Genomic DNA, 55947 nt, shown 5'->3' with positions numbered 1-55947 from the left:
TCCTGCCTCAGCGCGTCGCCCGGCTCCCTCGGTTACGGGGCTCAGGCGGTCCAGCTTTGGGTGAACGACGCCGGGCGACCGGTGCAGCCCGATGCGGACTCCGGCCTGCACTTCTGCTTTTCGGCACCGACGCGCGCTAGCGTCGACGCCTTCCATGCGGCGGCATTGCGTGAGGGCGGCAAGGACAATGGCCAGCCCGGACTGCGAGCGGCCTATGGCGATAATTACTACGCCGCGTTCGTCATCGATCCGGACGGCTATCGGCTGGAAGCCTATTGCAGCAAGGCCGAATAGCCGGCCGATTTCCCTTCGCGCCTGTTCCCACCGCACGGGCTTTGCTCTACCAATTGCGGAGTCTGGGCCTCGCCCGGCGGGAGGGGACCAGCGATGCCGAGTTTCGACAGCCTGTTCAATGCCTTCGTCACCATTCTGGTGACCATCGACCCGCCGGGACTGGCGCCGCTCTTCCTCGCCGTGACGCGCGGCATGAACCGCGAGGAGCGCCAGCAGGTCTCGGTGCGCGCCTCGGTGATCGGCTTCCTGGTGATGGCGCTGTTTGCGATTGCCGGCGCCTCGATCCTGTCGGTGTTCGGCATCACGCTGCCGGCCTTCCGCGTCGCCGGCGGTTTCCTGTTGTTCTTCATCGCCTTCGAAATGGTGTTCGAGCGCCGCCAGGATCGCAAGGAGAAGATCGGCGACGTCGCCATCACCAAGGACATGATCCACAACATCGCCGCCTTCCCGCTGGCGATCCCGCTGATCGCCGGCCCGGGCGCGATCTCGGCGACCGTCCTCTTATCGGGACATTTCGAGGGCTTTGCCGCTCAAGCCGCGCTGGTCGGCATCATCTTCCTCTGCCTCGTTATCACCTATCTGGTGTTCGTGCTGTCGGAGCGCATCGACCGCATCCTCGGCCAGACCGGCCGCTCGATCCTGACGCGCCTGCTCGGCGTCATCCTGGCGGCGCTTGCCGTGCAGTTCGTGGCCGACGGCGTCCGGGCGCTGATGGCGGCTTAGCTGATCGGCCGCGAGCAGCGCACCCTACTGCCCTACTGCCCTACTGCCCTACTGCCCTACTGCCCTACTGCCCTACTGCCCTACTTCGCCACCGTCTCGACCACCTCGAAATCATGCGTGAGCGTCGCCGTCTTCGCCATCATCGCGGAGGCCGAGCAATATTTCTCGATCGACAGATCGATCGCCCGTTCCACCTTGTCGTGCGACAGCGCGTGGCCCTTGACGATGAAATGCATGTGGATGCGGGTGAACACTTTTGGGTCGGTCTCGGCCCGGTCGGCGTCGAGCTCGACCACGCAGTCCTCGATCGCCTCGCGGCCCTTTTCGAGGATGTGGACGACGTCATAGGCCGAGCAGCCGCCGGTGCCGATCAGCACCAGTTCCATCGGGCTCGGTCCGGGCGTGTGACCATCCGGTCGACGCGCCGTGCCCAGCACGACCTTATGGCCGCTGCCGGATTCGCCGACAAAGGTGCGTTCCTCGACCCATTTGATGCGTGCTTTCACGATAATCTTCCTTGAGAAATTCCAGCCGCTTACTGACCAAACACGACGGCGTGCATAATGCGCCCCGGCAGCAGCGTGAAGACGCCCGCGCCGATTAATGCGAAGACATAGAGCGAGATCATCACCTTGCGATGCTTCGCCACATGGTGGTTGCGCGCATGCCAGACCGCCAGCGGCACGGTGACCAGCACCAGGATCGACAACAGATGGATCGGGCTGAACGGACCGATGAGCCGGATCTGCTGGATCCAGAAGCTCGATATGGCGATGACCAGCATCAGCGCCGCCCATGTGTAACCCAGCGCGCGGTGACGCATCGTGCCCTTCGGCAGCGCCAGCTGGGCGCCGCCGATGGCTAAAGCGGCGAAGGCCGCGAAGGCATGCCATGGAATGGGAGGAGGCGCCGACAGAAGCGGTCCGAGCGACATCGCGCCTTCCCCTCAAACGATCAATGCAAAGCTCTTAGAACGGGATCTCGTCGTCCAGCTCGCGCGACGAGCCGCCGCCACCGCCGCCCCGGGAACCACCGCCGCCGCCACGGCTGAAACCTTCATTCGGGCCGGACTGGCCGAAATCCGAGCCGCGGCCGCTGCTGCCGGAATAATTGCCGACCTGTCCGCCGCCGCCCTCGCCGCGCGCGTCGAGCATCTGCAATTCGCCACGGAATTTCTGCAGCACCACCTCGGTCGTGTAGCGATCATTGCCGGTCTGGTCCTGCCATTTGCGGGTCTGCAACTGGCCCTCGACATAGACCTTCATGCCCTTCTTCAAATACTGCTCCGCCACCTTGGCGATCTGGTCGTTGAAGATGACGACATTGTGCCACTCGGTCTTTTCCTTGCGCTCGCCCGAATTCTTGTCGCGCCAGCTTTCCGACGTGGCGATGCGGATGTTGACGACCGGATCACCGGAATTCAGGCGGCGGATTTCAGGGTCCGCCCCGAGATTGCCGACCAGAATGACCTTGTTGACGCTACCCGCCATCGTACTTCTCCGCGCTCATCCGAAACAAATTTTAAGTCGCTCACCTTACAGCCTGCGGGCCGCCCATGCCCGCAAAGGCTGGCTTTTCCCACAAGGTTTTTGTTCTCTTTTCGTTCTAGACATAACCGCCCTCTCTGTCAAGGAATGTCAGCAAAAGCCGTGCTCGAACGCATATTTGGATATGGCGATCAAATAGATGCTTGCCAAATCAATAAGTATCGACTTATGCTTTGGTCATGATCGAAGCAGAGATTTTCCGGGCGCTCGCCGACCCGACGCGACGTGCCGTTTACGAGCGCCTGACCGCCAGCGAGATGACGGTGACCGAGTTGCGCGCCGGCATGAGCGTGTCGCAGCCTGCGGTCTCGCAGCACCTTGCCGTGCTGCGCGGCGCCGGTCTGGTGGTCGAGCGGCGCGCCGGCCGCAACGCCTATTACCGCGCCGATCCGCAAGGGCTCGATCCGCTGCTCGGCTGGGTCGAACGCTACCGCGCCTTCTGGCCGGAGCGCATCGAGAAGTTGAAGACGGTTCTGAAGGGAATGGACCAATGACGGCAACCGGAAACCCGACGGCCAACGAGGCGCCGCTCAGCTTCGAATGCGACCTTCCCGATCCGCCCGAAAAAGTCTGGCGGGCACTGACCGAGCCGGAATTGCTCGCCGCCTGGCTGATGCCGAACGACATCAAGGCGGAAGCCGGCCGCCGCTTCGCCTTTGCCGCAGCGGATAGGCCGATCGAATGCGAGGTGCTCAAGGCCGAGCCTGGCAAGCTGCTGCGCTATTCCTGGCGCGAGCGGCCCGGCGCGAAGGACGCGGACCAGCTTCCCGCTTTCGACAGCATCGTCACCTTTACGCTGGCGCGAACCGCCTCCGGCGGCACGCATTTGCGCATCGTCCATGACGGTTTCGTGCCGGTGGCCGAGCCTGCCATTGCCATTGCCGGCGCCGGTTGCAGGCTCTCGCTTTATGCCCGCAAGAACCCGGTCGCGGCCAATGCGCCTTGCATGATGCTGCGCGCCGCCTGATCAAAAAAAGGACCGAGGAAACCCGTCATGAGCATTGCCAATCTGGTGCCGATGGTCATCGAACAGTCGAGCCGCGGCGAACGTTCCTTCGATATCTTTTCGCGGCTGCTGCGCGAGCGCATTGTCTTCATCAATGGCGAGATCAACGACAACGTTTCGGCGCTGGTCTGCGCGCAATTGCTGTCGCTGGAGTCCGATCATCCGGACAAGGAGATCTCGCTCTACATCAACTCGCCGGGCGGCATGGTCACCAGCGGCTTCGCCATCTACGACACGATGCAATACATCTCCTGCCCGGTCTCGACGGTCTGCATGGGCTTCGCCGCGTCGATGGGTTCCTTCCTGCTGATGGCCGGCACGCCGGGGCGGCGCATCGCGTTGCCCAACACGAGGATCGTGTTGCATCAGCCGCTCGGCGGTTTCCAGGGCCAGGCCTCCGACATCCAGCGCCATGCCGAGGACATCGTGCGCACCAAGCAGCACATGACCGAGCTCTATGCCAGGCATTGCGGGCGCACCTACGAAGAGGTCGAGCGCACGCTCGACCGCGACTATTTCATGAGCGCCGCGGAAGCGAAGGAATGGGGTCTCGTCGACCACGTCTACGACACTCGCAAGAAGGCGGCCTGACGTCTCGAGCCGGACGCGCGGCGAATTGATTGGCCACGTCTGGCATCGTCAGGCCCGCGCCCCTATAGTTCGCGCAATGATCAAGCCGCTACAAACCAGATATGTGTGCATTGCCCTCGCGGCGCTTGCCGGCGCGCTGCTGGCGGGCACCGCGCTTGCCGACGACAGCCGGTCGCAGAAACTGCCCGGCGTCGGCGGCGACTACCGCATCGCCAAGCCGGCGCCACAGCCGGAACCGGACGACCCTGAGCCCGCCGGCAGCGACGGCTCGTTCAAGATCGGCAATACCGATGTCAGGATCGGCGGCAGCATCACCATCGACATGGCGACGGGCGGCACCAAGGTTCCGAGCCACTGATCAGAATTTGTCGGAACGACAAAATGTAAGCCCCATCCCTGCTTTGCAGACGGATGGGGCTTCATGGATCTGAAATCCAACTTTAGCCGGGAGTGGACTGCCGGCGTTCTGTTTCGGATGCAACGCGGCGTTCAGCCGACGATCCGACTATGGTCTCTGATTGTTGGGATTCGGCAAGTCACGGTTTGTCGGGCTGGCGTTTCAAGTCTGCCCTGGCACTTATGCCTGCCGCGGCTCCATCTCCGTGTGGAGCCTCAAGGGACTGTCCGGTGGCGTCATGCTCCGCTCCTGGGTCCGTTGCGACAATGTCGTTCGAAGCGCTAATCGCTATCCGCCTGTTGGGCGGCGAGGCCATCGAAAGACGGCCGGCTTCGTTGACGCCTTTGAGACTGCTCCCGTGAGTCGCTGGCGTCAACCGTTGAATAGCCGGTTACGAAAAAATGTGATCTCGTGGAGTTTACGTCCAGGTAAGTCCAGCGTCTCTGTGGATCAAACCGGCGGGCGGCTGTCGCATCTGTTTTCACAGCGCATGCGGCGATTGTTTTGCAGCGCCCATAGCGACTGTTTTGCAGCGCCCACCTATTTCCACAGCGCTTTGTCAGGAGCGTGTTCGGCCTTTGTTCTTTCCGCTTGCCGGCTCGCACGAAAGGCGGTTAAACCCATGATTGGCGTCTTGCGTCGAGATTTGTGGCGTCTCTCGACGTGACGGCGAAAATACCTACATAGGGGATGGCCGGGACAAACCCGCCCAATCCAGCAAATTCCAGATCTGAGGCGGCGACCGGCGATGGCCGACCATAAATACCTTTCCATTCGCGGGGCGCGCGAACACAATCTCAAGAACGTCGATCTCGACCTGCCGCGCGACAGCCTGATCGTCATGACTGGACTGTCAGGATCCGGCAAGTCGTCGCTCGCTTTCGACACCATCTATGCCGAGGGCCAGCGCCGCTATGTCGAGAGCCTGTCGGCCTATGCCCGCCAGTTCCTGGAGATGATGCAGAAGCCGGACGTCGACCAGATCGACGGCCTGTCGCCCGCCATCTCGATCGAGCAGAAGACCACCTCGCGCAACCCGCGCTCGACGGTCGGCACCGTCACGGAAATCTACGACTACATGCGCCTGCTCTTCGCGCGTGTCGGCATCCCCTATTCGCCGGCCACCGGCCTGCCGATCGAGAGCCAGACGGTCAGCCAGATGGTCGACCGCGTGCTGGCGCTGGACGAAGGCACCCGCCTGTTCCTGCTGGCGCCGATCGTGCGCGGCCGCAAGGGCGAATACCGCAAGGAACTGCTGGAGCTGCAGAAGAAGGGTTTCCAGCGCGTCAAGGTCGACGGCACCTTCTACGAGATCGCCGACGTGCCGGCGCTGGACAAGAAGTACAAGCACGACATCGACGTCGTCGTCGACCGCATCGTCGTGCGCGGCGATCTGGCGACCAGGCTTGCGGACTCGATGGAGACCGCGCTGAAGCTCGCCGATGGCCTCGCGGTGGCCGAGTTCGCCGACCGGCCGCTCGACGCCAGCCTGACCGGCGAGGACTCGGTCAACAAGTCGAAGAACGAGACGCATGAGCGCATCCTGTTCTCGGAAAAGTTTGCTTGCCCGGTGTCCGGCTTCACCATTCCCGAGATCGAGCCCAGGCTGTTCTCCTTCAACAACCCGTTCGGCGCCTGCCCGACCTGCGATGGTCTCGGCAGCCAGCGCGCCATCGATCCCAACCTCGTCGTGCCGGACGAGAATGTATCGCTGCGCGACGGCGCCATCAGCCCGTGGGCGAAATCGACCTCGCCCTATTACGCGCAGACGCTGGAAGCGTTGGGCAAAGCCTATGGCTTCAAGCTCGGCGACAAGTTCAGGGATCTGAGCGCCGAGGCGAAAGAAGCCGTGCTGCACGGCACCGGCGAGCGCGAGATCACCTTCCAGTATGATGACGGCCTGCGTTCCTATAAGACCACCAAGACCTTCGAGGGCGTGATCCCCAATCTCGACCGGCGCTGGAAGGAAACGGAATCAGCCTGGATGCGCGAGGAGATCGAGCGCTTCATGTCGGCCACACCCTGCCCCGCCTGCAACGGCTATCGCCTAAAGCCGGAGGCGCTGGCCGTGAAGATCGGCGGCAAGCACATCGGCGAAGTGACCGAGCTGTCGATCCGCAAGGCCGATCAGTGGTTCACCGATCTGCCGGCGCAGTTGAACGAGAAGCAGAACGAGATTGCGGTGCGCGTGCTTAAGGAGATCCGCGAGCGGCTGCGCTTCCTGAACGATGTCGGCCTCGACTATCTGACATTGTCGCGCAACTCCGGCACGCTGTCGGGCGGCGAAAGCCAGCGCATTCGTCTCGCCTCGCAGATCGGCTCAGGCCTCACCGGAGTGCTCTATGTGCTGGACGAGCCGTCGATCGGCCTGCACCAGCGCGACAATGCGCGCCTGCTCGACACGCTCAAGCACCTGCGCGACATCGGCAATACCGTGATCGTCGTCGAGCATGACGAGGACGCCATCCTGCATGCCGACTACGTCGTCGACATCGGTCCGGCTGCCGGCATCCATGGCGGCCAGATCATCGCCCAGGGCACGCCGCAGCAGATCATGGCGACGCCCGCCTCGATCACCGGCAAGTACCTGTCGGGCGAATTGGAAGTGGCGACGCCGTCCGCGCGGCGCGAGGCAAAGAAGAACCGGCGCATCAAGGTGGTCGGCGCGCGCGGCAACAATCTGAAGAACGTCACGGCGGAAATCCCGCTCGGCACTTTCACTGCGGTCACCGGCGTGTCGGGCGGCGGCAAGTCGACCTTCCTGATCGAGACGCTGTTCAAGGCGGCCTCGCGCCGCATCATGGGTTCGCGCGAGCATCCGGCCGAGCATGACCGCATCGAAGGGCTGGAGTTCCTCGACAAGGTCATCGACATCGACCAGTCGCCGATTGGCCGCACGCCGCGTTCCAACCCGGCGACCTATACCGGCGCCTTCACGCCGATCCGCGACTGGTTCGCCGGCTTGCCGGAAGCCAAGGCGCGCGGCTACCAGCCGGGCCGTTTCTCCTTCAACGTCAAGGGTGGCCGCTGCGAGGCCTGCCAGGGCGACGGCGTGATCAAGATCGAGATGCACTTCCTGCCCGACGTCTACGTCACCTGCGACGTCTGCCACGGCAAGCGCTACAACCGCGAGACGCTCGACGTTCTGTTCAAGGGCAAGTCGATCGCCGACGTGCTCGACATGACGGTCGAGGAAGGCGTCGAGTTCTTCTCGGCGGTGCCCGGCGTGCGCGACAAGCTGGAGACGCTGAAGCAGGTTGGGCTGGGCTATATCCATATCGGCCAGCAGGCGACGACGCTTTCGGGCGGCGAGGCGCAGCGCATCAAGCTCGCCAAGGAACTGTCGCGCAAGGCGACGGGCAAGACGCTCTACATCCTCGACGAGCCGACCACCGGCCTGCACTTCCACGACGTCGCCAAGCTGCTCGAGGTGCTGCACGAGCTGGTTGACCAGGGCAACACGGTGGTGGTCATCGAGCACAACCTCGAGGTGATCAAGACTGCAGATTGGGTGCTCGACCTCGGCCCCGAAGGCGGCGACGGCGGCGGCGAGCTCGTCGCCTCCGGCACCCCGGAAGCCATCGTACGCGAAAAGCGCAGCTACACCGGCCAGTTCCTGAAAGAGCTTCTGGAGCGCCGCCCCGGGGGCAAGCGCGAAGCGGCGGAGTGATGGCAGGGAGGGGCCTGATCTCCATTGAAAGCCGCTTCGGCGTGGGTGAAACCATCGACCGGCTGGTCGAGACCGTCACCGGCGCCGGATTGCGCGTCTTCGCACGGATCGACCATGCCGCCGGCGCGCAGGAAGTCGGTGCCGCGCTTCGTCCGACAGAATTGCTGATCTTCGGTCACCCGAAGGGCGGCACGCCACTGATGCAGGACCGGCAGCTTGCGGGCATCGACCTGCCGATCAAGGCGTTGGCCTGGGAAGACGAGCAAGGCAAGGTCTGGCTGTCCTATAACGATGCGCGTTGGCTGGCGGATCGTCACGATCTTGGCGAGGCAAGTCGCGATGCCGTCACGGCGATCGCGGCGGGTATGGAGAAGGTCGTTTCGGCGGCCACCGGGACAAGTTTGTCAGGAGCGTAAGCCTGCCGATGGCCAACAACGTCTTTCGATTTTACACGGACGATCCGGAGTTCGTTTTTGACCATTTGCGCAAGCGCTGGCGCGAAGCAGTCTTGCGCTGGGATGGCCGCAGGGTCGGCGCGAGCAACATCTGGCTGATGGTGATCGTGCTGGACGGCAGTGATGCAGTCACCGCCTTTCAAAGCTGGCTGAGAGAACATGGCAAGGTTGGCGACTTGGTGATCCGCAACTGGCTCTTTGGGCGGATTATGACCGTCCCTAACACGATCCTCGTCCGGAAAAGGCGACGGATCCTTGGTTGGCTCCGACCGCGCGCCTCGCTAGCAGGAAGCTTGCCATGAAGCCCAGAATCGCCCGCCCCGACGATCTCTGCGCCATTGTCGCTGTAACCACGACGGCCTATGACCCCTACACCGCCCTGCTCGGCGCGCCGCCGATCCCTGTGACCGAGGACTACAAGCCGCGCATCGAGCGCGGCGAGATCTGGCTTCTGGAAGAAGGCGCCGAACTGGCAGGGCTGATTGTCCTCGAACGGCATCCCGACCACGCGCTGATCTTCAGCGTCGCCGTCGCGCCGGCTTTCCAGGGCAGAAAACTCGGTATCAAATTGCTCGATTTCGCCGAGGATCAAGCGCGATCATGGGGCGTGCCGGAGGTTCGGCTCTACACCAATTCGCGCATGGAGCGGAACATCGCGCTCTATGCGGCCTACGGTTTTCGCGAAACGGGTCGCCGCGCCAATCCGTACCGGCCAGGATGGGTCCTGGTCGACATGGCCAAGCCGGTCAGCAAAGCGGCCTGACCACATCTTGAAACGCGGAGGAGGAAGACAATGAGCCAAGGAACGATCCGCTCGGGCATGGGCGGCTGGACTTTCGAGCCCTGGGACACTTCCTTCTATCCGGAGAAACTCGCCAAGGCCAAGCAGCTGCATTACGCCAGCCGCCAGGTGCCGACTATCGAGATCAACGGCACCTATTATTCGAGCTTCAAGGAACCGACCTTCGTGAAATGGGCCAATGACGTGCCGGACGGTTTCGTCTTTTCGCTCAAGGGCAACCGCTTCGTCACCAACCGCCGGGTGCTCGGCGAGGCCGGCGAATCGATTATGCGCTTCCTCGGCTCCGGCATCGCCGCGCTCGGCGAGAAGCTCGGCCCGATCCTGTGGCAGTTCGCGCCGACCAAGAAATTCGACGCCGACGATTTCGAGGCCTTCCTCAAACTTCTGCCCGAGAAGCAGGACGGCGTTGCCTTGCGCCACGCGCTGGAGGTACGCCACGACAGCTTCATCGTGCCGGAATTCCCCGCATTGGCGCGTAAATACAACGCCGCGATCGTCTATGCCGACCACGCCAAATATCCGGCGATCGCCGACGTCACCGGCGACTTCGTCTATGCGCGATTGCAGACCGGTAGCGACGACAATCCCGACTGCTACACGCCGAAAGGCCTGGACGAATGGGCGGCACGCGCGAAGACCTGGGCGGAGGGCACGCAGCCCGCCGACCTGCCGCGTGCCGATCCCAAGACCGATGCGCCGATCAAGCCGCGCGACGTGTTCGCCTACTTCATCACCGAAGGCAAGGTGCGCGCGCCGTTCGGCGCCATGGCGCTGATGAAGCGGGTGACAGCCTAGAGCTGCGGACCTCCGCAGCGGCCGTAGTTCAAACGCCAGAGTTTTGTTCGGCGCGCCACGCGACGCCAATCGGCCGTCGGCTTGTCGGAACCTGCCGGCCGTCTTGACCGTTCTGTCCCAGCCGCCGACCGTAGGAGACCGCTGCGAAGTCGCAACAGGTGCCGAAGGTTGGAACGGAACGCAGCCACCTCGCAAAACGCTTGCCAAGTCCCGCAGCGTCGGAAAGGAGCGAGGAAAGATGATCGTCATCCTCGGTGCCTTGCTTACCATTGCAGGCGTCGTGTACATGGCAGGCGCCACTCTGAGGCGCGGACGACTGAGCGATCCAGCACCTCGTCCGGCGCCGAACCTGGCAACATCGGGCCCGACATTGGAGCCACGGCGGCGCGGGCTCGGTTTCCTCGGCCTGTCGCAGAATTGGCCGGGTCTGGTGATGATGGCGATGGGCTTTATCCTGCTATTGTCGGTAATGATCCTATAACGCAGGAATCCTCGCATCTTCGCGCCTATCGTAACGTAATCGATACTTCCATGCTGCACTAATGCACCTACGCCAGGTTGCAGAAGCCCGGCGCCGGCAAGGACGCGTGCATGCTGCTCGACTACAACTCATTGCTTCTGGCCGTCGGCTTCTCCGCCGCTTGCCTCAGCCTCACGCTGTTTGGAACCTGGCTGGCCGCACGTTCCGACAGGTTCCTTTTGACCTGGGCGATCAGCGTGCTGGCCGTGGTGGTCGAAGTCTTTGTCTATGACGCCTATATCAAAGCACCTGGAAACGCCCTCGGCGTGCTGACGCTGGCGCTGCTTCTGTTCGGCTTCTCGGTCATGCTGGGCGCCGCCCATCAATACAGGACGAGACGCTCGCCGGTGCCGCTGATCGCGCTTGGCGCCGGCTGCTCCTTTGCGCTGGCGCTGCCGCCGATGGCGCTCGGCTATGACGGACTGGGCTTCATGCTGGAGAACGCCCTGGCCGCGCTGCTGCTGTTCGGCACCGCGTACGAATATTGGCGCGGCCGCGCAGAGGCGCCCGTCCATCTCATCGGCGTGGCGCTGCTCTACTCGCTGACTGCCGTATCCTTCGTGCTATGCGCGGCGGTGCTGGCATGGGACGGCAAAATGGTCCTCGGTCACGCGCCGAGCAACTGGGCCGAGGATCTGAGCCTCGTCATCGTCATCGCCTCGATGACCGGTATCGGCGCATTGTCACTGGCGCTGAACCAGGGGCGGCTCGCCCGCCATCATCAGCGCGAAGCCCAGACCGATGCGCTTACCGGACTGCTCAACCGCCGCGCGCTGTTCGACCTGCACGGCAGGACACCCGTCGGCGCCTTCACCGCGGTTGTGGTGTTCGACCTCGACGGCTTCAAGGCGATCAACGACCAGTTTGGCCACGCCGCCGGCGACGAGGTGCTGAAGGCCTTTGCCGAAGTGCTGTCAAGCAGCCTGCGCCCGAACGACTCCGTCGCCCGCATGGGCGGCGAGGAATTCGCCATGGTGTTGAAGCGCAGCTTGCCCGAGACGGCCGAGGCCACGGCCGAAAGCGTCAGGACGACGTTCGCCGCGCGCACAGTTGAGACCGAGACCGGGACGTTGCGCTGCACGGTGAGCGCCGGCTTCGCCTTCGGCAGCAGCGAAGGCATGAGCTTCGACAAGGTGCTCAGCGCCGCCGACAAGGCGCTCTATGCCGCCAAGCGCGGCGGCCGCAACCGCGTTCTGGACTTCCGCCGCGCCGGTTGAATTTCACCGCCGCATGCAAACTCTCAATGGTGTGCGATCACGTCGTTGAAGGTATCGAGATCGACGTAGAAAACCTTGGTGATTTCATCGAGGAGATGCTCCTCGTCATAGCCTTGCGACATCAGGATGTTGATCGCGGTCATGATGTCGACGCGCTCTGTGAGGCGCCGCTTCTGATAGTCCTCGACAAAACGTTCCATCGCCGTCCCCTGGCAAGATTCTTCTTGGACGCATTGACCGACAATCACTGCGGGGGAAGCTAAGCAGGCTTGCTTGCGTGGAACTTGCGGGCGATGTCCGCGCGCCTTCCCCCCTTATTGGCGACTGGTACGGAAAGCGGCCGACTCACCAAGGCCAAGAAAAGACTAGCACGAGGTATTGAGCGCGCCAGAGCGCTCAACAACTTCGTCATCCTTGGGCGCAGCGACACGAAGCGGAGCGAAGACCCCAGGATCCATTCCGTTACTTCCGAGCGTCACTGACGGTGCAGAATTTGGAATGACGCCGCACAAAGAAACTATTCTGTAGCGCAGCACTCTTCGGCCAACGTCACGGAACGAATGGTCTTCGCTCCTTGCTTCGCCCAAGGATGACGACGACGCGGTTAGACTGTCAGGAATTTCCTCACATCCGCCCGATCGAGATCCTCAGCCGGCCCCGTATGCACGATCTGGCCGCGATCCATGATGTTGACCTCGTCGGCAAGCTCGCGGCAGAAGTCGAGATACTGCTCGACCAAAAGCACGGCGATCCCGGCCTGGTCGCGCAGGTAGCGGATGGCGCGGCCGATATCCTTGATGATCGAAGGCTGGATGCCTTCAGTCGGCTCGTCGAGCACCAGGAGCTTCGGCCGCATCACCAGCGCGCGGCCGATGGCGAGTTGCTGCTGCTGCCCGCCGGAAAGGTCGCCGCCGCGGCGGCCGAGCATTTGCTTCAGGACCGGAAACAGCTCGAAAACATGCGCTGGTACATTACGGTCCGCGCGCCTGAGCGGCGCGAAGCCGGATTCCAGATTCTCGCGCACCGTCAGCAGCGGGAACACCTCCCGGCCCTGCGGCACGAATGCGATGCCCGACCGGGCGCGATCATACGCCGCGCTCCGGTCGAGCGCCTTCCCCTCGAAGGCAACGCTTCCGCTCGTCAGCCGGTGATGGCCGACGATCGATCTCATCAAACTGGTCTTGCCGACGCCGTTGCGGCCGAGCACGCAGGTGATCTTGCCTGCGCCTGCCTTCAGCGACACGCCGCGCAGCGCCTGGGCGGCGCCATAGTGAAGCGTGGCATTGGAGACTTCGAGCATGATCAGCCCCTTCTCCAGCGCTTCAGGAACGCGAAATCGAAACGGTAGAACGGAACCCGCCAGACCATGCTCACCGTCCCAGATACACTTCGACGACGCGCTCATCCGCCGAGACGAAATCGAGCGTGCCTTCGGACAGCACCGAGCCCTCATGCAGGCAGGTGACCTTGACGCCGAGCTCGCGCACGAAATGCATATCGTGCTCGACGACGACCACCGAATGATCGCGGGCGATGTCCTTGAGCAGGCGCGCTGTCTCCTCGGTCTCGGCGTCGGTCATGCCTGCGACCGGCTCGTCGACGAGCAAGAGTTTCGGGTCCTGCGCGAGCAGCATGCCGATCTCCAGCCATTGCTTCTGGCCGTGGCTGAGATTGGCGGCGAGCTCGTCCCGCTTGTCGCCCAGACGGATGATGCCGAGGATGTCGTCGATGCGCCGCGTCTCCGCTGGCGAGCGGCGATGAAACAGCGCCGGGAGGATCGAGCGCGGCCCCTTCAGCGCCAGCATGAGGTTGTCTTCGACGCTGTGGCTCTCGAAGACGGTCGGCTTCTGGAATTTTCTGCCGATACCCATCATGGCGATCTCGGCCTCGTCGTGGCGGGTGAGATCCACCTGGCCGTCGAAGAACACCTCGCCCTCGTCCGGCCGTGTCTTGCCGGTGACGATGTCCATCATCGTCGTCTTGCCGGCGCCGTTGGGTCCGATGATCGCCCGCATCTCGCCCTTGTCCAGCACCAGTGACAGATTGTTGATGGCGCGAAAGCCGTCGAAGGAGACCGACACGCCGTCGAGATAAAGGATTGTGTTCGACTTGCTCATGCTCGCTCACTCCGCCGGCTGCGGTTCGGTGCTGGTGGCCGACCAGGCACCCGGCGTCCTTGCCGCCGAGCGAACGATCTTCGGCTCCGGCGCCTCTGGATCGGCGCCGGTTTCGGCGGCAAGCGAGGCCGCGCGCAGCGCCTTTGCCCTGCCGCGCCAACTGTCCCACATGCCGACGATGCCTTTGGGCAGCAACAGCGTGACGGCGACGAACAGACCGCCCAGCGCGAACAGCCAGAATTCCGGCAGCACGCCGGTGAACCAGGATTTGCCGGCATTGACGAGCAGCGCGCCGATGATCGGCCCGACGATGGTGCCGCGCCCGCCGACCGCGGTCCAGATCACCACCTCGATCGAGTTGGCCGGATCGAATTCGCCAGGGTTGATGATGCCGACCTGCGGCACGTAGAGCGCGCCGGCAATGCCGGCCATGACCGCAGAGACAGTGAAGGCGAAGAGCTTCACGTTCTCCGCCCGCCAGCCGAGGAAACGGGTACGGCTCTCGGCATCGCGCACAGCCATCAGCAGCTTGCCGTATTTGGAGCGCACGATCGCCGCGGTGACGAAGACGGCAAGCGCAAGCGTCACGGCGCTGGCGGTAAACAGCGCCGAACGCGTCGCGTCGGCCTGGACGTTGAAGCCGAGTATGTCCTTGAAATCGGTCAGGCCGTTATTGCCGCCGAACCCCATGTCGTTGCGGAAGAAGGCAAGCAGCAGCGCATAGGTCATCGCCTGGGTGATGATCGACAGATAGACGCCGGTGACGCGGCTGCGGAAGGCGAACCAGCCGAAGACGAAAGCGAGCAGGCCGGGCACGGCCAGCACCATCAGCGCCGCGAACCAGAAATGGTCGAAACCGTACCAGAACCAGGGTAGCTCCTTGTAGTTCAGGAACACCATGAAGTCGGGCAGGATCGGATTGCCGTAGACGCCGCGCGAGCCGATCTGGCGCATTAGATACATGCCCATCGCATAGCCGCCGAGCGCGAAGAAGGCGCCGTGGCCGAGCGAAAGGATGCCGCAATAGCCCCACACCAGGTCGAGCGCGAGCGCCAGCAGCGCGTAGCAGAGATATTTGCCCGTCAGCGCCACGATATAAGGCGGGATGTAGAAGGCGCTTCGCGGCGAGACCGCGAGGTTGAGCAGCGGCACGATGACGGCAGCCGCGAGCAACATGAAGATGGCGATCGCGATGCGGTGGTCGGCGCCGAAGAAGCGTTGCGTGATCATGCCTCCACCGCCCTGCCCTTGAGCGCGAACAGGCCGCGCGGGCGCTTTTGGATGAACAGGATGATCAGCACCAGGACGACGATCTTGCCCAGCACGGCGCCGGCATAGGGCTCGAGGAACTTGTTGACGATGCCGAGCGAGAAGGCGCCGACCAGCGTGCCCCACAAATTGCCGACGCCGCCGAAGACAACGACCATGAAACTGTCGATGATGTAGCCGCGGCCTAGATTGGGCGAGACATTATCGATCTGGCTGAGCGCCACACCGGCGATCCCGGCGATGCCCGAGCCCAGCGCGAAGGTCAGCGCGTCGACCCATGGCGTCTTGATGCCCATCGAAGCTGCCATGCGGCGGTTGGCGGTGACGGCGCGCATCTGCAGCCCCCAAGGCGTGCGCTTCATGACGTAGAGCAGCACGCCGAACACGAGCAGCGCGAACACCAGGATCCAAAGCCGGTTCCAGGTGATGGCCAGTTGTCCGATACCGAACGAGCCCGACATCCAGGACGGATTGCCCACCTCCTGGTTGGTCGGCCCGAAGATGGTGCGCACGGCCTGCTGCAGGATCAGCGAGACGCCCCAGGTGGCCAGAAGCGTCTCCAGCGGCCGCCCATATAGGAAGCGGATGATGCCGCGTTCGATGGCAAGTCCGACCAGCGCCGCAACCAGAAAAGCGAGCGGCAGCGCGATGACCAGCGACCAGTCGAACAGGCCGGGGAACGAGGCGCGGATCACCTGCTGGACGACGAAAGTGGTGTAGGCGCCGAGCATCACCATCTCGCCATGGGCCATGTTGATGACGCCCATCACGCCGAAGGTGATGGCAAGCCCGATCGCTGCCAGCAGCAGCACAGATCCGAGCGAGATGCCGTACCAGATGTTCTGGCCGGCATCCCACAGGGCAAGCGTCGAATTGATACTCGCGATTGCGGCCGTCGCCGCTTCCTTGACTGCTCCGGAGGCGTTGGCCTCAACGGAGGTGAGGAGCGAGAGCGCGTCGCGGTCGCCGCGCGCCCCGATCAAGGCGATTGCGGCGAGCTTGTCCGCATCGGGCTTGTCCGAAACCAGTATGGAAGCAGCACGCGCCTGCTCCAGCAAAGCCTTGACGCTCGCCACGGCTTCACCGGCGATCGCTGCGTCGAGCGGCTCGATGTTGGCCGCATCAGGTGTCTTGAACATAGTGTCGGCGGCGGCGATGCGGACAGTCGGGTCCTTGGAACCAAGCGTCAGCGTGCCCAATGCATCGCGGATGGTGCGGCGCAAGGTGTTGTTGACGCCGATCTGGGTTAAGTCATCTGCGGAAGCCTCGCCCGCCGCCTCGCCGCTCAGCGGGTCGAAAAGCTGGATGCTGTCGCTCCCTTCCTTGCCGACAAACACCATCGAGTCGGCGGCGCGAATGTAAAGATTGCCTTCCGCCAATGCAGCAAGCGGCCGTTCGACAGCCGGATCGCCTGTGGCTGTCAACTCGCGAACGATAACTCCAGTCTCGGAAAAGTCCGCAGCTGTCGCGAATTTGGCGATGATGGCACGCAGATCGGCTTCCGCAGCGCCCGAGGACGACAGCGTCGTCAGCAGGAACAAAAGCGTGAGGCCAATCGCACGGAAGATCTTCATCGGTCTTTGATGAGCCTTGAGGGTTTAATGGACGTCCGGACGGTGGAGGAAACCGTCCGGACGCGCGCAGTCTTAGGCATGGACCTGAGGGTCCAGCCCGGGAAGGATCAGTTGGTGCCCTTGCCGCCGCACTTGCCGGTTTTGACATTGAAGTTGCCGCAGCTGAGCGGCGCGCGCCAATCGGAAATCAGGTCCTTGGAATCTGGCAGGTAGTCGGACCATTCGTCGCCCATCACCAGGCCGGGCGTCTTCGAGACCGTCTGGAACTGGCCATTGGCCTGGATTTCACCGATCAGCACCGGCTTCGTAATGTGGTGGTTCGGCATCATCGTCGAATAGCCGCCGGTCAGGTTCGGCACCGAAACGCCGACCATCGCGTCGATGACCTTGTCCGGATCGGTGGTGCCGGCCTTTTCGACCGCCTTCACCCACATGTTGAAGCCGATATAGTGAGCTTCCATCGGGTCGTTGGTGGTGCGCTTGTTGTTCTTGATGAACTTGTGCCAGTCGGCGATGAACTTCTTGTTCTCGGGCGTGTTGACGCTCTCGAAATAGTTCCAGGCGGCGAGATGGCCGACCAGCGGCTTGGTGTCGAGACCGGCGAGCTCTTCCTCGCCAACGGAGAAGGCCATGACCGGGATGTCCTCGGCCTTGATGCCCTGGTTGCCGAGTTCCTTGTAGAACGGCACGTTGGCGTCACCGTTGACGGTCGAGACGACAGCGGTCTTCTTGCCGGCCGAGCCGAACTTCTTGATCGCCGAAACTTCGGTCTGCCAGTCGGAGAAGCCGAACGGCGTGTAGTTGATCATGATGTCCTCGGCCGGCACGCCCTTGGACTTCAGATAGGCTTCGAGGATCTTGTTTGTGGTGCGCGGATAGACGTAGTCGGTGCCTTCCAGCACCCAACGCTTCACCGAGCCGCCATCCTTGCTCATCAGATAGTCGACGGCAGGGATGGCCTGCTGGTTCGGAGCCGCACCGGTGTAGAACACGTTGCGCTCGCTTTCCTCGCCCTCATATTGGACGGGATAGAACAGGATGTTATCGAGCTCGGAGAACACTGGCAGCACCGATTTGCGCGACACCGAGGTCCAGCAGCCGAACACAGCCGCGACCTTGTCCTTCGAAATCAGCTCGCGCGCCTTTTCGGCGAACAGCGGCCAATTGGACGCCGGATCGACGACGACGGCCTCGAGCTTCTTGCCGAGCAGACCGCCCTTCGCATTCTGCTCCTCGATCAGCATCAGCATGGCGTCTTTCAGCGTCGTCTCCGAAATCGCCATGGTCCCCGACAGCGAATGGAGGATGCCGACCTTGATCGTGTCTTCAGCCGCCCTGGCGGAAGCCGATGCCAGCAGGCCGGCCGCGACGACGCCGGCGGACAGAATTTTTGTTATTTTCGCGAAGTTACCCCTCATATGACACACTCCCAAGCTGGTTGTTTTGCACCGCAACGTAACTGTGCAAGCGACGTGCCAGACGGAAATTGGTCAAGAAAAATTTCGGAATAATTCAATAATTACAGGCGCTTATATGAGCATTCGCAAATTTTGACCGCTGCTGCACTGCGACAGGATTGAGAAAAGTTTACGCAGCCCTGCCTAGATTTTGCCCAAATGATGAAAGTGCCTAAACTTTCATCTGAATTGAACGCGACCTCGATCGGCCCTGTTGCGGCCCGCACGCTAAATGCGGCAAGGTCGCCGCGCAAATGAGAGACACTATGGCCTCACGCTTCATCCTGAGTTTCCTGCTTCTGCTTACCACCGCCGGCGGCGCGCGCGCCGATTTCACCGACGGCAAGCTGCCCGACGGCGCTTATCACTGCGAGGTCTATCTGCTGGGACTGTTCCTCGACCTCGGCGTCATCACCATCAAGGGCAGCCTCTACAGCGGCCCGGATACCTTCGGCGCCGCGCCGCAGGCCTACAACTACCAGATGAACGCCAATGGCGAGATCGCCTGGCTTGGTCCGCTCGGCGGCTACACCAGCGGCGGCAATTCGATCTCGATGACCCAGGCGACGCTGGATGACCCGAGCGGCCCCTCCTTCGATATCATCATGAAGCAGCAGAACGGCGCCTTCACGGCCTCGACCTGCACCAAGAAATAGCTGTCGGCGGATAGCGGACGCGCGGGCCCGGGCAGTGACCCGAAATAGCGCTCTCCATGTCATCCCAATGTTGCCGAAGTGCCTTAGGCACCGTGATCTCCTCAAGAGCGCCCACCGCCCGGCTCCGAGCAGCAGGCTGCGCTGAAGCGGGAGGCCGCCTAACTCCCTGCCGCGACTTCGAGCGCCAGCCGGGCCATGTCGGTGAAAAGCGCCTGGCGTTCCGAATAGTCGGTCTCCTCGTCGGTGACGATATGATCGACGACGGTGAGCAGCGAAAGAGCGCGCGCGCCGAAATGCGCCGATATACGGTAGAGCGCGCTGGTCTCCATATCGACCGCCAGCGCTCCGAGCGCCCTTGGCTCGTCGAACCGCGCTCGGCCATCGGGATGGTGGAACACGTCGCTGCAGATCGTCAGCCCAGCGCTGCAGGCGATGCCGAGATCGGCCGCGCGTTGCAGCGCCAGCGCATGGAGCGCCCGGTCCGGTCCCGCCGGCCGGTAAAGTCCAAATACCTGCCCGCTGGTTGCGCCCTCGGCCCGCACCTCGCTGGAGATCACGATGCCGCGCAGCGGCGCGTCCTCCGATAAGCCGCCGCAAGTGCCGGTGCGGATCAGCGTTTTCACGCCATGATAGTCGAGCAACTCATGGGCATAGATCAGGAAGGACGAAGCGCCGATGCCGGTCGCCTGGATGCTGACCGGCTTGCCACGAAACCGGCCGGTGAAGCCCAGCGCGCCCCTTCGACGGTTCACGCAGCGTGGTGCATCGAGAAAGGTCTCCGCCATCCATCGTGCGCGCTCGGGGTCACCCGGCAACAGCACCGTTTCGGCATAATCACCCTTGCCCGCCTCGATATGCGGCGTCACGCGCTACCACCCCATGATAGACCTATCCAGTTGCCATCATGGCAGGGCCGCCGCAATGTGCAAGCAGTAGCTGTTTTACAAGCAATTCCAGGAAATTGCGTCAAAAACAAAAGAATAGAGCGATTCTCAGTGAACGACGAACCGCCCTACGATTCCAGCACGTCCTTGACGATCGTCGCCAGTTGCTTGAGGGAGAACGGTTTCGGCAGGAAGCCGAAATGCGCGTCGGCCGGCAGGTTCTTGGCAAAGGCGTCCTCGGCATAGCCCGAAACGAACACGAACTTGATGTCCGGCTGGCGCTTGCGCAGCTCGCCGAGCAATGTCGGCCCGTCCATCTCGGGCATCACTACGTCGGACACTACGATATCGACCTTGCCGCCGAGCGCCTCGAAGACTTCCAGCGCCTCGACGCCCGACGACGCCTCGTGGACGGTGTAGCCGCGCGAGGTCAGCGCCCTAACGCCGCCCATGCGCACGGCGTCTTCGTCCTCGACCAGAAGCACGGTGGCCGAGCCGGAAAGATCTTTCGCCGTATCGGTCGGCTTGGCCGGAACCGTCGCCGCGGTCGCCGGGGCTTCGCCAGGCTCGGCCTGCTTCTTCGCCTCGGCGATGTGACGCGGCAGGAAGATGCGGAACACCGTGCCCTTGCCGACTTCGGAGTCGCAGAAGATGAAGCCGCCGGTCTGCTTGATGATGCCATAGACCATAGACAGACCGAGGCCGGTGCCCTTGCCCACTTCCTTGGTCGTGAAGAAGGGCTCGAAAATCTTCTTCAGCACGTCGGGCGCGATGCCGCTGCCGGTGTCCTCGACGTCGACCAGCACGTAATCCGCCGGCGTCAACTCGCGATAGGCGAAGGATTTGCACTCGTCGGCGGTGACGTTGCGGGTGCGCACCGTGAGATCGCCACCGCTCGGCATGGCGTCGCGCGCATTGACGGCGAGATTGACCACCACCTGCTCGAACTGGCCGATATCGACCTTGACCGGCCACAGGTCGCGGCCGTGGTCGATCTTCAGCTTGATGTCGTTGCCGACCAGGCGGGCAAGCAGCATCCTGAGATCGGCCAGGACATCGGTCAGGTTGAGCACTTCCGGCCGCAGCGTCTGCTTGCGCGAGAAGGCCAGCAACTGCCGCACCAGCGACGCTGCCCGGTTGGCGTTCTGCTTGATGTTCATGATGTCGGGGAAGGACGGATCCGACGGGCGGTGGTTGGTCAACAGAAGATCCGACGCCATGATGATGGCGGTCAGCACATTGTTGAAGTCATGCGCGATGCCGCCGGCGAGTTGGCCGACCGCCTGCATCTTCTGGCTCTGCGCCATCTGGCCCTCGAGCGCCTTCTGCTCGGTGGTCTCGACCGCGTAGACGATCGCCGATTCCTCGGCGCCTTCGCCGCCGGCGCTGTCGGCGACGGCGTTGACGTAGAAGCGGATATGGCGCTCCTCATTGCCGGGCAGCACGGAGTCGATCGGCTCGATATTGGCCTGCCGCTGCCGGGCCTTTTCGAAGGCTGCCGCGAAACCCGGCCGGTCGCGTTCGTGGACGATGGTCTCGAACCGCACCCGCCGGTCGACGGCGTCGCGGTCGACCACGGACGAAAACAGCTGCAGGAACGGCGCATTGGTGCGCAGGATGCGCCCGTTCGCATCGACGCCGGCAATCGCCATCGGCGTCGAATTGAAGAAGCGGGTGAAGCGGACCTCGGAAGCCCTGAGTTCCGCGGAGGCGTCCTCGCCCTGGGTGCGGTTGAGCACGATCGTGCGGGTCGGACCGTTCACGCCTTCGCGGCTTGCCGAAACCCGGTGCATGAAGCGCACCGGCAGCGCCTGGCCGCTCATGGTGGTGAGGTCGAGATCGATGACGGCGTTGCGCGTGGTGCCGGGATCGGCCTTGACCGAGCGGACCAGCGCCATGCCGTCGCCGGCGATGATTTCCGGCAGCGTGATAGCGCCCGGCGTGAAACTGGCAAGATCGATGCCCAGCCACTCGGCAAGGGTGGCGTTGATATAGGTGACGCGGCCTTCCTGGTCGGCCGAAAAGAATCCAGCCGGCGCGTGGTCGAGATGGTCGATGGCCTTCTGCAGGTCGAGGAAGAAGCGCTCCTGCTCGGCTCGTTCCTGCGAAATGTCGGCGAGCTGCCACGCCAGCATCGGCAGCCTTTGCCCGGGCATGCTGAAGGCGCGGGCACGCGCCCGATACCAGCGCGCGCCGGGTTCGACGCCCGGCTTGATCGACTGCGCCAGCCGGAACTCGCCGTCGCCGGCCTGGCCGTCGCGCAGGCCCGACGCAAGCCGATAGATCGTCATCGACGCCTCGGGAACATCCGACAGCAGCCCTTCGACCGTTTTGAGATCGGCGGCCGAGGCGGCACCCGTCATGTCGGCATAGGCGCGGTTGGCATAGACGACGCGACCCTTGGTGTCGGTGACCAAAAGCCCCTGCGACATTGAGTCGACGAAGGCTTTCGACAATTCGTCGCCGGTCGAGCGTGGCGCAATCTGCACGAAGCCGATCGCTGTCGCGAACAGAAAGCCGACGCCGATCATGGCAAGCACGCCGAGCATGCCGAGCAGGAAAGGATCGCCGAGCCGCTCGCGGAACAGTCCGAAGACGATCGCGGCGCCGGTCAGCACGACGATGAAGACGATGAGCCTGGTGACGGCGCCCGGACGCGTGTTCTGGTCGACGATCGGTACCGGATAGAAATCGCCGCGCGCTTCCTTGGCCATGTTCCCCCTGCTCATGATTCCGGTGTCCGATGGGCGCGGACGGCCGGTTGAATCACATTCTCCTGTAGCGGAAAAGGCCCCGGCGGCAAATGTCCGATAAAATCAACGATTCATGTTTCAAACTGTTCACGATGGGTGATGTGAACTTGCGGCGGGCGGCCACCGCGGTCTAGTGTCGCCTCACCTCAAGAGGCGATTGGGTGCACCGATGCTGCAGTGGCTGGATAGCGTGGCGGGTCCGGGTTATGTCGCTGCAATCCTGTGGACGTTTGCAGCCCTCATTTTGCTTGTCGTCGTCCTACTGGTCATCAAGGTGGTGCGCAACCTGACCTTCGGCACGTTCGTGGCCGGCGGCAGGAACCGCAAGACGCGCCTTGCGGTCATGGACGCCACCGCCGTCGACAGTCATCGCAGGCTTGTTCTGGTGCGCCGCGACGACATCGAGCACCTGATCCTGATCGGCGGACCGACCGATGTCGTGGTCGAACGCGATATCAGGCTGGCCGCGCCGCGCCGGCCCGCGCTGACCGGCGACAGCGGCCAGCAGCAGGTCGCGCAGCGCCCGCGCGCCCCGCAACCGGTACCCGCGCCCGCACCTGCGCCCGCCAGGTCGACACCGCCGTCCACCGCCCAGCCGGCCGCCGCCGCGCGTCCACGCGCGCCGGCGCCCGCTCCCGCGCCGAAGCCGGCGGCGCCGAGCCAGCCGACGGCCAAGGTCATGCCGCTGCCGAGCTACGGAGCGACGAACGGCAGTACCAGGTATCCGCCGCCGCCCTCGAACGATTCCATCGACGACACGCTGATGCACGAACTCGAGACCTCTCTCGACGATCAGCATTCCCAGCCGCCGGCGGCAAACAAGCCAGCGGCCAAGCCTTCGCTCGACGACGAGATGACCAGGCTTCTGGGCGAACTGGGCAGCCACAAGCGCTGACCCAACGGCAACTGCCGGCGGGTCAGCTATTCTCCACGCTTGACGTCGAAAAACAAAAATGGCCGGAAATCCGGCCATTTCGATGCTCTTTGCCCTGTCCAGCTCGCGTCAGTCGTCGCGGTAGACCTTCTCGCGGCGCTCGTGACGCTCCTGCGCCTCGATCGATAGCGTTGCGATCGGGCGCGCATCAAGCCGCTTCAGCGCGATCGGCTCTCCGGTTTCCTCGCAATAGCCGTAGGTGCCTTCGTCGATGCGCTGGAGCGCGGAGTCGATTTTCGAGATGAGCTTGCGCTGGCGGTCGCGGGCGCGCAATTCGATGGCGCGGTCGGTTTCTGAGGAGGCGCGATCGGCAAGGTCGGGGTGGTTGGCGTTTTCCTGCTGCAGGATTTCGAGGGTTTCGCGCGCTTCGCGGAGAATGTCGTTCTTCCAAGTGATTAGCTTCTGGCGGAAGTACGATTTTTGCCGTTCATTCATGAACGGCTCGTCTTCGGAGGGTACGTAATCGGCGGTAACGATGTCGTTCATTCGACTCACCCAACAACCCCAAATTTGGCGCCTATATATTCGGGGACCGAAGGCTACACAAGCGCTATCGGCGAGAGTTTCACGCAATTGTTAGTCTCGCATCGGCAACCTGCGCGACAACGTTGTTTCAACGCCAGAAAACGAATTCGCACATGATTCGTTGCAGTTGCTGCCGCCGGCCATTGTGCATGACGTGGTTCTGGTGACTAATCGCGCTTTCATCATGGGGGTCCGATTGAGTAGGCTTTACCTGTTGAGGCATGCCAAAGCCGGCTGGGCAATGCCCGGCGTGCGCGATTTCGACCGCCCGCTCGACGAATCGGGCATGGCCGACGCCGAAGCGATCGGAGAAGCCATGCGGGTCCGCAGTTACGTGCCGGACGTGACCCTCTGCTCGAACGCAAAACGGGCCAGGCAGACGCTGGAAGGCCTGGCGGGGCGCACCGACACCGGCCGGGTCCTGTTCTTCGACACGCTCTATAGCGAGGATGCGGCCGGCTATCTCGACATCATTCGCAGGAATGGCGGCGCCGACTCCCTTCTGGTCATCGGCCACAATCCCATGACCGAAGACCTGGCCATGGCGGTATCTGGTGATGGCGAGGAGCCGGCGCGCGGCATGATGAACCATGGTTTTCCGACCTCCGGCCTCGCCGTGGTGCGCTTTCCCGGCAACCTCGCCGAGGCAGCGCAAGGCAACGGCTATCTCGAAGCCTTTCTCACGCCCGCCGACCTCTGAGACCATTTCAAAAACCCGGCCCGACGCTTATATCGGGCGCTGACGCGCAACCAGAGGCCCGATTTGGCATCATCGCTGACCACCTTCACGGATGAAGCAAGGATTGCGCTCGACACGTTGTCGGGCCGCGCCGCCGGGCTCTTCTCCCCATCATTGCGTCTAGGCGTCACCGGCCTGTCCCGCGCCGGCAAGACGGTGTTCATCTCCGCCCTCGTCCACAACCTCGTCCATGGCGGACGCCTGCCGCTGTTCGAGGCGCAGAAATCCGGCCGCATCGCCCGCGCCTTCCTCGAGGAGCAGCCGGACGATGCCGTTCCGCGTTTCCAGTACGAGGACCATGTCGCGGCTTTGGTGAACGACCGCGTCTGGCCGGACTCCACGCGCGCCATCTCAGAACTGCGGCTCACCATCGAATATGAGTCAGCTTCCGGCTGGAACCGGCTGTTCTCAGCCGGAAAGCTATCCGTGGATATCGTGGACTATCCCGGCGAATGGCTGCTCGACCTGCCGCTGCTCGGCAAATCCTTCGCCGATTTTTCGCGCGAGGCGGTCGAGCTGGCCGCCCTGCCCGTCCGCTCCGAACTGTCGCAGGCCTGGCGAGAGCTGGCCTCCACCGTCAATCCCGAGACGGACGGCGACGAGATGACGGCACGGCGGCTGGCCGAGAGCTTTGCCGCCTATCTCAAGGCCTGTAAGCTCGACGAGCGGGCGCTGTCGACGCTGCCGCCCGGCCGCTTCCTGATGCCGGGCGACCTCGAAGGCTCGCCGGCCCTCACCTTCGCGCCGCTGATGATGCTGTCGCAAGGCCGGCCGCGCTCCGGATCACTGCAGGCGATGATGGAGCGCCGCTACGAGGCCTATAAGACGCATGTCGTCAAACCGTTCTTTCGCGAGCACATCACCCGCCTCGACCGGCAGATCGTGCTGATCGACGCCATGCAGGCGCTCAATGCCGGCCCGGCTGCCATGGCCGATCTGGAGCGCGCCGTCACCGAGATCCTGGCCTGCTTCCGGCCCGGACGGGGCAATTTCCTCACCGACTTCTTCTCGCGCCGCATCGACCGCATCCTGGTGGCCGCGACCAAGGCGGACCATCTGCACCATGAAAGCCATGACCGGCTGCAGGCGATCGTGCGCCGGCTGACCGACCGCGCCGTTGCCCGGGCAAATTTCAGCGGCGCCGCTGTCGATGTCGTTGCCATGGCCGCGGTTCGCTCGACCCGCGAAGGTACGGTGAAGCAGGGTCGCGAGACGCTGCCGGTGATCATCGGCACCCCGCTGAAGGGCGAGACGATCAACGGCGAGACGTTCGACGGAAAGGCCGAAACCGCCATATTCCCGGGCGATTTGCCGGAAAAGGTCGATGCCGTGTTCGACGTGTGCGTGTCGCAGCCGGACGCCGCCGAGCCGGCGATCCGCTTCGTGCGGTTCCGCCCGCCGAAGCTGGAACGCACCGCCGAAGGCGTCACGCTGTCCTTGCCGCATATCCGGCTCGACCGCGCGCTGCAGTTCCTGATCGGAGATCATCTGGCATGACCGCGCCTCGCAAACCGGCGGCCTTTCGCATCGAGCCCGAGATGGAATCGAGGCCGCAACGCCGCGTCGCCGAGGATCAGCCCGCGCGTAAGCCGCGCGCCGCGCGAACCGATATGGCGGTCGTCATCCCCTCGGAGGTCGACGTCTTCGACGAACCGGACATCGAGGCCGCGGTCCCGCCGCCGGCGACGGCGCCGAGAAAGCGCTCGCTGCTGGCCCGGCTGTTTTTCGGCGCCCTTAGCGTGCTCCTCTCACTGGCGGTCGGCCTCTGGGCCGACCAGTTGATCCGTGACCTGTTCGCGCGCGCCGAATGGCTCGGCTGGCTGGCGGCCGGCATGGCGGCGATCGCGCTGCTCTCGCTGCTCGTCATCCTCATCCGCGAATTCCTTGCCATCGCCCGCCTTGCCGAAGTCGAAAAGATGCAGAAGCGCGCCCTGGATGCCGTGGCGCGCGACGATCCCAAGGCAGCGCGCGCCCTCGTCGACGAGCTCTCGGCCTTCGTCGCCGCAACACCCGAGACCGCCGCCGGCCGGCGTTCGCTCGCCGAGCTGCGCGGCGAGATCATCGACGGCGCCAATCTGGTGCGGCTGGCCGAGACCGAGATCCTGTCGCCTCTCGATGCGCGCGCAAAAATCATGATTCTGGAGGCCGCCAAGCGCGTCTCCCTCATCACGGCCATCAGCCCCCGCGCGCTGGTCGACATTGCCTATGTCGTATTTGAGGCCGGGCGACTGATCCGCCGGCTCTCCGAGCTTTATGGTGGCCGTCCCGGCACGCTCGGCTTCTTCCGGCTGGCGCGCGGCGTGCTCGCGCACCTGGCGGTAACCGGCTCGATCGCAGTCGGCGACAGTTTCGTGCAGCAGATCGTCGGCCATGGGCTTGCCGCGAAACTCTCGGCAAAGCTCGGCGAAGGCGTCGTCAATGGCATGATGACGGCCCGCATCGGCATCGCCGCGATGGAAACCGCACGCCCGTTGCCGTTCATCGCCGTGAAGCGCCCAGGCCTCGGCGATTTCCTCTCGGCGCTGACGTCCTTCGCGGCAAAAAAGGACGATCAGGCGGACCGATAGGGTAAACGCGAAAGCCACCTCCAGTGACGAAGCATTAACCAATCTTCGCCATGGTCAGACAGGTTTCAAGAACAGACTCTGTCGTGCCGGGTGTCGTCCATGAGAAGCGTAATCCTGTCCTGCGTCCTGCCCGCGACGGTTGCAATTGCCGCACCGCTCGGCCTCGTCGAAAAGGCTTTTGGCGCAGACCCGGACAAGCAGTTCTTCCATTCGGTCGAAGGCAGATGGGTCGGCCCTGGCGAGATCATCGCCGGCAAGTACAAGGGCACCAAATTCACCTGCGATTTCAACGGCTCGACGCCTGACGCAAAAATCGGCATGACGCTTGACGGCAACTGCCGGGTCGGCGTGTTCACGCAGAAGATGTCGGCGACCGTCGAGCGCAAGGGACGCGACGGCTACAAGGGCAGCTTCATGGGCGGCTCGACCGGCAGCGGCATGGATATTGTCGGCGGCAACGTCGTCGACGCCCAGAAGGTCGTCTTCACCATCAACCGCAAGCAGCTGAACGGCGTCATGCAGGCCCGCGTGCCCGACGACAATTCCATGACCGTGACTGTGGCCGTGCGCGTCGACAACCAGCTGGTGCCGGTGATCGGTATGAACCTGAAGCGGATCGACTCCGTCGAAGTCGGCGCCATCGCCAAGAACTGATCTGGCGCAGCGACGTCCGCAAACAAAAAAGGCGGCGGCCGCTTGGCCACCGCCTTCGCACCTCTCTACGGTTGAGCTCAACCCTTGATGGTGGCGGTCAGCTCGTCATAGGCCTTGCAGGCTTCGTCGAGCGTCGTCGCGCCCTGATACTTCGTCGTCACGGCCTGCACCTTGGCGGTCAGGTCGGCGGCCTTGCTCGGATCCTTGGTGATCGCCGCCTGAAGCGCGGCGGCCATGTCCTGCGCCTTCTTGGCGGCCATCTCCTGCGTGCATTCCGGCCCCTTGGAACAAGCCGAACCGGCCAGCGCCGCAACACCGACGGCAACGAGCAAAAACTTCTTCATGTCAGTCCTCTCCTCAAAAAAGGCGGCCGCCCATCGCAGCCGCCTCCAATGGCCGAAGCCCAAAGGCCAGAGCCAAGCGTGCCTTAACCGCTGATTGTGGCGGCACGCAACGACCGGGTCGCATAAACTTGTGTAACCAGGCTGCAATATCGCGGCGTTCCGGATTTGAGGCCGCATAAAAACAACCCAAAGCGCGTCGCATGAGGCCGCTCAGGCGCGACGCGCTTCAGAGCAATTCCAGGAAAAGTGTGAAGCGTTTAGGGTCGGCGACCTCGCCGTAACCTTTCGTTCGGGATTGCGTAAAAACAAAGAGATAGAGCGGCGTCTCATCGTTTTCGTGAAACGGTGAGACGCTCTAGGTCTGGAGCGAAGTTCACCTGCGAGGCTGCAGCAGCGCCAGCATAACTGTCGATGCGGCAAGGACGACGGTAAGGGTCAAGGGCCCCGAGGCACCGTAGGTGTCCACGACATAGCCGCCGACAACCGCGCCGGTGGTGATGGCAACCTGGAAAGAGACGACCATCAGGCTGCCCGCCGCTTCCAGCGCATCAGGTGCCGCGCGCGACAGATTGGTCGGCAGCACCACCGGCGCCATGCCGAATGCCAAGCCCCAAAGCGTGACGAATGCGAAGGCAACTGCGATGTGCACGCCCCAAAGCACCAATGCCAGCGCGGCAAACGCCATCAGCGCCGCGGTGCCTACGAGAGCCATACGGATGTTGGCGTCGGCCATGCGGCCACCGGCAACGTTGCCGATCACGGCGGCGATGCCAAATCCGAGCAGGGCCAGGGCAATTGGCCCTGTTGCCAGGAGCGTCACATGTTCGAGGAAGGGGCGCACATAGACCGAGCCGGCAAAATGCCCTGTCATCAGCAAAAGGATGGCCAGCATGCCGAGTTGAATGCCACGCCGCCGTGTCAGCCGAAATACATCCGCAAGGCTATTGCTGGCCGTCGCGGGCAAGGTTGGCAGGCTTAGCAACTGCAGCAGCATGGCAATCACGGCCAGCCCCGCTGTCAAGGCCATGGCGCTGCGCCATCCCAGCCAGTCGCTGATCAACGCACCCGCCGATGGTGCGGCAATGGTGGCAAGCGAGACGCCGAGGGTGACGATGCCCATGCCCCGACCTGTCGCATTGGCGCCAACCAGCCTGGCCACGACGGCAACCGAGAGTGCCCAGAAGGCGCTGAGAGCGATTCCGAGCCCGGCCCGGCCCAACAGCAACAACCAGAAATTGGGCGCCAGCGCTGCAAGGAGGTTGGAGCCGACCGCCAGGGCGCTGAGGCCAACCAGCACCGTCTTGCGGTTCAATCGGCCGATGAGAACATTGCTCAACATGGCCGTCACGGCACCGACCGAAGCGGTGGCGGTGACGACCTGTCCGGCCGTTCCTTCGCTGATGCCGAGATCGCGCGCCATCGGCGTCAGCAGGCCAGAGGGCAGGAATTCGGCTGACACCAGGGCAAAGCTAGTGGCCGCCAATGAAATGACCGAGAACCAGGTGGCTGCGGTCCACGTGGTTGGCGCGGCGGCATCGAGATCTATCGCCGCGTCTTCAAGCTCTAATGTTGTGTCTGTCACTGAAAGATCTCCAAGGTCCTGGAGGTCTTAAATAGACGAGTCCCTTCGGATGATATGTATCTCAAAATCCGAAATTTATGTCAGTTCGTCCGGAAATTGTGCGGCGCACAACGCCTGGCGAGACATTTGTGATGCGCTTGAACGCGCGCGCGAAGGATGCTTCGCTATCATAGCCCAGACGGGTAGCGACCTCGGCAACCGACAGGCCGTTTTGCCCGAGCAGCTCGCGGGCAAGCTGCATACGCAGACGAGCGAGATAGTGCGCGGCGCCTTCCCCCAACACAGCGCTGAAGCGCTCGGCGAAAATCGAGCGCGATTGGCCGGCCAGGCCGGCAAGGCTTTCCAAGGTCCAGCTATGGCCGGGGTCTCGGTGCATGGCTGCCAGCGCGCGGCCGATATGAGGGTCGCGGATGGCGGCGAGCCAACCGGTGGTCGAGGCTCCAGTGCAATTGACCCAGCAGCGTATGAGCCGGGCTGTCAGCAAGTCCGCCATGCGCGACAAGATAGTGGCGCTGCCCATCTGCGGTTGCGCGGCCTCAGCCGTCATAGCCGCCAGCAAAGGACCGACGATCGGGTCATTGCCGGCCACGTCGCACCCTTTGATGATCGGCGGCATCAACGTGATCAGTGGATTGAGCGCACAGACGCCCAAAGCCATGGAGCCGCAGAAGAGGGTGCTTGTCGCGCCCGTCCCTTCCCGCACCACCTCACAGACATTGCTTCCCACCTTGGTCACCTGGCAACCCTCCAGCGAGTCGCCGACAACGTCCGGCGCACTGGCCAGCCGATGGGCAATGCCTTGCGGCAGCAGCGCCAGATCACCATCGCGCAACTCCTGCCATCCTTCCGCTTCGGTATAAATCCAGCACGGACCCTGGCCGACAAAGTGAAAGCGAAGCAGCTTCTGTTGCGGAAAGGCGATGCTCCATGGATGTCGGAGTTCGCAGCGGCCATAGTTGACTCCGCTCAAGTGAAAGTCTTGCAGGACTTCGCTGAGCGCATCCATCGGGATATTTGAAGGCGGGCGGGACGAATAGTCAGGCATTTGGCCATTATAGATGCCGAACGTCCGGCAGGCAAGCGAAGGCTGCTTCGACGGCACCCTACCCTTCCAGTCAGTCCTGCGGCCCTTGCTTCCCGCTCCCGGTGCATGCAAGGAGTGCTTCTAATGCACGTCGCCCAGAAGTGTGCAGCGGTTCTGCGACAACGACATGCATCAAGCAAAGACCTAAAGCGCGTTACCTGAATCTTTTTCAGGCGACGCGCTTTAGAGCAACAGGATGGCAGGCATGGCAGCTGAAGCGTCGAGCAGCGATCTGGTGCAGGTGGTGGCGTTGCTCGCCGCTGGCGTCGTCGCCGTGCCGATCTTCAAACGTATGGGGCTGGGCTCGATCCTCGGATACCTCGCCGCCGGCGTGGTCATCGGCCCGTTCGGCCTGCGCGTCTTTTCCGAATCGGAATCGATCCTCCACGTCGCCGAGCTCGGCGTCGTCATGTTCCTGTTCATCATCGGTCTCGAAATGCAGCCGTCGCGGCTCTGGAGCCTGCGTCGCGAGATCTTTGGATTGGGCGCCCTCCAGGTCGGCGTTTGCGCGGTCCTGCTCACGCTCGTCGGATTGGCTGGAGGCTTTCCCATCGCGCAGTCCTTCGTTGCCGGCGCCGGCTTCGTGCTGACCTCGACCGCGATCGTCATGCAATTGCTCGAGGAGCGCGGCGAGATCGCCACGCCGAAAGGCCAGCGCATCGTCTCCATCCTGCTGCTAGAGGACCTGATGATCGTGCCGCTGCTGGCGCTGGTCGCGTTCCTCGCGCCTGGCGGCGCGGAGACCAGCCTGTCGGAGCGGCTGACCGAAGTCGGCATCGGCATTGCCGCGATCGTCGGGCTGGTCGTGGCCGGCCGTTATCTGCTCAATCCGCTCTTCCGCATCCTGGCGGACGCCCGCGCCCGCGAAGTCATGACCGCCGCGGCCTTGCTGGTGGTGCTGGGATCGGCCCTGGCCATGCAACTCTCCGGCCTCTCGATGGCGATGGGCGCCTTCCTCGCCGGCGTGCTCCTGTCGGAATCGACCTTCCGCCACCAGCTTGAAGCCGACATCGAGCCATTCCGCGGCATCCTGCTCGGCCTGTTCTTCCTTGCTGTCGGCATGTCGCTCGACCTTGGCGTCGTCGCCCAGAACTGGCGGCTCGTCGCCATCTACGTCGTGGCCTACGTGGTCATGAAGGCGCTCGGCATCTACCTCGTCGCGCGCATCCTGAAGAGTGGCCATCGCGAGGCGCTCGAACGCGCCGTCTTCATGGCGCAGGGCGGCGAGTTCGCCTTCGTGCTGTATTCCTCCGCCGCCGCGGTCGGCATCATCGATGGCCGGGCCAACGCGACACTGACCGCCATCATCATCATCTCGATGGTGCTGACGCCCTTGGCGATCGTGGCGCTGCGTTACCTGACCCCACGCGACGAGCAGTCCCTCGACGGTGTCGATATCGCCGACGGCCTCACCGGCAGCGTGCTGATCATCGGTTTCGGCCGTTTCGGCCAGATCGCCAGCCAGCCGCTTTTGCTGCGCGGGATGGACGTCTCGATCATCGACAATGAGGTGGAGATGATCCAGGCCGCCGCCGATTTCGGCTTCAAGGTCTATTACGGCGACGGCACGAGGCTGGACATCCTGCATGCGGCTGGCGCTGGGCGCGCTCGCGCGGTGCTGATCTGCGTCGACAAGCCGGACGCCGCCGTGCGCATCGTGCAGCTGATCAAGGCAGAATTCCCGCTGGTCACCATCCTGGCGCGCGCCTTCGACCGCGGTACCGCGCTGCAGCTCGTGCGCGCCGGTGTCGACTATCAGCTGCGCGAGACGTTCGAATCGGCGCTGGTCTTCGGCGGCTCCGCGCTGGAGTCGCTTGGCGTCGATCCGGAGGAAGTCGCCGAGGTCATCGAGGATGTCCGGCGCCGCGACGAAGCGCGCTTCGAGACGCAACTGGCCGAGGGCGTGCGCGCCGGCCAACGTTTCCTCAAAGGCAATATCGGCACACCGATCCCGACGCCGCTGACGCAGCCGCGCCGCGCCGGCCGGGCGCTGAACCAGGAGACCGCTGTTGTGCTGAACAAGGCAGAGACCAACAACTGAGGGGCAAGGCATGGCAGAGCTCGATCCGCGGGCGCTTTCCGTCACCAAATTCTGGCGCGATGCAGGCGAGGATGCCTGGTTCGAGAAGAGCGACGCCTTCGACACGGATTTCCGCAACCGCTTCCTGGAGCTTCATTATGCGGCGGCCCGGCGCGAATGCGACGACTGGAACGCGCATGCCGAAGGATCGCTGGCGCTGATGATCCTGCTCGACCAGTTCCCGCGCAACTGCTTCCGCGGCACCGGCCATATGTACGCGACCGACCCGCTGGCGAGGCATTTCGCCGACAAGGCAATCGCCGCCGGGCATGACCTGAACCTCGAAGAAGCTCTGCGCGTCTTCCTCTATCTGCCCTTCGAGCATTCCGAGGCGCTGGCCGACCAGAAGCGGTCGGTGCAGCTCACGACCGCCAACGCGCCCGAATATCTGAAATACGCCGAAGAGCATCTGGAAATCATCCGGCGCTTCGGACGCTTTCCGCATCGCAACCGGATGCTTGGCCGCGCAACGACGGCCGACGAACAGGCCTTCCTGGACAGCGGCGGCTTCTCCGGCTAACCGGCCGATCTTAGCCGAGCCACCATTCCCGGCCCGAGGGCAGCCGCTCGATACCGGACCTATCGACGGCGCCGAGCCGTTCCGAAACGCTCCTGCCGCCGATCGATAGTCCGGGCGCGATCTCGGCCAATGGCGCCAGCACGAAGGCGCGCTCCAGCATGCGCGGATGCGGCACTTCGAGCCCGGTCTCGTGGATCACCCGGTCGCCGAACACCAGGATGTCGATGTCGATCAGGCGCGGCCCCCAGCGCTCCTCGCGCACGCGTTTCAGCCGCCTCTCGACGTCGAGGCAAAGGTCGAGCAGCGCGCGCGGCGAGAGCGCCGTCTCGATCGCGGCGGCGGCATTGAGGAAATCGGGCTGGTCGAGCTTGCCCCAAGGCGGCGTGCGATAGAGCGAGGAGACGGCGGTGACGTGCGTCGCGTCGTCGCCGTCCAGTATGCGCAACGCCGCGCCCATGGACTTCGCCGGATCGCCGAGATTGCCGCCGAGACTGAGATAGACGACGCTATTCTGGCCAGACAACGGTCACCTCGACATAATCGAGCACGCCCGGCACCGGGGCGTTCGGCTTGCGCACGGTGATCGCGGCCTTCCTGATCTGCGAGAACCGTGCCGTCAGCGCCTTCGCGACTTCCAACGCCAGCGCTTCGATCAGGAAGCGGCGATGTCCCGTCACGATCTTCTCGATGACCGCGAAGGCGACGCCATAATTGACGGTGTCCTCGATGGAATCCTCGGTCAGCGGACGGCTGGGCTCGACGGTCAGCTCGGCATCGACATAGAAGCGCTGGCCAAGCGTCTCCTCCTCGTCCAGCACGCCATGGCGGGCGAAGAAGGCGCAGTTCTTCATGCGTATGACGTACATCATCAGTGTCCGCGAGGAAGCTCGGTTTCGCGTTGAAGCATAGCATCGGTCAGCGCCAGCGCGTCCACGTTGATTGCGACATCGTGGACGCGAAACAGGTCGGCGCCTTTCAAGCGCAGGATGACGCTGGTGGCCGCCGTGCCGGCCGCGCGTTCGCCAGGCTCGCGCCCGGTGGCGTTGCCGATGAAGCGCTTGCGCGATGTTCCGGCCATCAGCGGATAGCCGAGCGCCTGAAGCTCTGAAAACCGCGCCATCAGGTCGAGATTCTCCTCCGCCGTCTCCTTGGCGAAGCCGAAGCCGGCATCGAGCACGATCTGGCTGTCGGCGACATTGGCGGCGCGCGCGATCTCCAGCGATTTGCGCAGGAACAGGAACTGATCCTCGATCACGTCGGGCAGCTTCTGCCGCTCGCGCCCGGTATGCATGATGATAAGCCCGGCGCCGGTCTCGGCTGCGACGCGCGCGATCCCAGGCTCGCGCTGCAGCCCCCACACGTCGTTGACGATATGGGCGCCGGCGGCGACCGCGCGCCGCGCCGTATCCTCGCGATAGGTGTCGACCGAAATCAGCGCCGCGCCGGAAGCGCCGAGCGCGGCGATGACCGGCAGCACGCGGCCCTGCTCTTCTTCAGCGGTGATCGGTGCGAAACCCGGCCGCGTCGATTCCCCGCCGACATCGATGACCGCGGCGCCTTCTTCCACCATGCGGCGCGCCTGTTCCAGGGCCTTTTCAGGCGCGATGAAGAGGCCGCCGTCCGAAAAACTATCGGGCGTCACATTGAGGATGCCGACGACGACTGCCTTCGGACCGAGGTCGAGATAGCGTCCATGCGCCAGCTGCCATCGCCTTGTCGTCATTGTCCATCAACCATGCGTGATCCGCGCGAAATCAATTCCGTTGCGCTGGCGACGGCCCTAAAGCAAGGTGCGTGAAGAGGCAATATGATGAACCGATCCCTGCTTGGCGCCATAATGCTTGCTCTGATCGCCATGCCGGCGGGCGCGGCGAATCTGGTGAAGACCTACAGCTATTTCAGCGTCGGCGGCCGCACGCTCGACGATATCCAGAACCAGCTGTCGAAAAACGGCCCGGAGGTGAAGAGCACCGGGTCGCGCCATCCCGGCGCCACGCAGATGGCCTTTACGACACGCATCAGCTACGCCCAGAGCGCGCAGTCCTGCCGCGTCGCCGACGCGGCCGTCACCGTGAAGGTCAAGGTGATCCTCCCGGAATGGCGGCGCCCGCGCAAATCCGAACCCGACGTCAGGCTGTTCTGGGACACGCTCTCGGCCGACATCAAACGGCATGAGGAGCGCCATGTCGAGATCGCCAAGAACCATGCGCGCCTGCTCGAGGACGCGCTGAAAGCCATCCCCCCGCAAAGGACCTGCGAGCAGGCGAAGGCCAAGGCTGCGGCGGTCCAGGCGGCAGAGCTCGCCAGTCACGATCAGGACCAGGTGCGCTTCGACAGGGTCGAGGGCGCCAATTTCGAGAGCCGAATCCTGCGGCTGATGCGCTACCGGATGGAGCGCGTCGAGGCCGGCCGATTGCCGCCGCCTTGACCTCGAGCAAGCTTGACCTCGAGCAAGCCGGATCCGGGGCCAATTTCGCCCAAACATGATGCCAGACGGCAAAAACTTTCGAGCGGCGGTCGAAATCGGCCTATATCGAACGACATATAGCGGTTCGAAACGCCCAGAACCCTGTCCGCGATGGAAATGACAGGCGCTACCGGCCAAAGCCCTCTTGGCGCGCCGAGCACCAGCCTTTGAAAGAAATGACGCATGGACCAGACCGTCGAGACGATGGCGCCGAAAGCCGCGCCGATGAGCGAGAGCGAGAAGAACGCCATCATCGGCGGCGTGCTGCTGTCGATGCTGCTGGCGGCCCTTGACCAGACCATCGTCGCCCCTGCCCTGCCGACGATCGCACGCGCGCTCGGCCATGCCGAATATCTGCCATGGATCGTCACCGGCTATCTTCTGACCGCGACCGCGATGGCGCCGCTCTACGGCAAGATTTCCGATGTCCACGGACGCCGTCCCGTCATCTATGCCGCGATCCTGATCTTCCTGCTCGGATCGCTGGTCAGCGCTCTGGCGCCCAACATGCTGGTGCTGGTCATCGGCCGCGCCATCCAGGGCGCCGGCGGCGGCGGTCTCTTCGCGCTGGCCCAGACGGTCATCGGCGATCTCGTGCCGCCGCGCGAGCGCGCGCGCTACGCCGCCTGGATCGCCGGCACCTGGGCGGTCGCCAGCGTCGCCGGTCCGCTGCTCGGCGGCGTCTTCGCCGAACACCTGCACTGGTCGCTGATCTTCTGGATCAACCTGCCGATCGGCTTCCTGGCCATGGCCATCATCAACAACCCGCTGAGGAAGCTGCCGATCGCGGCCAAGAACCATAGCATCGACGGATTGGGCGCCGTGCTGCTGGTTGTCGCGACGTCGCTGCTGCTCCTGGCGCTCAACTGGGGTGGCAGCGCCTATCCCTGGTTCTCCCGCGAAATCCTTGGGCTGGTGGCCTGCTCGGTCGTGTTCTGGGCCTGCTTCGCGCTGAGGCTGCTCAGGGCGGCCGAGCCTTTGATCTCGCTCGAAGTGCTCGGCAACCCGATCGTGCTCGCCGGCACGCTGTCGATGTTCCTGCTACAGGCGGCAAACATCGGCGCCTCGGTTTACCTGCCGGTCTACCTGCAGTCGGTGGTCGGGCTTTCAGTCAGCCAATCCGGTACCGCCATGCTCGGCCTTCTGCTCGGCACTGTCGCCGGCGCCACTTTCAGCGGCCGCATGATCCCGCGTTTCGTCCACTACAAGCGCATTGCCATGATCGGCGTCGGCCTGGCCATCGTCTGCATTGGCGTGCTCAGTGCCATTGCGGCACACGCATCCCTGTTCGAGGTTTTGATCCTGACCACGCTCACGGGCCTGGGAAGCGGAACGACCTTCCCGGTCGCCACCGTCTCGGTCCAGAACGCCGTCGACCGCGCTCACCTTGGCGTGGCGACCGGGGTGCTGACCTTCCTGCGGACGCTGGGCGGCGCGCTCGGCGTGGCGATCCTTGGCGCCGTGGCGCTCGGCTACGGCTTGCCGCTGTCGTCCGAGGGCTCCGCGACGCATATCGAACTGTCATCGGCGCTGCCGTTTGTGATGATCTTCCTCACCACCGGCATCACGCTTGTCCTTGCGCTGATCGTGCTGGCGCTCATGCCGGAAAAGGAACTGCGCGGCCACGACGAGCACGCCGCGCCGGTGCTTGCGGAATAGATCTCTCCGAGTGTGTTGAGTATCAGGTGCAGCCGCCTCATACCAACATACCTCAGTCGTGGACGCCGAGCTTCTTCTGCAAGCTGGTCGACGAGGTGGTGTACTGGAAGACAATGCGCTCGCCGGGGCTGACGATGCGCTTGGCCGCCTGCGACATCAGCGCCACCTCGTGGAAGCCCGACAGGATCAGCTTGAGCTTGCCCGGATACCAGTTGATGTCGCCGATGGCAAAGATGCCCGGGATCGACGTCTGAAACTTCTCGGTATCGACTGGGATCAGGTTTTCATGCAGGTTGAGCCCCCATTCGGCGATCGGCCCAAGCTTCATGGTCAGGCCGAAGAACGGCAGCATGCGGGTGCACGGCACCTCCACGTCGCCATCCGGGCCGCCCTTGATGGTTGCTGACGACAGCTGGCCATCGGCGCCGGCAAGGCCGCTGACCTGACCGACCAGGAATTCGAGCTGCTTCATCTCCTGCATGGCATACATCTTGTTGACGCTGTCGGGCGCGGCACGGAATTCCGGGCGGCGATGGACCAGCGTCACGCTTTTGGCGATCGGCTGCAGGTTGAGCGTCCAGTCGAGCGCGGAGTCGCCGCCGCCGACGATGACCAGATCATGGCCGCGGAATTCCTCCATGCGCCTCACGGAATAAAAGACGCTTTTGCCTTCATAGGCCTCGATGCCCGGAATGGGCGGGCGCTTGGGCTGGAAGGAGCCGCCGCCGGCGGCGATCACCACTACCTTGGCTTCGAACACCTCGCCCTCGTCGGTAGCGACGCGGAAACTGCCGTCCTCCAGCCTTTCAAGGCTCGCGACCATGCGGTTGAAGGTGAACTCCGGCTTGAACGGATGGATCTGCTCCATCAGCTTGTCGACCAGGCCCTGCGCGGAGATCATCGGCCAACCCGGAATGTCGTAGATCGGCTTTTCCGGATAGAGCTCGGCGCATTGGCCGCCGGGACGGTCGAGAATGTCGATCAGATGGCATTTCATGTCGAGAAGGCCGAGCTCGAACACGGCGAACAGGCCGACCGGCCCCGCCCCGACAATGACAACGTCCGTCTTGATGGTATCGGTCATGCGCTGCGCCCCATTGGGAATGGTGCGAGACTGCATGAGCGCTGGCCTGCTGCCAAGCAGCCAGCATGAAGAAAACTGGAAGGAAGGCTTTAGCCTTGGCGTTCGGGGACGCGCACGACCAGGCCGTCGAGCGCGTCGCGCACCTTGATCTGGCAGGAAAGGCGCGAGTTCGGCTGGACGTCATAGGCGAAGTCCAGCATGTCTTCCTCCATCGCCTCCGGCTCGCCGACCTCGGCCGTCCAGGCTTCGTCGACATAGACATGGCAGGTCGCGCAGGCGCAGGCGCCGCCGCATTCGGCTTCGATGCCGGGCACCGCGTTGCGGATGGCGTTTTCCATGACCGTCGAGCCGTTTTCGGCATCCACGTCAAACCGGGTCCCGTCATGGGCGATGTAAGTCAGCTTGGTCATTAAAGTCACCTGAGGAGTCGCAGCCGAGATAATCACTCCGCCGGACAAGTCAACTGCGGCGCGAAAGCGCCACGAAATGACGTTTTTCAAAAAAGGCAGATGCTAGCGGCTGATGCCGGCGATGAAGTCGCGCACTTCCTCGATCAGCGTGCCGAGACGCTTCAGCGCCCGGAGGTCTTCCGGCTGCTTTTCGATGACCGCCGCGCAGTCGGCGACCGCAAAGGCGCCGATGCCGCGTGCCGAGCCCTTCAGGCCGTGCGCCAGGAGCACCCTTTGCCTGGCGTCGGCGTCCGCGATCTGGTCGCGAACCGACAGCGACTGATGCACGAACAACGCCAGCACTTCCCGTTCGAGGTCGCGGTCACCCATTGTCTGACGTGCCAGATGGCCGAGATCCACAGGCCGGGCTCCAACCGTTCCGGAGGCATCGCCCCCCGGCATCGAAAACGCAATTCCACTTTCGCCACGCATACGCACTGCAACTCCATATAAAGTGGGCAGACGCGCCCAAGAAGATAGGCGACTCCAGTCGCCAACGGGTTAACGGTTGCAGGTGAAAAATGTTGTCACAGAGGCGTCCGGATCACGCTTGCGTTAACCTTATATTTAAAGTTTTACGTATCGCCCGGAATGCATGTTTTCTTTACCCCCGTGTGTCATTACGATACGGAGGTCCATTTTTCAGCCTCCTGCGCGGGGTATACAAGCCAGAATCGGGCCAGAATCAGGCCATAATCATAAGTCCCGCGGCAGCTAGTACAGGGTAGCGAAGGCATGGCTAAGAAACCAACGACGACGAAGTCTCTCGACAGCGACGTAGCCGCGGAACTGGAAAAGGCGCTCGACCTTGACCTTAACGGCGACGACGGCGGCCTCGATATGGCGGCGTCGATGGAGGACCTCGAAGCGCAGATCTCGGCGGCAGCCGACGAACTGGCGCGCGAAGGTCGCAGCCAGCGGACGGAGCCGGCAAGCGCCCCTCAGCCCCCCAAGCCGGCCGAGTTGCGCCCTGTTGAACCGCGCAATGCGCAGCCGGCCGGTTTTTCTCCGCCCGCCGGCTTCACGCCCGCCAATGATGACCGCCAGAAGGATTACAAGACGCTGCTGCACGGCCTCAACCGCCGTGCATCGAGCACCGTCTACTGGGTGATCGCGTTCATCTCGCTGGCCTGGATCGCCGGCGCCGGCGGCCTGGCCAACCTGCTGTTCGGCTCGGGCATCTGGAAGATCCGCACCTTCGACCAGTTCTTCGCCCGTCCCGAACTGATCGGCCTGGCGGTTGCCGCGATCGTTCCGGTCATCCTGTTCTGGGCGTTCGCCGCCATGATCCGGCGCGCGCAGGAAATGCGCATCGCCGCACAATCGATGACTGAAGTCGCCTTCCGCCTGGCGGAGCCCGAAAACCTCGCCCAGGACCGCGTCATGATGATCGGCCAGGCTGTTCGCCGCGAGGTGGCGGCGATGGGCGAAGGCATCGAGCGGACTCTCGCCCGCGCGGTGGAGCTCGAAACGCTCGTGCATGGCGAAGTCAGCCAGATCGAACGCTCCTATTCCGAAAACGAGGCCCGCATCCGTTCGCTGGTCGATGGTCTCGGCAGCGAGCGCGAGGCCGTCGTCACCCATGCCGAGCGCGTTCGCGCCTCGATCGCCAGCGCGCACGAGACGCTGCGCGATGAGATCGGCGCGGCCAGCGACATCATTCGCGACTCCATCCTCAACGCGTCGACCAAGCTGTCGATGACGATCAACAATTCCGGCGACACGCTGATCGATCGCATCAATGAAAGCTCGACGTCGATCTTCGATTCAGTCGAATCGCGCCTGGACAACATCACCGACCGGCTTTCGACGTCCGGCGAGGCCTTCGCCAGCCTGCTCGACACCCGCATCGCCAAGCTGACCGACACCACCGACGGCCTCACCCGCTCGCTGACCGACCTGCTTGACGACCGCACGAATGGGATGGTCTCTCTTCTCGGCGGCGCTGCCCGCACGCTGAACTCCGAATTCGAGGCGAGCCTCAGCGGCATCGAACGGACGCTGGCCGAACGCGGCCAAGCGCTGATCAGCGAATTCCAGACCCGTGCCGAGGCGCTCGACACCGGCACGCAGAAGCTCAACGCCGCCCTCGAGGCGCGCGCGCGCCAGATCAACGAGACGATGGTGGAGCGTGCGAAGGAAATCGCCCACGCCTTCGCCGAAAGCAAGGACACGCTGTCGGCGATGATCGATCAGGGCAAGACCCAGATCGGCGCCGACATGGCCGACATCATCTCCTCGACCTCCTCCATGCTCGAAGCCCGCGCCACCGACTTCGCTGGCCGCATGGAAGCGGCCCGGCATGTGGTGTCGCGCTCCTTCGATGCCGACATCCAGCGGCTTGCCAACGCCCGCGTCGGCATCGAGGAAGCCGTCGAGAACCACAGCCGCTCGCTTTCCGAGAGCCGCGAGCGCATGGCCGCCGCCATGCAGGAAGACCTGGCGAAATTCGCCGAAGGCCGCGCTGAAATTGATGCCGCCGTCACCAACCAGGTGCAGAAGCTGGCGGAAGGCCGCGGCCTGATCTCGCGCGCGCTGGAGGAAGACCTGCGCAAGGTGAACGAGTCGCGCGCCGCCATCGATGCGTCGCTCGGCAGCCATCTTGAGCAACTCGAGGAAGGCCGCAATCGCCTGTCTCAGGTCCTGAACGAAGACTCCGGCAGGCTCGTCCAAGCCCGTACGATGATTGATGAAATGGTCGCCGGCCATGTCGGCAAGCTGGCCGAGGGACGCAACATCCTGGCGCGCGCCCTGGAGGCTGATCTCGGCAAGCTCGCCGACAGCCGCGCCGCGGTCGACGGCCTCGTCGCCGGTCAGGTCGAGAAGATTGCCGAAGGCCGTGCCGTGCTCGCCAAGGCGCTCGAAACCGACATTATCGGCATCAGGAACCTGATCGAGACCCACTCGACCAAGCTCGCCGAGGATCGTGGTGAACTCAGCCGAGCGCTTGAAAGCGATCTGAGCGGCATCCGCGGCCTGATCGACAGCCATGCCGGCAAGCTCGCCGAGGATCGCAGCCTGCTGTCGCAGACGCTGGAGGCCGATCTCAATAAGCTGGCAGAAAGCCGCGCCTCGATCGACGGCCTCGTGGCCGGCCAGGTCGAGAAGCTCGCCGAAGGCCGCGATATTCTCCGGCGGGCCCTGGAAGCCGACATCAACACCATCAAGGGTGCCATCGCGGGACATTCGGACAGGGTGCTCGAGGATCGCGCGCAGTTGTCGAAAGCACTCGAAACCGACCTGCAGGCTGTCAGCGGCGCCATTGCCGATCATCAGAACAAGCTGGCGCAAGATCGGTCGGCCCTGTCGAGAGCCCTGGAGGATGACCTTCAGAATGTCAGCGGCGCCGTTGCCGCGCATCAGAACCGGCTCGTTCAGGACCGTTCGGTGCTGTCCAAGTCGCTCGAGGACGATCTCGCCAAGCTCGCCGAAAGCCGTTCCAGCATCGATGGGCTGGTCGCCGGCCAGGTCGAGAAGCTCGCCGAGGGCCGCGATATCCTCAAGCGCGCACTGGAAGCCGACCTCAACACCATCCAGGGCGCGGTCGTCGATCATTCGCAGAAGATCACCGACCACCGCGCCGAGCTCTCGCGTGCGCTCGAAGCCGATATGGCCAATGCCAGCGGCCTCATGCAGACCCATGCCGACCAGCTGTCGCAGAACCGCGCGACGCTGTCCAAGGCGCTGGAAGACGATCTCGCGAAGCTGGCCGAAAGCCGTTCCAGCATTGACGGGCTGGTTGCGGGCCAGGTCGAAAAGCTCGCTGAAGGCCGCGACATCCTCAAGCGCGCGCTGGAAGCCGACCTTGCCAAGCTCGCCGAAAGCCGCGCGTCGATCGACGGCCTTGTCGCCGGCCAGGTCGAGAAGCTCGCCGAAGGTCGCGATGTGCTGACGCGCGCCCTTGAGGCCGACCTCGCCAAACTGGCCGAAAGCCGTTCCGGCATCGATGGCCTGGTGGCGGGCCAGGTCGAGAAGCTCGCCGAAGGCCGCGATATCCTCAGGCGCGCGCTCGAAGCGGACCTGCAGAAGCTGACGGAGAGCCGTTCCGAGATCGACGACGTCATCGCCGGCCATGTCGGCAAGCTGTCCGAGGGTCGCAACATGCTGGCCCGCGCCCTGGAGGACGATCTCGTCAAGCTCGCCGATGCGCGCAAGGAGGTCGATCGTTCGGTCTCCGGCCATATCGACCAGATCGCTGCCAGGAGCAACGACATCTCGGCGGCGATCGCCGCCGATGTCGAGAAGATCGAGCAGGCCTTCAGCCGGCAGACCGGCGTCATCGAGGAGCGCGCGGGCACCATGGAGCGTGCGCTGTCCACCGGTGTCGACAATGTCCGCGGCGTGCTGGAAAAGACCGCTGTCTTCGTGGCGGGCGCGCTGCGCGACAAGGTCATGGAAGTCACCAGCACGCTGCACGAGCAGGCCGGAGCCGCCTTCAGCGACGCCGACCGCAAGATCGCCGAGCGCGCCGAGCAGACGTCCGCGGCGCTGCTTGCCAGGGCCGAGGATGTCGCCCAGGCCTTCGAAGCGGCGGACCGGCGTCTGCACGAACGTGCCCAGGACACGTCCAACATGCTGATGGCGCGCGCCGACGACGCATCGAACTCGCTGATGGCCCGTGCCGAGGAAACAGCCGACAAGCTGGCCACGCGCGCCGGCGAGATCGCCAACACCTTCGACGCGGCCGACCAGAAGCTGGTTGCCCGCGCCGTCGAGACCGCCCAGTCGCTTGCCTCGCGTGCCGGCGACATCCTGCGCAACTTCGAGGGCGCGGACGAGCGGCTCTCGATGCGCATCAGCGAGTCGGCCGAAGCGCTGGCCGCCCGTGCCTCCGATCTCGGTCGCATCTTCGACGGCGCCGACCAGCAGCTCATGGCGCGCATTGCCGAGGGCTCGGAAGCGCTTTCGGCCCGCGCCAGCGAAATCGGCCGCATCTTCGATGAAGCCGACAACCGCCTGGTGTCGCGCATCGCTTCGACGAGCTCGACCATTGGCGAGCATGCCGACACGATCGTCGGCGCCTTCGCCGCGACCGAGCAGCGTGTTGCCGACCGCGCCCGCCAGACCGGTCAGGAACTCGCCGTCCACGCCCGCGAAATCGAGCAGGCGTTGGCCGGCGCCGACGAGCGGCTTGCCGCGAGTGCCGCGGCCGCCGCCGCCCGCGTCGAGGACCAGGTTGCGAGCGTGGAAAACCGCCTCGCCTACACCGCCGAAACGATGGGCCAGAAGCTCAACGAGCAGGTCTCCAGCGCCGAGGCCCAGCTGATCTCGCGCGCCAATGTCATTGCCGAGACCTTCACGGCGGTCGGCCAGCATATCGGCCAGAGCACCAACGAGGCGGCCAAGACCATCGGCTCGAACACGCGCGAGCTCAACACCATGCTTGCCGCCCGCTCCGCCGAAATGGCCAAGATCCTCGACGAGACGGCCAGGCCTTTGGTCGAGCGCTTCGCCCAGGGCGGCTCGGAGCTGCAGCGCAGCATGGAAGAAGTCACCGAGCGGGCGACCGAGAAGCTGCGCAGCGAAAACGCGGCCCTCGTCAACGCACTGGCCGGCCGCACCGCCGAGACGCTCTCGGCCGTCGAAGGCGCGCGTTCCTCGCTCGCCGACAGCGTGGCCGATCTCATCGGCCGCATGACGACCTCCAGCGCGCAGCTCGGCCAGCTCATCGAGCAGGCCGCCGTCAACCTCGGCCAGGTCGAGGAACGGCTCTCGGGCAGCACGCAGAGCTTCGCCTCGACCACCGAGAAGGCCGCCCAGACCTTCGCCAGCTCGGCGCGTCTGGTCGATTCCAACACGACGCGGCTCACCGACCTGTCGTCGGCGACGCTGCGCGAGGTGGCCTCGATCGCGACCAAGTTCGACGAGCACAGCCGGCTGCTCTCCAGCGCCTCGAATTTGCTCAGCTCCGCGCAGAGCAACCTCGAGCACACGCTGGAGCGTCAGTCCTCGCTGGAAGACCTCGCCGTGGGCCTGGTCAAGAAGTCGGAAGACCTCGAAAAGGTGATGCGTTCCTTCGAAAGCCTCGTCGGCCAGACGATGCAGACCGCGGAAGGCCGCACGATGGAGTCGGCGGAAAAGATCCGCACGGCGATCGCCGAGGTCGTCGATTCGGCAACGCGTCGCTTCGCCGACGCCACCGAGGAGATGCGCCGCACCGCGAGCTCGATCAAGAGCGAGCTCGACCTGACCCGCGCCGAACTGAAGAAGGGCGTCATCGAGATGCCGGAAGAGGCCAAGGAATCGACTTCGGCCATCCGCCGCGCCGTCTCCGAGCAGATCAATGCGCTCAAGGAACTGTCGGATATCGTTGCGAAATCCGGCCGCAGCGGTTCGAGCGAGCAGGGTGAACCGCGCGGTCTGCGCCCTGCTCCGCAGCAGGCGCCGGCCCGCGCCGCCGAACCGCCGCTGCGCCGTCCGCCGGCTCCGCAGCCTCAGCCACAGCCGCAACCGGCGCCTCGCGCTCCGCAGGCGCCGCTTGCCGAGACCACGCTGCGCGGCACGCTCGATCTCGAACGTCCGGCCGAAGCGCCGCGCCGCGAGCCGAACGGCAAGCCCACGCAGGGCGGCTGGGTGCGCGACCTGCTGACCAACGCCTCGCGTGAGGAAGAGCTGAGGCCGGCGGCGCCGGCCGAAGCGCCGCGCGCGACGCCTGCCCAGCGCTCGCCGCTGCATGTCATGGAGTCGCTCAACTCGCTCTCCGTCGATATCGCCCGGGCGATCGATCACGACGCTTCGATCGAGCTTTGGAACCGCTACCGTCGCGGCGAACGCGACGTGTTCACCCGTCGCCTCTACACGCTGAAGGGCCAGCAGACCTTCGACGAGATCCGCCGCAAATATCAGGCCGAGGCGGAATTCCGCGCCGCGGTCGATCGCTACTGCGAGGATTTCGAAAAGCTGCTCAAGGATGTCTCGCGCAACGACCGCGACAACATCATGGCGCAGACCTATCTGACGTCCGACACCGGCAAGGTCTACACCATGCTGGCCCACGCCAGCGGCCGTCTGCACTGAGGCGCCGGGCAGTTCGGAACCGAAAAGGCGGGCTTCGGCCCGCCTTTTTCATGTCCATGAATTGATTTGTAGCTTGGCCGAGTCGTTCAGATCGTTGAGTCCGTCCAGCGGACGATATCCTTTGCCGCCTGGCCAAAGGCGCTGTCCAGCGCGGCGACATAGGCGGCATTGCCGCTGCCGGAGACCGGCGCGCTCGCGGTGAAGTTCTTCGAGGCGCGCACCTCGCCGTTGCGGTCGTTCAGGATGCGCACGAACAGGTCGACATCGGCATGCTCGCCGCCATTGACGCGCACTTCGAAGGAACGCACCTCGACGATGATCTGGTAGTCGATCGCCAGCCCCTCGCCCGGCTTGCCGACGCCGGCGAAGCTGCCAGAGCGCTGGAAGGTCTCGCCCAGCCTCGCCTGCACGATCAGCGGCAGCCTGTCCGCCCATTGCGCGCCCTTCAGGAACTGGATCGACTGGTCGGAGGGCCTGATGACGATGTTCTGGCTGTCCAACGCCTTGAGCGCGGATGGCTGAGCGATCAGAATCTGGCGACGGCTGTGAGCATGCACGTCGACCGACGGGGCGGACAATTCAAACGTGTCTAGCGGCGGCGGCTTGCCGCCCAGGGCTGCACAGCCGGCAACCGCAAGCACCAGCAATGCCGCCGCGGATGATCTCAAACTACCCGCCACCACCCTGACCGACTTCACGCGTGATCCCCGTTGTCCCCGATCAACCCGCATTCGCGGTTTATTTTCTTGGCGGTCGCGGCGGCCGAAGTCAACGCCGTGCCCTTCCATCGAACTGCCGGACCTCGCCTTCGCCGCCAGACAGAATGCGCTGTGGATTGCGGCTGAGATCGGTAACCGCCTCCTCGATTCGGTTGATGGACCTGCGGCTGTCCTGCACCAGCGCTTCCACATTCTGCAACCCCGAGCCCGAGAAGCGCGACAGGTTGTCGACGATGGTGCCGAGGCGGGAGTTCAGCGTGTCGGCCACCTGCTTGAAGGATTTCAGCGTCGCCCTGGCATCGGCCATCACGCCGTTGGCTTCGCCGGATCCAAGGAGATTGTCGACCTTGGCCAGGATGCCATCGACGCGAACCGAGGCATCGTTGAGCCGCTGCGCCAGCTGGCGGGCATTCTTGATCGTGTCGTTGATGTCGTCGGAGCGGTTGGCGATCTTGTCGGTGACCCTGGCGATGTCGGATGCCGCCTTGTCGGCGCTGGCGCTGGCCTTCTGGATATTGGCCAAGGCGGCCTTGACATCGGCCGGATCGATGCCATCGAGCACGCCATTGACCTTGGCCAGCGTCCCTTGAGTCTGCTTGGCGAAATCGTTGATCGAGCCGACCGCCGTGTTGACGTTGTCGATGACCGTATCGAACTGCTTCGAGGTCTCCTTCAGGTTCGCCGTCACCGTATCGACATTGGCCACGATGCTCTTGATCTGATCCTTGTCGACGGAATTGAGCAGGCCTTCGGCGGCTTTCAGCGTGCTGTCGAGCCGCCCCGAGACATTCTTCAGTTGGTCCGAAAGCGAGCTCACCGCCGACAAGAACTTGTCGATACCGTCGGAATTCTTGGCCAGCGCGTTCGAGAAGGTCTCGACGTTCTTGACCGTCTGCGTCAGCGGGCCGCGAACGTCCTTGGTGAAGCCTTCGAGCTCGCTAAGCACCTTGTCGGCGCGCGTAAAGATGTTCTGCGCCGTCTGCAAAAGGTTGGTGACCGCGGATGGGTTGGCGACGATCTCGGCGACCCTGCCTTCCTTCTCCGCCTCGTCGAGCAGCCTGGCTTCCTTAGGGTCGGCACCCTTGAGCTCGATATTGGCCTGGCCGCTGAGGCCGGTAAGTCCGATGTCGGCCTGCGTCGACTTGGTGATCGGCGTCCAGCGGGCGATTTCGGTGTCGGCGATGGCGACGGTCGGATCGTCGCCATCGATATAGACGTTCTTCACGTCGCCCACCCTGACGCCATTGAACAGCACCAGGCTGCCGCGGCTGAGGCCGGAGGCCGAGCCCGGGATGCGCACGCGCAGCATCGCTGTTTCGCCCCGGTCTCCGATCGCGGCCGTCCAATAGACGAAGGCGAAGGCCGCCAGGATCGCGCCCAGCGTGAAGATGCCGACAATTACGTAGTTGGCTCTTGTTTCCATCGCCTCACTTATCGCTATGCGCGCGCCGCAAGATCAAGTTGCCGGGCGCGTTTTCCGCGGAAATAGGATTTCACCCACGGCTCATCGCTCTTCAGCATGTCGTCGATCGTGCCTTCGACCAGCACCTTCTTCTTGCCGAGCACCGCAACGTGGTCGCAGGCGGTGAACAGCGTGTCGAGATCGTGCGTGACCATGTAGACGGTCAGATCCATCGTGTCGCGCAGCTTGACGACCAGCTCGTCGAATTCGGCGGCGCTGATCGGATCGAGCCCGGAGGTCGGCTCGTCGAGAAATACGATGTCGGGATCGAGCGCCAGCGCACGCGCCAACGCCGCGCGCTTGATCATGCCGCCGGAAAGCTCGGAGGGAAATTTCTGCGCGGCGTCTGGCGGCAAACCGACCAGCTCGATCTTGAGCATGGCGAGCTCGTCCATCAGCGCCTTGGGCAGGTCCAGATATTCACGCATCGGCACCTGCACGTTCTCCAGCACCGTCAGCGCCGAAAACAGCGCGCCATGCTGGAACAGCACGCCGAGCCGCATATCGATGCGCTGGCGGTCTAAGTCGCTCGCCTTGTCGACATCGACGCCGAACAGGCTGATCGTCCCCGACTGCTTCGGCATCAGCCCCAGTATGGTGCGCAACAGCACCGACTTGCCGGCGCCCGAGGCGCCGACGAAGCCGAGGATTTCCCCGCGCGTGATGTCCAGCGAAAGCTTGTCGAGGATCACCTTGTCATCGATGGCGACAGTGACGTCGCGAACCGAAAGCACGATTTCGTCGTCGTCTGTGGCTTCCTCAGTTGCCGCGCCGCCGTTCGCCATCTCAGAACCCGATCGCTGCGTAGAACATGGCGAAAAGCCCGTCGAGGATGATGACGACGAAGATCGATTTCACCACCGAAGCGGTGACGTGCAAGCCGAGCGACTCGGCGCTGCCGCCGACCTTCATGCCCTCGACCGACGCGATGATGCCGATGATCAGGGCCATGAACGGCGCCTTGATCAGGCCGGCAAAGATGGTGCTGAGATCGATGGCGACACGCAGCCGGTCGATGAACGCGGCCGGTGGGATGTCGGAATAGAGCCAGGCGGCGACGATGCCGCCGGCAAGTGCTGCAAAATTGGCGATGATGGTAAGGCATGGCAGCCCGATCACCAGCGCGACGAGCCGCGGAAAGACCAGCACGCCGATCGGGTTGAGGCCGATCACCTTCAGCGCGTCGACCTCCTCGCGCATCTTCATCGAGCCGATCTCGGCGGTTATGGCGCTGCCTGACCGGCCGGCGAGCATGATCGCCGTCATCAGCACGCCGAGCTCGCGCAGGATCAGCACGCCGACGAGGTCGACGACGAAGATGTTGGCGCCGAAATAGCTGAGCTGGTAGGCGCCCTGCTGGGCCACGATGGCGCCGACGATGGCCGACATCAGCACCACCACCGGTATCGCGCCGACGCCCATGCGATCGATCTGGTTGAAGATAGCGGCCGGGTTGACCGCGTGGCCGCGGCCGAGTTTCATCTGCGCGCCGCGGATCGTGGCGCCGAGGATGTTCATCGAAGCGAAGAAGTCGTCGCGCATCTCATAGACCCGCCGGCCAACCAGCTCCAGCGCGCGCAGGATGATGTTGGGCGGCCCGGCAGGTCCCGATTCGGGCTCGCGGCGGACCGCGTCGCCGACGGCGCCGAGCAAGATCGAGGCGATCTCGCTCTGTCCCTGCAGATGAACCTCGACGCCTTTCTTCTCGAAGGCGCTGGCCAGCCGGTCGATCAGCCAGGCGCCGGCCGTGTCCATCTTTTCGATGTGGGAAAGGTCGAGCATCAGCTGCTTTGCGCCGCTTCTCTGCTCGATCTTGCGCATATCTGCATCGATCAGCGCCACGGTGCGCGTCGTCCACACGCCTGAAAACGCGCAGCCCAGCACCCCGCCTTCCTCGCCAACGGCAACGCGCGGCCGGTGCTCGCCGTTCCCGGCGGACTCGCTGCTTGCGTCGCGTTTGCGGATGGTCAACATGGCGTCCTGTTTAGCGTGACGGGACTGGCGTGTCGATTTGCCGGCAGACCGGTGTCGCACAGCCGGAGAAGAAAATTATGGCGCGTGTCATTTCGGTCGAAATGGAGCGATTCCCGATCGCCGGTACCTTCACCATCTCACGCGGATCCAAAACCGAGGCCGAAGTCATCACCGTAACGATCACCGACGGGGGACGTTCCGGGCGCGGCGAGTGCGTGCCTTACAGGCGCTATGGCGAGACCATGGAGGGTGTACGCGCGGCCATCGAGGCCATGCGCTATCCGATCGTGACCGGCCTCGACCGTACCGCCCTGCGCGCGGCAATGCCTGCCGGCGCGGCGCGAAACGCCATCGACTGCGCGCTTTGGGACCTGGAAGCCAAGCTGACCGGCACGCCTGTTGCGGCGGCGATCTGCGCCGTTGCGGCCAAGCCGCTGGAAACGGCCTACACACTGTCGCTGGCCGAACCGGAGGCCATGGCGGCGCAGGCGCGCGCCAATGCCGGGCGACCTCTGCTCAAGGTCAAGATCGGCGGCGACAACGACATGGCGAGGATCCGCGCGGTGAGAGAAGCCGCTCCCGACAGCCGCATCATCCTCGATGCCAATGAGGGCTGGACGGACGAGACTATCGAGGAGAACCTAGCCTTCTCCGCACAGCACGGCGTCACGCTCGTCGAACAGCCGCTGCCGGCAGGCAAGGACACTATTCTGGGCCGGATCGCGCATCCGGTTCCGATCTGCGCTGACGAAAGTGTGCATGAAACGAGTGGCCTCGATTCGCTGGTCGGCCTCTACGACGCCGTCAACATCAAGCTCGACAAGACGGGCGGCCTGACGGAGGCGTTGACATTGCGCGACCGCGCACGCGACCTCGGCTTCGGCATCATGGTGGGCTGCATGGTCGGCACCTCGCTCGCCATGGCGCCGGCCGTGCTGCTGGCGCAGGATGCCGACTTCGTCGATCTCGACGGTCCGCTGCTGCTCGCGCGCGATCGCGAGCCGGGCCTCGTCTACCAGGGCTCGCTCGTTTCACCCCCTGAGCGCGCGCTTTGGGGCTGAGCGCGCGGCGAGACCGATCAGCGCCATGCCGATGATCGCGATCGGGATCATCGCCCAGAAGCCGTCGACGCCAAGACGGTCATAGAGCGGACCGGAAACAAGCGTCACCGCCGCCATGAAGAAGCCGTTGAAGAAATAGGCAATGCCCTGCGCTGCCCCTGTCCGCTCTTCGGAAACTGTTTCGCCGATCATCTTCTGCAGGCCGATCAGCACCATCGCGACCGAGACCGAATGCAGCGACTGCACGACGAAGAAGCCGCCGACGCCAAGCCCAAGTGGCCAGACCAGTGGAAAGGCGATCCAGCGCACGATCGAGCCGATACCGGCGATCACCATCACCCGGGCGACCGATACGGAAGCGAAAATGCGGTTGAAAAACAGGAACATGCAAACTTCGGATACCACGCCCCAGGCCCATAGCAGGCCAACGACGGAATCGCTGATGCCGATCGACTTCCAGTAGATCGATACGAAGCCGTAGAGAAAGGCGTGGCTGGCGGTGATGATGCCGACGCCGAGCGTGAAATAGAGGAAATAGGCGTTGAACAGGCTGGGCGCCTTGTGCTGGATCTCGGTGGCCGACAGCGGTGAGGCCTTGCGCGGCCGCCCCATGCGCGGCGCCCACAGCCCCGCGACGAGCGCCGCGCCAAGCGCCACGCAAATGATCACCGGAACGGCCTGAGGCCCGGTAGCCGCCAGGATGAAGCCGCCCAGGACATTGGCGCAGAGATAGGAAATCGAGCCCCATTTGCGCATACTGGTATAGTTCGAGCCGAAACGGCGCACTCCCGACAGCGCCAGCGAATCGGCCATCGGCGAATGCGGCGTCCAGACGATGGTGAGCAGCAGCGAGACGGCAAGCACGACCGCGTAGGTGGCCGGCAGGAAATAGCCGGCCGAGATGACCATCGAGGCGGCGACCAGCACGATATACACATTGGCGCGGTCCTTCGCCCGGTCGGCAAGCGCCGTCAGCATCGGAGTCGTCACCACGCGCAGGAACATCGGCGCCGCCAGGATCACGGCGATCTGTTCGGCATGGAAGCCTTTCGCCTGCAGCCAGAGCGGAAAGTAAGGCAGATGCGTGCCCTGCGACACGAACAAGGTCGCGAAGATCAGGCTCATGCGCATTTCGAAATGTCTGGGCTTGACGAGTTGCTCAGGCGACAGGGGCGGCAGCGACATGAATCGATCCAATTACGTTGCAGTCGACGTCTGTGCAACGGGTCTCGATCCCTAACATGCGGCAATGCGCGGCGGAACCGTCTGGACCAATCGATCAAGGGCAAAGCTGTTGATGAGCAATGCAAGAGCGAGCGAAACACCTGTTATGCCAATGTAATCAAGACAGCGAGCTGGGCAGGCGCGGGCAAACCGTGTCGGTCAGATCGCTTGCATGATGCAACGCCGCGCGCTGATAATGCGTAATGCGCATCCCACGAATTTGATGGTGCTTTGCAATTTGCATGGCAACATGCCCTATCCTCGGCAGGAGGGTACTTTTTGGCAAACAATGCAGGGGCGAATTTGTCTGAGCGCGACGCCAAACTCCACGGTTCCTGGCGGTTGGTTTCTTTCGAAACCGAGGCTCGGGATTCAAAGGAACGTAGTCAACCGTGGGGGCGCCAACCCCAATGGCTATCTTATTTTCGGCTCCGATGGGCGAATGATAGTCCTGGTTACGGCAACAGCGCGGGAGCCAGGGAATACAGATGAGAAACTGGCGGCACTTTTCCGTACTTTGATGGCCTATTCCGGACGGTATAGAATAGATGAGGATAGGTTTATTACAAAGATCGACTCATCTTGCAACGAAGCCTGGAACGGCAGTGAGCAGGAACGATTCTATAAGCTTGATGGAGATACGCTCCACGTCTTTACGGCCTGGATGCCGAATCCAGGAAATCCGATAGGAAGGGGCATCCTCAGTTTTCGGCGCGACTAGTTTTGCCTACGCCGAGTTCGCAACTGGCCCTACGTTGGGTAGTCAACTCGACGTTGAGTCTGGCAACCAGGCAGCCACTTTGCATGACCGCAGCCGCCTCCAAGGAAGGTCTGCATAACCCGGCTCGACAAGGGCTTGACGATGTCGGGCTGACCGCGACAACCGAAATCATCCAGTTTCTTTTTCAGTCAGCCTCTCAGGCCGCCTGCGCCGCCCTGCCCTTGAGGTCGATGATGTCGACCGGCACCAGCGCTTCGTTGCCGGCTGACGCCTCGGGCAGTACATGCGCCCAGGTCAGGATCTCCATGCGGCCGTCGAAATGCTCGACCACCGCCGTGCAGCTTTCGACCCAGTCGCCGGTGTTGATGTACTGCACCTCGCCATAGTTCTCGATGGCGGCATGATGGATGTGGCCGCAGATCACACCGTTGACATGCGAGCGCCGCGCCTCTTCCGAAAGCACCGTCTGGAACGAGCCGATGAAATTCACCGCCTTCTTCACCTTGACCTTGGCCCAGGACGAGAACGACCAATAAGGCAGGCCGAGCAGGTGGCGCAGCTTCGTCACCACCCGGTTGATCAGCATCGCGGTGTCATAGGCATAGTCGCCCAGATAGGCGAGCCAGCGCTGGTTGTGCACCACCGTGTCGAACTGGTCGCCATGGATGACCAGCAGGCGCCGGCCGTCGGCGGTTTCGTGGATGGCTCGATCGGCAACGACGATGCCGCCGAAATGCACGCCCTGGAACTGGCGGGCGAATTCGTCATGATTGCCGGCGATATAGGTGATCGAGGCGCCCTTGCGCGCCTTGCGCAGCAGTTTCTGCACCACGTCATTGTGGCTTTGCGGCCAATGCCAGCTGCGCCGCAGCCGCCAGCCGTCGACGATATCGCCGACCAGGTAGATGATATCGGCGTCGTGATAACGCAGGAAGTCGATCAGGAAATCGGCCTTGGCCGCCTTCGAGCCGAGATGCACGTCGGAAATGAACAGGGCGCGGAAAGTGCGGGGCTCTGGGCCTGACATCGCGATTTCACCTTTGCTTTCGCGTGCCTATGCCCCGATTCATGCAACAACCGTATGACGGTTGCGGTTGGTCCAGCCCAGGCGCTAGCCTGCGCGCAACGCATTCAGGAGAAAATCACCATGGATCTCGGCATTCGCGGCAAGAAGGCCATCGTCTGCGCCTCGAGCAAGGGACTAGGGCGCGGCTGCGCCATGGCGCTGGCCGAAGCCGGCGTCGATCTCGTTGTCAACGGCCGCAACGCCGAGCTGGTGGCCAGGACCGCCAAGGAGATCCGCGACCGGTTCGGGGTCAAGGTGATCGAGGTTCCCGGCGACGTGTCGAAGCCGGACGTGCAGAAGGCGATCCTTGCCGCTTGCCCCGATCCGGACATCCTGGTCAACAACAATGGCGGTCCGCCGCTGCGCGATTTCCGCGAGCTCGACCGGGCAAAAATCCTCGAGGGCGTGACGCAGAACATGGTGACGCCGATCGAGCTCATCCAGGCGGTGATCGACGGCATGGCCAAGCGCGGCTTCGGCCGCATCGTCAACATCACCTCCCTGTCGGTCTATGTGCCGATCCCCGGCCTCGACCTGTCGTCCGGCGCGCGCGCCGGCCTGACCTCGTTCCTGGCCGGCGTGGCCCGCACGGTGATCGACCGCAACGTCACCATCAACAGCCTCCTGCCCGGCAAGCTCGACACCGACCGGCTGCGCGGCCCGCATGAGGCCGGAATGCCGGAGGATCCCGCCGCCGCTGCCGCGCGCAAGGCCCGCATCAGCGCCGACGTACCGGCAAAGCGCCTCGGCACGCCGGAGGAGTTCGGCCAGATCTGCGCCTTCCTCTGTTCGGTCCATGCCGGCTACCTGACCGGCCAGAACATCCCGGTCGATGGCGGCCTCTACGTCAGCGCGTTCTGAGCATCGCCTGAAGCTCTCCAGCCAACCAGCTGGAATCGGTAGATTATTTCCGCTCCGGCATTGTGAAGCCGGAGCCTGCGATTTGCGGTCGCGAAAAATCCCGGGCGCATGCTAAAAGGCTCCAAACCAGTATCGCAGGGAGGGGCCGCAATGGACGGCGAGAACAAGAAACCGGCTCGGTCGGACCTCGACGAGGCCGCCCTCTTCTTCCACAAGTATCCGACGCCGGGCAAGCTCGAGATCCAGGCCACAAAACCACTCGGCAACCAGCGCGACCTGGCGCTTGCCTATTCGCCCGGCGTGGCGGCGCCCTGCCTGGAGATCCGCGACGATCCGGCCACCGCCGCCGACTACACCGCGCGCGCCAATCTTGTCGGCGTCGTCTCCAACGGCTCGGCCGTGCTTGGGCTCGGCAATATCGGCCCGC

55 protein-coding genes (2 of these 55 running past the window's edge) are annotated in these 55947 nt (G+C 63.9%); 28 read left to right on the top strand and 27 right to left on the bottom strand.

All coding sequences use genetic code 11. The features are described 5' to 3' along the window. Positions 1 to 294, top strand: the 3' portion of a protein-coding gene (locus EN869_RS13710; RefSeq protein ID WP_127226203.1) for a VOC family protein. 84 nt of this gene lie to the left of the window's left edge; only the last 294 of its 378 coding nucleotides appear in the window; its start codon lies off the left edge, out of view; its stop codon occupies positions 292 to 294. Positions 295 to 387: 93 nt separating this feature from the next. Beyond that, on the top strand, positions 388 to 1017 hold the full coding sequence (locus EN869_RS13705; RefSeq protein WP_042642668.1) for a MarC family protein: 630 nt from the start codon (positions 388 to 390) through the stop codon (positions 1015 to 1017). A gap of 80 nt (positions 1018 to 1097) precedes the next feature. Here EN869_RS13705 and EN869_RS13700 read toward each other — a convergent pair whose 3' ends face one another. Genes EN869_RS13700 through EN869_RS13690 form a run of 3 tightly spaced genes read right to left on the bottom strand, consistent with a single transcriptional unit; the run spans position 1098 to position 2507 of the window. After that, complete coding sequence (locus EN869_RS13700) at positions 1098 to 1523, bottom strand: OsmC family protein (protein ID WP_127226201.1); 426 nt, start codon at positions 1521 to 1523, stop codon at positions 1098 to 1100. A 29-nt stretch (positions 1524 to 1552) separates the two neighbouring features. Beyond that, complete coding sequence (locus EN869_RS13695; protein WP_127226199.1) at positions 1553 to 1951, bottom strand: DUF2306 domain-containing protein; 399 nt, start codon at positions 1949 to 1951, stop codon at positions 1553 to 1555. Between the two features lie 34 nt (positions 1952 to 1985). Next, a complete protein-coding gene (locus EN869_RS13690) occupies positions 1986 to 2507 on the bottom strand; it encodes a single-stranded DNA-binding protein (protein WP_127226197.1) in 522 nt (173 codons plus the stop codon). A gap of 236 nt (positions 2508 to 2743) precedes the next feature. Here EN869_RS13690 and EN869_RS13685 point away from each other — a divergent pair, with 236 nt between their 5' ends. The 11 genes from EN869_RS13685 to EN869_RS13635 all read left to right on the top strand — a co-directional run bounded on the left by EN869_RS13685 (position 2744) and on the right by EN869_RS13635 (position 12017). Continuing rightward, the gene (locus EN869_RS13685) at positions 2744 to 3058 is read left to right on the top strand and encodes a metalloregulator ArsR/SmtB family transcription factor (RefSeq protein WP_127226196.1); all 315 of its coding nucleotides are present in this window, start codon (positions 2744 to 2746) and stop codon (positions 3056 to 3058) included. Beyond that, a complete protein-coding gene (locus tag EN869_RS13680; RefSeq protein ID WP_127226194.1) occupies positions 3055 to 3531 on the top strand; it encodes an SRPBCC domain-containing protein in 477 nt (158 codons plus the stop codon). The genes EN869_RS13685 and EN869_RS13680 overlap by 4 nt, the downstream gene beginning before the upstream one ends. Positions 3532 to 3558: 27 nt before the next feature. Further along, positions 3559 to 4161, top strand: coding sequence for an ATP-dependent Clp protease proteolytic subunit (locus EN869_RS13675; protein WP_112129358.1), 603 nt, complete (start codon positions 3559 to 3561; stop codon positions 4159 to 4161). A gap of 103 nt (positions 4162 to 4264) precedes the next feature. After that, positions 4265 to 4519, top strand: a complete 255-nt coding sequence (locus EN869_RS13670; protein WP_245489423.1) for a hypothetical protein — start codon at positions 4265 to 4267, stop codon at positions 4517 to 4519. Between the two features lie 787 nt (positions 4520 to 5306). Beyond that, positions 5307 to 8228: an excinuclease ABC subunit UvrA gene (gene uvrA, locus EN869_RS13665; protein ID WP_127226191.1), complete on the top strand. Its 2922-nt coding sequence runs from the start codon at positions 5307 to 5309 to the stop codon at positions 8226 to 8228. Further along, complete coding sequence (locus EN869_RS13660; RefSeq protein WP_167498556.1) at positions 8228 to 8644, top strand: DUF302 domain-containing protein; 417 nt, start codon at positions 8228 to 8230, stop codon at positions 8642 to 8644. Before uvrA ends, EN869_RS13660 begins: the two co-directional genes overlap by 1 nt. A gap of 8 nt (positions 8645 to 8652) precedes the next feature. Further along, complete coding sequence (locus EN869_RS13655; protein ID WP_127226187.1) at positions 8653 to 8985, top strand: hypothetical protein; 333 nt, start codon at positions 8653 to 8655, stop codon at positions 8983 to 8985. Further along, the gene (locus EN869_RS13650; RefSeq protein WP_127226185.1) at positions 8982 to 9446 is read left to right on the top strand and encodes a GNAT family N-acetyltransferase; all 465 of its coding nucleotides are present in this window, start codon (positions 8982 to 8984) and stop codon (positions 9444 to 9446) included. Before EN869_RS13655 ends, EN869_RS13650 begins: the two co-directional genes overlap by 4 nt. Before the next feature lie 30 nt (positions 9447 to 9476). Further along, positions 9477 to 10280, top strand: a complete 804-nt coding sequence (locus EN869_RS13645) for a DUF72 domain-containing protein (RefSeq protein ID WP_127226183.1) — start codon at positions 9477 to 9479, stop codon at positions 10278 to 10280. 238 nt (positions 10281 to 10518) lie between these two features. Continuing rightward, the gene (locus EN869_RS13640) at positions 10519 to 10761 is read left to right on the top strand and encodes a hypothetical protein (protein ID WP_127226182.1); all 243 of its coding nucleotides are present in this window, start codon (positions 10519 to 10521) and stop codon (positions 10759 to 10761) included. A gap of 110 nt (positions 10762 to 10871) precedes the next feature. Beyond that, positions 10872 to 12017: a GGDEF domain-containing protein gene (locus EN869_RS13635; RefSeq protein WP_127226181.1), complete on the top strand. Its 1146-nt coding sequence runs from the start codon at positions 10872 to 10874 to the stop codon at positions 12015 to 12017. Positions 12018 to 12040: 23 nt separating this feature from the next. Here EN869_RS13635 and EN869_RS13630 read toward each other — a convergent pair whose 3' ends face one another. The 6 genes from EN869_RS13630 to urtA form a co-directional block, all read right to left on the bottom strand. Further along, entirely contained in the window at positions 12041 to 12217 is a 177-nt protein-coding gene (locus tag EN869_RS13630) for a hypothetical protein (protein ID WP_127226180.1), read from the bottom strand. Positions 12218 to 12621: 404 nt separating this feature from the next. Further along, positions 12622 to 13317 (bottom strand): urea ABC transporter ATP-binding subunit UrtE, encoded by a 696-nt coding sequence (gene urtE, locus EN869_RS13625; RefSeq protein WP_127226179.1) that lies wholly within the window; start codon positions 13315 to 13317, stop codon positions 12622 to 12624. A gap of 70 nt (positions 13318 to 13387) precedes the next feature. Continuing rightward, complete coding sequence (gene urtD / locus EN869_RS13620) at positions 13388 to 14134, bottom strand: urea ABC transporter ATP-binding protein UrtD (RefSeq protein ID WP_127394965.1); 747 nt, start codon at positions 14132 to 14134, stop codon at positions 13388 to 13390. A gap of 6 nt (positions 14135 to 14140) precedes the next feature. Next, positions 14141 to 15364: an urea ABC transporter permease subunit UrtC gene (urtC, locus tag EN869_RS13615; protein WP_127226177.1), complete on the bottom strand. Its 1224-nt coding sequence runs from the start codon at positions 15362 to 15364 to the stop codon at positions 14141 to 14143. Beyond that, entirely contained in the window at positions 15361 to 16977 is a 1617-nt protein-coding gene (gene urtB, locus EN869_RS13610) for an urea ABC transporter permease subunit UrtB (RefSeq protein ID WP_127226176.1), read from the bottom strand. Before urtB ends, urtC begins: the two co-directional genes overlap by 4 nt. Positions 16978 to 17084: 107 nt before the next feature. Continuing rightward, positions 17085 to 18395, bottom strand: coding sequence for an urea ABC transporter substrate-binding protein (urtA, locus tag EN869_RS13605; protein ID WP_127226175.1), 1311 nt, complete (start codon positions 18393 to 18395; stop codon positions 17085 to 17087). A 305-nt stretch (positions 18396 to 18700) separates the two neighbouring features. Between urtA and EN869_RS13600 the strand changes: the two genes are divergently transcribed. Next, positions 18701 to 19090 carry a hypothetical protein gene (locus EN869_RS13600; RefSeq protein ID WP_127226174.1) on the top strand — a complete coding sequence of 130 codons (390 nt, stop codon included), beginning with the start codon at positions 18701 to 18703 and terminating at the stop codon, positions 19088 to 19090. A 158-nt stretch (positions 19091 to 19248) separates the two neighbouring features. Here EN869_RS13600 and EN869_RS13595 read toward each other — a convergent pair whose 3' ends face one another. Further along, entirely contained in the window at positions 19249 to 19956 is a 708-nt protein-coding gene (locus EN869_RS13595; RefSeq protein ID WP_127226173.1) for a purine-nucleoside phosphorylase, read from the bottom strand. Between the two features lie 146 nt (positions 19957 to 20102). After that, the gene (locus tag EN869_RS13590; protein ID WP_127226553.1) at positions 20103 to 22688 is read right to left on the bottom strand and encodes a PAS domain-containing sensor histidine kinase; all 2586 of its coding nucleotides are present in this window, start codon (positions 22686 to 22688) and stop codon (positions 20103 to 20105) included. Positions 22689 to 22896: 208 nt separating this feature from the next. Between EN869_RS13590 and EN869_RS13585 the strand changes: the two genes are divergently transcribed. Then, positions 22897 to 23622: a flagellar biosynthetic protein FliO gene (locus tag EN869_RS13585; protein ID WP_167507033.1), complete on the top strand. Its 726-nt coding sequence runs from the start codon at positions 22897 to 22899 to the stop codon at positions 23620 to 23622. A gap of 108 nt (positions 23623 to 23730) precedes the next feature. Here EN869_RS13585 and dksA read toward each other — a convergent pair whose 3' ends face one another. Next, positions 23731 to 24147 (bottom strand): RNA polymerase-binding protein DksA, encoded by a 417-nt coding sequence (gene dksA, locus EN869_RS13580; RefSeq protein ID WP_040972254.1) that lies wholly within the window; start codon positions 24145 to 24147, stop codon positions 23731 to 23733. A 235-nt stretch (positions 24148 to 24382) separates the two neighbouring features. Between dksA and EN869_RS13575 the strand changes: the two genes are divergently transcribed. The 4 genes from EN869_RS13575 (at position 24383) to EN869_RS13560 (ending at position 28146) form a co-directional block, all read left to right on the top strand. Further along, positions 24383 to 24886, top strand: coding sequence for a histidine phosphatase family protein (locus EN869_RS13575; protein WP_127226172.1), 504 nt, complete (start codon positions 24383 to 24385; stop codon positions 24884 to 24886). 63 nt (positions 24887 to 24949) lie between these two features. Next, entirely contained in the window at positions 24950 to 26422 is a 1473-nt protein-coding gene (locus EN869_RS13570) for a YcjX family protein (RefSeq protein WP_127226171.1), read from the top strand. Continuing rightward, on the top strand, positions 26419 to 27492 hold the full coding sequence (locus EN869_RS13565) for a TIGR01620 family protein (RefSeq protein WP_127226170.1): 1074 nt from the start codon (positions 26419 to 26421) through the stop codon (positions 27490 to 27492). Before EN869_RS13570 ends, EN869_RS13565 begins: the two co-directional genes overlap by 4 nt. Before the next feature lie 99 nt (positions 27493 to 27591). Further along, on the top strand, positions 27592 to 28146 hold the full coding sequence (locus tag EN869_RS13560; RefSeq protein ID WP_167498555.1) for a hypothetical protein: 555 nt from the start codon (positions 27592 to 27594) through the stop codon (positions 28144 to 28146). A 77-nt stretch (positions 28147 to 28223) separates the two neighbouring features. Here EN869_RS13560 and EN869_RS13555 read toward each other — a convergent pair whose 3' ends face one another. The 3 genes from EN869_RS13555 to EN869_RS13545 form a co-directional block, all read right to left on the bottom strand. Next, complete coding sequence (locus EN869_RS13555) at positions 28224 to 28490, bottom strand: hypothetical protein (protein WP_127226168.1); 267 nt, start codon at positions 28488 to 28490, stop codon at positions 28224 to 28226. Between the two features lie 373 nt (positions 28491 to 28863). After that, a complete protein-coding gene (locus EN869_RS13550; RefSeq protein ID WP_127226167.1) occupies positions 28864 to 30072 on the bottom strand; it encodes an MFS transporter in 1209 nt (402 codons plus the stop codon). 61 nt (positions 30073 to 30133) lie between these two features. Beyond that, the gene (locus EN869_RS13545; RefSeq protein ID WP_127226551.1) at positions 30134 to 31117 is read right to left on the bottom strand and encodes an AraC family transcriptional regulator; all 984 of its coding nucleotides are present in this window, start codon (positions 31115 to 31117) and stop codon (positions 30134 to 30136) included. 244 nt (positions 31118 to 31361) lie between these two features. On the opposite strand from EN869_RS13545, the gene EN869_RS13540 reads away from it, so the two are divergent. Continuing rightward, positions 31362 to 33197, top strand: coding sequence for a monovalent cation:proton antiporter-2 (CPA2) family protein (locus EN869_RS13540; protein ID WP_128334341.1), 1836 nt, complete (start codon positions 31362 to 31364; stop codon positions 33195 to 33197). A gap of 10 nt (positions 33198 to 33207) precedes the next feature. Next, positions 33208 to 33756, top strand: a complete 549-nt coding sequence (locus EN869_RS13535) for a DUF924 family protein (RefSeq protein ID WP_127226165.1) — start codon at positions 33208 to 33210, stop codon at positions 33754 to 33756. 10 nt (positions 33757 to 33766) lie between these two features. On the opposite strand, the gene folK is transcribed toward EN869_RS13535, so the two are convergent. Genes folK through folP form a run of 3 tightly spaced genes read right to left on the bottom strand, consistent with a single transcriptional unit; the run spans position 33767 to position 35479 of the window. Further along, positions 33767 to 34279 carry a 2-amino-4-hydroxy-6-hydroxymethyldihydropteridine diphosphokinase gene (gene folK / locus EN869_RS13530; RefSeq protein WP_127226164.1) on the bottom strand — a complete coding sequence of 171 codons (513 nt, stop codon included), beginning with the start codon at positions 34277 to 34279 and terminating at the stop codon, positions 33767 to 33769. Beyond that, positions 34263 to 34622 carry a dihydroneopterin aldolase gene (gene folB / locus EN869_RS13525; protein WP_042647736.1) on the bottom strand — a complete coding sequence of 120 codons (360 nt, stop codon included), beginning with the start codon at positions 34620 to 34622 and terminating at the stop codon, positions 34263 to 34265. Before folB ends, folK begins: the two co-directional genes overlap by 17 nt. A 2-nt stretch (positions 34623 to 34624) precedes the next feature. Next, positions 34625 to 35479: a dihydropteroate synthase gene (gene folP / locus EN869_RS13520; RefSeq protein WP_127226163.1), complete on the bottom strand. Its 855-nt coding sequence runs from the start codon at positions 35477 to 35479 to the stop codon at positions 34625 to 34627. 84 nt (positions 35480 to 35563) lie between these two features. On the opposite strand from folP, the gene EN869_RS13515 reads away from it, so the two are divergent. Next, on the top strand, positions 35564 to 36184 hold the full coding sequence (locus EN869_RS13515; RefSeq protein WP_127226162.1) for a DUF922 domain-containing protein: 621 nt from the start codon (positions 35564 to 35566) through the stop codon (positions 36182 to 36184). A 222-nt stretch (positions 36185 to 36406) separates the two neighbouring features. Next, complete coding sequence (locus EN869_RS13510) at positions 36407 to 37882, top strand: MDR family MFS transporter (protein ID WP_127226161.1); 1476 nt, start codon at positions 36407 to 36409, stop codon at positions 37880 to 37882. A 52-nt stretch (positions 37883 to 37934) separates the two neighbouring features. Here EN869_RS13510 and EN869_RS13505 read toward each other — a convergent pair whose 3' ends face one another. The 3 genes from EN869_RS13505 to EN869_RS13495 form a co-directional block, all read right to left on the bottom strand. Next, complete coding sequence (locus EN869_RS13505; protein WP_127226160.1) at positions 37935 to 38966, bottom strand: NAD(P)/FAD-dependent oxidoreductase; 1032 nt, start codon at positions 38964 to 38966, stop codon at positions 37935 to 37937. Positions 38967 to 39055: 89 nt separating this feature from the next. Continuing rightward, positions 39056 to 39376 (bottom strand): 2Fe-2S iron-sulfur cluster-binding protein, encoded by a 321-nt coding sequence (locus EN869_RS13500; protein ID WP_127226159.1) that lies wholly within the window; start codon positions 39374 to 39376, stop codon positions 39056 to 39058. A 102-nt stretch (positions 39377 to 39478) separates the two neighbouring features. Further along, entirely contained in the window at positions 39479 to 39847 is a 369-nt protein-coding gene (locus EN869_RS13495) for an Hpt domain-containing protein (protein ID WP_127226158.1), read from the bottom strand. A gap of 303 nt (positions 39848 to 40150) precedes the next feature. On the opposite strand from EN869_RS13495, the gene EN869_RS13490 reads away from it, so the two are divergent. Then, on the top strand, positions 40151 to 46432 hold the full coding sequence (locus tag EN869_RS13490) for a kinesin (protein ID WP_127226157.1): 6282 nt from the start codon (positions 40151 to 40153) through the stop codon (positions 46430 to 46432). A gap of 86 nt (positions 46433 to 46518) precedes the next feature. Here the strand turns inward: EN869_RS13490 and EN869_RS13485 are convergent, their stop codons facing one another. Genes EN869_RS13485 through EN869_RS13470 form a run of 4 tightly spaced genes read right to left on the bottom strand, consistent with a single transcriptional unit; the run spans position 46519 to position 50587 of the window. Next, on the bottom strand, positions 46519 to 47163 hold the full coding sequence (locus EN869_RS13485) for an ABC-type transport auxiliary lipoprotein family protein (RefSeq protein ID WP_245489424.1): 645 nt from the start codon (positions 47161 to 47163) through the stop codon (positions 46519 to 46521). Positions 47164 to 47200: 37 nt separating this feature from the next. Further along, positions 47201 to 48574 (bottom strand): MlaD family protein, encoded by a 1374-nt coding sequence (locus EN869_RS13480; RefSeq protein WP_127226155.1) that lies wholly within the window; start codon positions 48572 to 48574, stop codon positions 47201 to 47203. A gap of 14 nt (positions 48575 to 48588) precedes the next feature. Beyond that, complete coding sequence (locus EN869_RS13475; protein WP_127226154.1) at positions 48589 to 49398, bottom strand: ABC transporter ATP-binding protein; 810 nt, start codon at positions 49396 to 49398, stop codon at positions 48589 to 48591. A 1-nt stretch (position 49399) separates the two neighbouring features. After that, complete coding sequence (locus EN869_RS13470) at positions 49400 to 50587, bottom strand: ABC transporter permease (RefSeq protein WP_127226153.1); 1188 nt, start codon at positions 50585 to 50587, stop codon at positions 49400 to 49402. Positions 50588 to 50664: 77 nt separating this feature from the next. On the opposite strand from EN869_RS13470, the gene dgcA reads away from it, so the two are divergent. Next, on the top strand, positions 50665 to 51648 hold the full coding sequence (gene dgcA / locus EN869_RS13465) for an N-acetyl-D-Glu racemase DgcA (protein ID WP_127226152.1): 984 nt from the start codon (positions 50665 to 50667) through the stop codon (positions 51646 to 51648). On the opposite strand, the gene EN869_RS13460 is transcribed toward dgcA, so the two are convergent. Next, positions 51619 to 52833 (bottom strand): MFS transporter, encoded by a 1215-nt coding sequence (locus EN869_RS13460; protein WP_127226151.1) that lies wholly within the window; start codon positions 52831 to 52833, stop codon positions 51619 to 51621. The two genes, dgcA and EN869_RS13460, sit on opposite strands and share 30 nt — an antisense overlap. A 211-nt stretch (positions 52834 to 53044) precedes the next feature. Between EN869_RS13460 and EN869_RS13455 the strand changes: the two genes are divergently transcribed. Continuing rightward, positions 53045 to 53593, top strand: coding sequence for a lipocalin-like domain-containing protein (locus EN869_RS13455; RefSeq protein ID WP_210235018.1), 549 nt, complete (start codon positions 53045 to 53047; stop codon positions 53591 to 53593). A gap of 196 nt (positions 53594 to 53789) precedes the next feature. Here the strand turns inward: EN869_RS13455 and EN869_RS13450 are convergent, their stop codons facing one another. Then, a complete protein-coding gene (locus EN869_RS13450) occupies positions 53790 to 54620 on the bottom strand; it encodes a UDP-2,3-diacylglucosamine diphosphatase (protein ID WP_127226150.1) in 831 nt (276 codons plus the stop codon). 120 nt (positions 54621 to 54740) lie between these two features. On the opposite strand from EN869_RS13450, the gene EN869_RS13445 reads away from it, so the two are divergent. Beyond that, complete coding sequence (locus EN869_RS13445) at positions 54741 to 55520, top strand: SDR family oxidoreductase (RefSeq protein WP_127226149.1); 780 nt, start codon at positions 54741 to 54743, stop codon at positions 55518 to 55520. A 150-nt stretch (positions 55521 to 55670) separates the two neighbouring features. Beyond that, positions 55671 to 55947 carry the 5' end (the start) of an NADP-dependent malic enzyme gene (locus tag EN869_RS13440; RefSeq protein ID WP_127226148.1) on the top strand. The gene runs 2045 nt beyond the window's last position, so only the first 277 of its 2322 coding nucleotides appear in the window; its start codon is at positions 55671 to 55673; its stop codon lies beyond the right edge, outside the window.

It is taken from the genome of Mesorhizobium sp. M2D.F.Ca.ET.226.01.1.1, assembly GCF_004022705.2.
Taxonomy (GTDB): Bacteria; Pseudomonadota; Alphaproteobacteria; order Rhizobiales; family Rhizobiaceae; genus Mesorhizobium.
Note: the sequence above shows the minus strand (reverse complement) of the source record. Positions and strands in the feature narration are given on the sequence as shown.

Excerpts from the sequence above, each read along its gene's own strand:
- EN869_RS13705 (WP_042642668.1), top strand. The coding sequence starts at position 388 with ATGCCGAGTTTCGACAGCCTGTTCAATGCCTTCGTCACCATTCTGGTG.
- EN869_RS13695 (WP_127226199.1), bottom strand. The coding sequence starts at position 1,951 with ATGTCGCTCGGACCGCTTCTGTCGGCGCCTCCTCCCATTCCATGGCAT.
- EN869_RS13690 (WP_127226197.1), bottom strand. The coding sequence starts at position 2,507 with ATGGCGGGTAGCGTCAACAAGGTCATTCTGGTCGGCAATCTCGGGGCG.
- EN869_RS13685 (WP_127226196.1), top strand. The coding sequence starts at position 2,744 with ATGATCGAAGCAGAGATTTTCCGGGCGCTCGCCGACCCGACGCGACGT.
- EN869_RS13680 (WP_127226194.1), top strand. The coding sequence starts at position 3,055 with ATGACGGCAACCGGAAACCCGACGGCCAACGAGGCGCCGCTCAGCTTC.
- EN869_RS13675 (WP_112129358.1), top strand. The coding sequence starts at position 3,559 with ATGAGCATTGCCAATCTGGTGCCGATGGTCATCGAACAGTCGAGCCGC.
- uvrA (WP_127226191.1), top strand. The coding sequence starts at position 5,307 with ATGGCCGACCATAAATACCTTTCCATTCGCGGGGCGCGCGAACACAAT.
- EN869_RS13660 (WP_167498556.1), top strand. The coding sequence starts at position 8,228 with ATGGCAGGGAGGGGCCTGATCTCCATTGAAAGCCGCTTCGGCGTGGGT.
- EN869_RS13655 (WP_127226187.1), top strand. The coding sequence starts at position 8,653 with ATGGCCAACAACGTCTTTCGATTTTACACGGACGATCCGGAGTTCGTT.
- EN869_RS13650 (WP_127226185.1), top strand. The coding sequence starts at position 8,982 with ATGAAGCCCAGAATCGCCCGCCCCGACGATCTCTGCGCCATTGTCGCT.
- EN869_RS13645 (WP_127226183.1), top strand. The coding sequence starts at position 9,477 with ATGAGCCAAGGAACGATCCGCTCGGGCATGGGCGGCTGGACTTTCGAG.
- EN869_RS13640 (WP_127226182.1), top strand. The coding sequence starts at position 10,519 with ATGATCGTCATCCTCGGTGCCTTGCTTACCATTGCAGGCGTCGTGTAC.
- EN869_RS13635 (WP_127226181.1), top strand. The coding sequence starts at position 10,872 with ATGCTGCTCGACTACAACTCATTGCTTCTGGCCGTCGGCTTCTCCGCC.
- EN869_RS13630 (WP_127226180.1), bottom strand. The coding sequence starts at position 12,217 with ATGGAACGTTTTGTCGAGGACTATCAGAAGCGGCGCCTCACAGAGCGC.
- urtE (WP_127226179.1), bottom strand. The coding sequence starts at position 13,317 with ATGCTCGAAGTCTCCAATGCCACGCTTCACTATGGCGCCGCCCAGGCG.
- urtD (WP_127394965.1), bottom strand. The coding sequence starts at position 14,134 with ATGAGCAAGTCGAACACAATCCTTTATCTCGACGGCGTGTCGGTCTCC.
- urtC (WP_127226177.1), bottom strand. The coding sequence starts at position 15,364 with ATGATCACGCAACGCTTCTTCGGCGCCGACCACCGCATCGCGATCGCC.
- urtB (WP_127226176.1), bottom strand. The coding sequence starts at position 16,977 with ATGAAGATCTTCCGTGCGATTGGCCTCACGCTTTTGTTCCTGCTGACG.
- urtA (WP_127226175.1), bottom strand. The coding sequence starts at position 18,395 with ATGAGGGGTAACTTCGCGAAAATAACAAAAATTCTGTCCGCCGGCGTC.
- EN869_RS13600 (WP_127226174.1), top strand. The coding sequence starts at position 18,701 with ATGGCCTCACGCTTCATCCTGAGTTTCCTGCTTCTGCTTACCACCGCC.
- EN869_RS13590 (WP_127226553.1), bottom strand. The coding sequence starts at position 22,688 with ATGGCCAAGGAAGCGCGCGGCGATTTCTATCCGGTACCGATCGTCGAC.
- EN869_RS13585 (WP_167507033.1), top strand. The coding sequence starts at position 22,897 with ATGCTGCAGTGGCTGGATAGCGTGGCGGGTCCGGGTTATGTCGCTGCA.
- dksA (WP_040972254.1), bottom strand. The coding sequence starts at position 24,147 with ATGAACGACATCGTTACCGCCGATTACGTACCCTCCGAAGACGAGCCG.
- EN869_RS13565 (WP_127226170.1), top strand. The coding sequence starts at position 26,419 with ATGACCGCGCCTCGCAAACCGGCGGCCTTTCGCATCGAGCCCGAGATG.
- EN869_RS13560 (WP_167498555.1), top strand. The coding sequence starts at position 27,592 with ATGAGAAGCGTAATCCTGTCCTGCGTCCTGCCCGCGACGGTTGCAATT.
- EN869_RS13555 (WP_127226168.1), bottom strand. The coding sequence starts at position 28,490 with ATGAAGAAGTTTTTGCTCGTTGCCGTCGGTGTTGCGGCGCTGGCCGGT.
- EN869_RS13545 (WP_127226551.1), bottom strand. The coding sequence starts at position 31,117 with ATGCCTGACTATTCGTCCCGCCCGCCTTCAAATATCCCGATGGATGCG.
- EN869_RS13540 (WP_128334341.1), top strand. The coding sequence starts at position 31,362 with ATGGCAGCTGAAGCGTCGAGCAGCGATCTGGTGCAGGTGGTGGCGTTG.
- EN869_RS13535 (WP_127226165.1), top strand. The coding sequence starts at position 33,208 with ATGGCAGAGCTCGATCCGCGGGCGCTTTCCGTCACCAAATTCTGGCGC.
- folB (WP_042647736.1), bottom strand. The coding sequence starts at position 34,622 with ATGTACGTCATACGCATGAAGAACTGCGCCTTCTTCGCCCGCCATGGC.
- folP (WP_127226163.1), bottom strand. The coding sequence starts at position 35,479 with ATGACGACAAGGCGATGGCAGCTGGCGCATGGACGCTATCTCGACCTC.
- EN869_RS13515 (WP_127226162.1), top strand. The coding sequence starts at position 35,564 with ATGATGAACCGATCCCTGCTTGGCGCCATAATGCTTGCTCTGATCGCC.
- EN869_RS13510 (WP_127226161.1), top strand. The coding sequence starts at position 36,407 with ATGGACCAGACCGTCGAGACGATGGCGCCGAAAGCCGCGCCGATGAGC.
- EN869_RS13505 (WP_127226160.1), bottom strand. The coding sequence starts at position 38,966 with ATGACCGATACCATCAAGACGGACGTTGTCATTGTCGGGGCGGGGCCG.
- EN869_RS13500 (WP_127226159.1), bottom strand. The coding sequence starts at position 39,376 with ATGACCAAGCTGACTTACATCGCCCATGACGGGACCCGGTTTGACGTG.
- EN869_RS13495 (WP_127226158.1), bottom strand. The coding sequence starts at position 39,847 with ATGCGTGGCGAAAGTGGAATTGCGTTTTCGATGCCGGGGGGCGATGCC.
- EN869_RS13490 (WP_127226157.1), top strand. The coding sequence starts at position 40,151 with ATGGCTAAGAAACCAACGACGACGAAGTCTCTCGACAGCGACGTAGCC.
- EN869_RS13485 (WP_245489424.1), bottom strand. The coding sequence starts at position 47,163 with ATGCGGGTTGATCGGGGACAACGGGGATCACGCGTGAAGTCGGTCAGG.
- EN869_RS13480 (WP_127226155.1), bottom strand. The coding sequence starts at position 48,574 with ATGGAAACAAGAGCCAACTACGTAATTGTCGGCATCTTCACGCTGGGC.
- EN869_RS13475 (WP_127226154.1), bottom strand. The coding sequence starts at position 49,398 with ATGGCGAACGGCGGCGCGGCAACTGAGGAAGCCACAGACGACGACGAA.
- EN869_RS13470 (WP_127226153.1), bottom strand. The coding sequence starts at position 50,587 with ATGTTGACCATCCGCAAACGCGACGCAAGCAGCGAGTCCGCCGGGAAC.
- dgcA (WP_127226152.1), top strand. The coding sequence starts at position 50,665 with ATGGCGCGTGTCATTTCGGTCGAAATGGAGCGATTCCCGATCGCCGGT.
- EN869_RS13460 (WP_127226151.1), bottom strand. The coding sequence starts at position 52,833 with ATGTCGCTGCCGCCCCTGTCGCCTGAGCAACTCGTCAAGCCCAGACAT.
- EN869_RS13455 (WP_210235018.1), top strand. The coding sequence starts at position 53,045 with ATGATGCAACGCCGCGCGCTGATAATGCGTAATGCGCATCCCACGAAT.
- EN869_RS13450 (WP_127226150.1), bottom strand. The coding sequence starts at position 54,620 with ATGTCAGGCCCAGAGCCCCGCACTTTCCGCGCCCTGTTCATTTCCGAC.
- EN869_RS13445 (WP_127226149.1), top strand. The coding sequence starts at position 54,741 with ATGGATCTCGGCATTCGCGGCAAGAAGGCCATCGTCTGCGCCTCGAGC.